Origin of the sequence: Enterobacter sp. V89_11 (assembly GCF_029967775.1) — a bacterium.
In the GTDB taxonomy this organism is placed as follows: domain Bacteria; phylum Pseudomonadota; class Gammaproteobacteria; order Enterobacterales; family Enterobacteriaceae; genus Enterobacter; species Enterobacter ludwigii.
This window is the reverse complement of the sequence record NZ_JASCAN010000011.1, coordinates 1-57,671: the sequence shown is the minus strand read 5'-3', so window position 1 is coordinate 57,671 and position 57,671 is coordinate 1. Positions and strand designations below refer to the sequence as shown.

Sequence of the window (57,671 nt, the reverse complement as noted above, 5' to 3'; positions counted from 1 at the left end):
GTTGGGTGCGGCGGGTGCAGTAGAGTCTATCTACTCTATCCTTGCGCTGCGCGATCAGGCTGTTCCGCCAACCATCAACCTGGATAATCCGGATGAAGGTTGTGACCTGGACTTCGTTCCTCACGAAGCGCGTCAGGTAAGTGGTATGGAGTACACCCTGTGTAACTCCTTCGGCTTTGGTGGTACTAACGGTTCACTGATCTTCAAAAAGATCTGAGCCTGACTGCATCATGGCGATTAAAAAAGGTCCGCTTGTCGGGCCTTTTTTATTAAGCCTAATCTTCTTGTCGGCTGCATGGCATCCTGCCAGACTAAATGCCCACGCATAAGGAGCCACCATGTTTTTAATCAATGGCCTTGAGCAAAACACGCTGCCTGCTGGTGACAGGGCAACTCAGTTTGGTGATGGCTGCTTTACGACAGCGCGCATTCTCGACGGCAATGTCTGCCTGCTCGAGGCGCACCTTCGTCGTCTTCAGCAGGGTTGTGAAGCCTTGATGATCCCCTTCACGCACTGGGACACATTGCGTCAGGAGATGTGCCAGCTGGCGGCCGGGAAGCAAAGCGGTGTTTTGAAGGTGATCATCAGCCGCGGCAGCGGTGGCCGGGGATACAGCGGTACAGCTTGCCAGCACCCAACGCGGATCCTTTCGGTGTCTGCCTGTCCTGCTCATTATCTGCGCTGGCGTGAAGAGGGCGTTACGCTAACGCTCAGCCCGGTAAGTCTGGGGCGAAACCCTATGCTTGCCGGTATAAAACACCTCAACCGCCTTGAACAGGTACTGATTCGCACTCATCTTGAACAGACGGACGCTGATGAGGCGCTGGTTCTTGACAGCGAAGGGTTTATTACGGAATGCTGTGCGGCTAATTTACTCTGGCGGCAGGGGAGCGATGTTTATACGCCGTCGCTCGAGCAGGCCGGCGTCAACGGGATTATGCGTCAGTTTTGTTTGCAGCAGCTGGCACACTCTGGCTTTCGCGTTGTCGAAGTGAGCGCGAGAGAGGAGGCGCTGCACCAGGCTGATGAAATTATCATCTGTAATGCGCTGATGCCGGTTGTACCCGTCCGCGCGTATGGTCAATACAGCTTGTCCTCGCGCGAGCTGTTTCAGTTTTTAGCCCCGATATGTGAGCAAACCCGATAGTCATGAAGAAAATGTTGCGCTTTGTCCTCCTCCTTATCGTTGCGCTGGGTGTTGCCGGCGGAGCGGGAGTGTGGAAAGTTCGTCAGCTGGCGAACAGTAAGATCCTGATTAAAGACGAGACGATTTTTACCCTGAAAGCGGGGACGGGCCGCCTGGCGCTTGGCGAACAGCTTTATGGCGACAAGATCATTAACCGTCCGCGCGTGTTTCAGTGGCTGTTACGTATCGAGCCTGAACTGTCTCATTTCAAAGCCGGTACCTATCGCTTTACGCCGGGGATGACCGTCAAAGAGATGCTGCAGCTGCTGGAAAGCGGTAAAGAAGCGCAGTTCCCGCTGCGTTTTGTTGAGGGGATGCGCCTGAGCGATTATCTCGAACAGCTGCGCGATGCTCCGTACATTAAGCATACTCTGAAAGATGACCGCTATCAGACGGTGGCCGAGGTACTGAAATTTGAACACCCTGAGTGGGTGGAAGGCTGGTTCTGGCCAGACACCTGGATGTACACCGCAGGCACGACCGATGTGGCTATCCTTAAGCGGGCGCATAAAAAGATGGTTGCAGCCGTCGATTCCGCCTGGGAAGGGCGCATGGACGGTCTGCCATACAAAGATCAAAACCAGTTTGTCACGATGGCCTCAATTATTGAGAAAGAGACGGCCGTCGCCGCCGAACGCGATCAGGTGGCATCGGTCTTCATTAACCGCCTGCGTATCGGCATGCGTCTGCAAACGGACCCCACCGTCATCTACGGAATGGGCGAGAGTTATACCGGTAAGATTTCAAGAAAAGATCTGGAGACGCCAACGGCGTATAATACCTACGTGATTAGCGGTCTGCCGCCGGGCCCGATTGCCACGCCGAGCGAGGCTTCCCTGCGTGCGGCTGCGCATCCTGCTAAAACACCGTATCTCTATTTTGTGGCTGATGGAAAAGGGGGGCATACCTTTAACACCAACCTTGCCAGCCATAATCGCTCCGTTCAGGACTATCTGAAGGCACTTAAGGAAAAAAATGCGCAGTAAATACATTGTCATTGAGGGACTCGAAGGGGCGGGTAAAACCACGGCCCGCAACGTGGTGGTGGATACGCTCAAATCGCTTGGCGTTGCGGACATGGTATTTACCCGCGAGCCCGGCGGTACGCAACTGGCCGAAAAGCTGCGAAGCCTGGTGCTGGATATCAAATCCGTAGGTGACGAGGTCATCACAGATAAAGCCGAAGTACTGATGTTCTACGCGGCGCGCGTGCAGCTGGTGGAGACGGTCATTAAACCGGCCCTGGCTAATGGCAAGTGGGTAATTGGCGATCGTCATGACCTGTCGACCCAGGCTTATCAGGGCGGTGGGCGTGGTATTGACCAGACGATGCTGGCCACGCTGCGCGATGCGGTGCTGGGTGATTTTCGCCCTGACCTGACGCTCTATCTGGATGTGACGCCGGAAGTGGGTCTCAAGCGCGCCCGTGCTCGCGGTGAGCTGGACCGCATTGAGCAGGAGTCCCTTGATTTCTTTAACCGTACCCGCGCGCGCTATCTGGAACTGGCGGATCAGGATGGCAGTATTCGCACCATTGATGCGACGCAATCCCTGGAAGAGGTCACCCGCGCTATTCAGAAGACGGTTACGCAGTGGCTACAGGAGCAACAGGCATGAAATGGTACCCATGGTTGCGCCCGCATTTTGAAAAGCTGATCGAAAGCTATCAGGCTGGTCGGGGGCATCATGCGTTACTGATTCAGGCACTGCCGGGAATGGGGGATGATGCATTGATTTACGCCATCACCCGCTTCCTGATGTGTCAGCAGCCGGAAGGCCATAAAAGCTGTGGTAAATGTCGTGGTTGCCAGTTAATGCAGGCGGGCACGCACCCTGACTATTACACGCTCGAGCCCGAGAAGGGCAAAAGCGCGCTCGGTATTGATGCCGTGCGTGAAGTCAGTGAAAAATTGTACGAACATGCGCGGCTCAGCGGCGCAAAAGTCGTCTGGCTCAAAGACGCAGCACAGCTTACCGAGGCGGCGGCGAATGCGCTGCTTAAAACGCTGGAAGAACCGCCGGAGAAAACGTGGTTCCTTCTCTCCTGTCGTGACCCGGGGCGTTTGCTGGCAACGCTGCGCAGCCGTTGTCGTCTTCACCACCTCGCGGTGCCTCAGGAATCATGGGCGCTGAGCTGGCTTGAACGAGAAGTGACAACGTCACCGGAAGGGGCGCTCTCTGCGTTGCGCCTGAGCAGCGGTGCGCCCGCGGCGGCGCTGGCATTACTGCAGCCAGAGGTCTGGTCACAGCGAGACGCGCTCTGCCGGGCCGTTGAGTCTTCCATCACCAGCCGCGACTGGCTAAGTTTATTGCCTGTGCTTAACGGCGAGCAGGCCGCGGAACGTCTGCACTGGCTGGCTTCCTTACTTCTGGATGCGCTCAAACTCCAGCAAGGAGCAACGCTACTGACCAACCCGGACGTCTGGCCGCTGGTTAACACGCTGGCGAACAGCCTGTCAGGCGTATCATTACACGCTATCCTTCACGATATCTGTCAGAGTCGTGAACAGCTTTTAACAGTGACCGGTCTTAATCGCGAGCTTTTACTGACCGACCAGTTGCTGCGTATCGAACATTACCTGCAACCAGGCGTGACACCGCCTGTTTCCCATCTCTGAGAGAGACATTATGTTTTTAGTCGACTCACACTGCCATCTTGATGGCCTGGATTATCAATCCCTGCATAAAAACGTGGACGACGTGCTGGCCAAAGCCGCTGCCCGTGATGTGAAGTTTTGCCTTGCCGTGGCGACAACGTTACCGGGGTATCGCGGCATGCGTGAGCTGGTGGGCGAGCGCGAGAACGTTGTTTTCTCCTGTGGCGTGCATCCGCTCAATCAGGATGAAGAGTACGACGTTGAGGAACTGCGCCGGCTGGCCGCAGAAGAGGGCGTCGTGGCGATGGGGGAGACCGGGCTGGATTACTACTACACGCCGGAAACGAAACCGCGCCAGCAAGCATCCTTCCGCCATCATATTCGCATTGGTCGCGAGCTCAACAAGCCGGTGATTGTCCATACCCGTGATGCGCGCGCCGATACGCTGGCGATCCTGAAGGAAGAAAAGGTGACGGATTGCGGTGGCGTACTACACTGTTTCACAGAAGACAGAGAAACAGCGGGTAAACTGCTTGATTTAGGGTTTTATATCTCGTTTTCGGGGATCGTGACGTTCCGTAACGCTGAGCAACTCCGCGAGGCTGCGCGCTATGTTCCGCTTGATCGCATCCTCGTGGAAACAGACTCTCCGTATCTGGCACCGGTGCCGCATCGCGGTAAAGAAAATCAGCCAGCCATGACGAGAGACGTAGCCGAGTACATGGCCGTGCTTAAAGGCGTCAGCATTGAAGAGCTGGCCCGCGTCACGACGGACAACTTCTCTACGCTGTTCCATATCGACCCCGCCCGCCTGCAATCTGTTTGATACGCCTGTTTTTTTTAGGCTCGTAATTAATACATAAAACGAGTAAAGTTCACCGCCTCATTTGGGGCGGTGAAGGTGTATTTAGACACATCCAGAAACGCTTTTTGTAAATAACTGAAAGTTTTTCGACCGTCTTAAGCTGAAACGTGATAGCCGTCAAACAAACTCAGAGGGAATTATTTTACTCTGTGTAATAAATAAAGGGCGCTTAGATGTCCTGTCCACGGCACGGTACTCCCCCCGGGCCAATGCGTGAAAGCGTAAAAAAAGCACAAATACTCAGGAGCACTCTCAATTATGTTTAAGAATGCATTTGCTAACCTGCAAAAGGTCGGTAAATCGCTGATGCTGCCAGTATCCGTACTGCCTATCGCAGGTATCCTGCTGGGTGTCGGTTCTGCTAACTTCAGCTGGCTGCCAGCCGTAGTTTCCCACGTGATGGCCGAAGCAGGCGGTTCCGTCTTTGCTAACATGCCTCTGATCTTCGCTATCGGTGTGGCGCTGGGCTTCACCAATAACGACGGCGTTTCTGCGCTGGCTGCAGTTGTTGCCTACGGCATCATGGTGAAAACCATGGCAGTGGTTGCGCCACTGGTTCTGCATTTACCGGCAGAAGAGATCGCTGCGAAACACCTGGCAGACACCGGTGTTCTGGGCGGTATCATCTCCGGTGCGATTGCAGCGTACATGTTCAACCGCTTCTATCGCATCAAGCTGCCTGAGTATCTGGGCTTCTTCGCGGGCAAGCGTTTTGTTCCGATTATTTCTGGTCTGGCAGCGATTTTCACTGGCGTGATCCTGTCCTTCATCTGGCCACCAATCGGTTCCGCTATCCAGACCTTCTCTCAGTGGGCTGCTTATCAGAACCCGGTTGTGGCGTTTGGTATCTACGGCTTCATCGAGCGTTGCCTGGTACCATTTGGTCTGCACCACATCTGGAACGTTCCATTCCAGATGCAGATTGGTGAATTCACCAACGCAGCAGGTCAGGTATTCCACGGTGATATCCCACGTTATATGGCGGGTGACCCAACTGCAGGTAAACTGTCTGGTGGCTTCCTGTTCAAAATGTACGGTCTGCCGGCAGCGGCAATTGCTATCTGGCACTCTGCTAAACCAGAGAACCGTGCAAAAGTGGGCGGTATCATGATCTCCGCAGCGTTGACCTCGTTCCTGACCGGTATCACCGAGCCGATCGAGTTCTCCTTCATGTTCGTTGCGCCGATCCTGTACATCATTCACGCGGTTCTGGCGGGTCTGGCGTTCCCAATCTGTATCCTGCTGGGTATGCGTGACGGTACGTCCTTCTCTCACGGCCTGATCGACTTCATCGTTCTGTCCGGTAACAGCAGCAAACTGTGGCTGTTCCCAATCGTTGGTGCGTGCTATGCCGTTGTTTACTACACCATCTTCCGCGTGCTGATCAAAGCACTGGACCTGAAAACACCAGGTCGTGAAGATGCGTCAGAAGACAGCAAAGCCACCGCGACAAGCGAAATGGCTCCGGCTCTGGTTGCCGCATTCGGCGGGAAAGAGAACATCACTAACCTGGACGCGTGCATCACTCGTCTGCGTGTTAGCGTTGCCGACGTCGCGAAAGTAGACCAGCCGGGTCTGAAAAAACTGGGTGCAGCAGGGGTTGTTGTTGCTGGTTCGGGCGTTCAGGCAATCTTCGGGACTAAATCCGATAACCTGAAAACCGAAATGGATGAGTACATCCGCAACAGCTAAGCTGTGACCTGGGGAGACTAAGGCAGCCGAATGGCTGCCTTTTTTATGGGTAGAAACTTAAAAAGAGTAATTCGCGCTGACGGAGACGTTCAGCGGCGCGCCATAGACAACGTATGACCCGACGTAGTCGTAGTATTTTTTATCAAACAGGTTGTTAACGTTGGCCTGCAAGGCCAGATCCCTGGTGACCTGATAACGGCTGAAGAGATTCACCAGTGCATAGCTGCCCTGTTCTGCACGGGACTGGCCTGCCGGGCCACCCTCTACATCCGTCCACACTTTATTCTGCCAGTTCACCCCGCCGCCCACCGCCAGTTCTGGCAGCATAGGCAATTGATAACGGGTAAACAGCTTCATGGTCGTGCGTGGCTGATCGGAACTGATGGCATTCCCGCGCTTATCTTCTGCAATAAACCGTGTCGCCCCGAAGGTTAACTGCCAGTTGTCGGTCAGTGCACCGTTTAGCTCAAATTCAATCCCTTTGCTGACTACGCCATCCAGTGATTCATAAATAGATTCACCGCTTGGCATATAGGTGTAGGTATTGCTCGCCACGTTATCCTGTTCAATACGGAAAACGGCCAGTGAGGTGGTCAGGCGAGTGTTGAACCAGTCCGCTTTCACCCCCGCTTCGTAGCTTTTCCCGGTCGTAGGGTCGAGGTAACGGCCGCTCGCGTCACGCTTGTCCTGTGGCTGGAAAATAGAGGTGTAGCTGATATAGGTCGACCAGTCTTCATTGATGTCATAAACCAGTCCTGCATAAGGCGTTACGTCATCTTTGGAACTTTGCAGACGGGTATCCGGGGAGCCTGCCGGGTTGTAGCGAATGTTATAGTTGGTGTAACGCGCGCCAAGGATCAGATGCAGCGGGTCGGCCAGCGAGAATCGGGCCGAGGTATACGCCGATGACTGGCGAATGTCGTCCTGGCTATAGAGCTTCCACGGTGTCCACTGCGGGTCGGCGATAGTGCCATTCCAGTTTTTAAAATTACCCACATCCACCATACCGTATAACGCATCCGGCATGCTGTTATCGTAATGGTTACGCTGGCGGCTGAAGCTCCCGCCAAACATCATCTCATGCTGACGACCAAAAAGGCTGAAATCGCCACGCAGGAAGGCGTCGATGGCATCCTGCTTACGTTCACCGCGGTTCCAGCCGCCGTAGCCGACCATGCCCGCCCCGGTCTCTTTATCCGGATAGCCGGACATATACATCAGTTTGCTGTCGAAATGGGTTTCCGCATGCATGCCGTTGATGTGCGCTTCCCAGCCGTTGTCAAAACGTTGGGTCAGGTTGGCAAAGATACGGGTGTTGTCTTTATCCGAGTAAGCCCAGTCAGGCGCAACGGTCTGGCTGCGGTCGTAATGGGTTTTGCTTCCGTCGCTATACCAGGTTGGCAGACCGCCCCAGGTAGGATCGGCGGTGTGACTTTCCTGATATTCATAGCCTACGGAGAGGGTCGTGCTATCGGTGACGTCGGCATCCACCACGCCATAGAGGAATTTTTTACGGTAGTGGTAGTTATCCACAGCGCTGTCGTTGTCCTGGTAACCGGTGATCAGACGACCGCGCACCTTGCCGGATTCTACCAGCGGGGCCTGTAAATCCAGCACATAGCGCTGCTTGTCCCAGCTGCCGTAGCTGGCGGAGACGTTCCCTTTGAATACGTTACTGTCTGCGTGCTTGCGCACCATATTGACGTAGGCGGATGGGTTACCGGTGCCGGACATCAGCCCGGTAGCGCCGCGAACCACCTCTATACGGTCATAAATGGCGGTGTCGGCGGCGGTGTCGCCAAAGTTCCATACTTCGCTGATGGAGGTCGGCAGGTCATCGAACGCATAGTTACTGACGAAGAATCCGCGCGAGTAAAATACGGTGCGGTCGCTGTCCTGCACCTGGGCCGTTACGCCGGTGGTGTTGGTTAACACCTGGCCGACTGACTGCAGGTTCTGATCTGCCATGCGCTGCTGGCTAATCACGCTGACGGACTGGGGGATATCGCGGGGAACAAGTAACAGTTTGGTCCCGGTGGTGGTGGTTTTTACGCTGTAGTCCTGATCCTGTCCGCTGGAGGGATCCTGTGCGTTATCAAAGCCACCCTCCACAACTACCGTATCTTCGGTCGTGGAGGCGGCAAAACTGACGATTGGCATCAATGCCATAGCAATACAGGCTGCCAGCAACGAAGGTGTTGCGACAGGCTGGCGTTGCCCATCCCTGGTATGAGTAATGAAAGACATCATCAAACCCTTAATGAATGGTGAAGGTGGTCTGCATCAGTCCCGCGTGTGCGGGCTGATGTCGTTTTCTATGTTGAAAATGCGCATGAAAATGCAAATGCGAAATATACGCATTGAGATTAACGGTGTAAACAGATGTGTCAAAAGGAACTGAAATAATGTTTCAGGCGATCGCGACGCGTCAGCGCTCACTCTCCAGGCAGCTGGAGGACATTCAGGAAAGAAATCGGTGGAGAAGGTTGAAAGGACAGGAGAATCTCGCTCATACTCTTGTGTTGTGGCACACAGTAATACTGAGAATGTGTTAATGGCGGCGCACTACGCCAGATTAAACAAAAAAGGAAAAGGTCATGGCTGAAGAAACGATTTTTAGTAAAATTATCCGCCGCGAAATCCCTTCGGATATCGTTTATCAGGATGAGCTGGTGACGGCTTTCCGGGACATTTCTCCTCAGGCTCCGACACATATCCTTATTATTCCTAATATTCTGATTCCGACCGTAAACGACGTAAAAACCGAGCATGAAGTAGCGTTAGGTCGTATGCTGACAGTGGCCGCAAAAATTGCTGAGCAGGAAGGGATTGCTGATGACGGTTACCGTCTCATCATGAACTGTAATCGCCACGGTGGTCAGGAAGTTTATCATATTCACATGCATCTGCTGGGTGGACGTCCTCTGGGGCCGATGCTGGCACATAAAGGTCTTTGACATGCTTAAAGGGCGTATTGCAGCGCTGGTAATGACGATGTTGATCGTAGGGTGCAGCACGCGTCCGGCGATCCCCGTCAGCGATGAACAGACGCTGGTGATGGAATCCTCCGTACTTGCTGCGGGCATCACGGCGCAACAACCTGCGTTGTCGATCAGTGAAATCAACTCTTCTGCTTCCTCTACGCTCTTTAATGAAAGACAAGAACCAGTGACGGTGCACTACCGTTTTTTCTGGTATGACGTACGAGGTCTTGAAATGCATCCGCTGGAAGCGCCGCGCAGCGTCACTATTCCGGCAAGATCGTCGGTAACGCTCTATGGCAGCGCCAACTATCTGGGTGCACATAAGGTGAGACTTTATCTTTATTTGTAAGGGGTGAACCTTGATTAAAAATTTGAGCCGTTATGCGCTCGTGACTGCTTTCGCTCTGTTCCTCGCAGGGTGTGTGACCCGAACTGAAGAGCCTGCGCCTGTGGAAGAGGCCAAACCGGGTACCGAGCAGCCGACACAGCCAACGCAGCCGCCGCCAACCGTACCGACTGTGCCGTCTATTCCGTCGCAGCCTGGTCCAATTGAACATCCGGATCAGACATCGCAGCCTGCGCCGCGCGTTCGTCATTATGACTGGAACGGTGCGATGCAACCGATGGTCGGCAAAATGCTGCAGGCTCAGGGTGTGACCGCGGGCAGCGTATTGCTGGTTGATAGCGTGAATAACCGTACCAACGGTTCGCTGAACGCGGGCGAAGCGACAGAAACCCTGCGCAATGCCCTGGCCAATAACGGTAAGTTTACGCTGGTCTCGGCACAGCAGCTCGCGGTAGCCAAGCAGCAGTTGGGCCTGTCACCGCAGGACAGCCTCGGTTCACGCAGCAAGGCGATTGGGATTGCCCGTAACGTCGGTGCGCAGTATGTGCTTTACTCCAGTGCCACCGGTAACGTGAACACGCCAGCCCTGCAGATGCAGCTGATGCTGGTTCAGACAGGCGAGATTATCTGGTCAGGTAAAGGTGCCGTTACGCAACTCTGACAGGACGCGTGAAGAGATCCTGACGCGTTATTTTCCACAGTATCGCCTTATCGCGCCGCAGGCCCCTTCCGGGCTTGGCGGCGCGAGTTGCATTATAGAGCAGGGCGAGCAACGTCTGGTATTGCGGCAGAATCACGATCCCTCAGCGTCTGCATCCCATTTCCGCCGTCAGTTTCGGGCACTGAAACGCCTTCCGGCGGATCTGGTGCCAAAGCCCCGTTTTTACCGCCAGGGCTGGATGGCCGTGGAGTATCTGGCAGGGGAGATCGGCAACACGCTACCGGAAACGGCAGTGCTTGCAGCTATGCTCTGTCATCTGCACCGGCAACCGCGTCTGGGGTGGCGGGTGACGCTGCTGCCGTTGCTTGATCAATACTGGCAGCAGGCTTCAGCCGACAGGCGAACCCCATTCTGGCTGGCACAGCTAAAACGGCTGCGTAAAACGGGCGAACCGCAGCCGCTTCGGCTCTCGCCGCTGCATATGGATGTTCATGCCGGAAATATTGTTCATACGTCCCTCGGTGCGAGGCTTATCGACTGGGAGTATGCCGGTGACGGAGACGTGGCGCTGGAGCTGGCGGCCGTCTGGTCGGAAGATGATACTGCGCGGCAGCGGCTCATCACCGACTACGCCCGGATAGCGCACATGAATGCCGACGCCCTGAGGCGTCAGGTGAGGCGCTGGCGACCGTGGGTCGTCATGCTGATGGCTGGCTGGTTTGAAATGCGCTTTCAGCAATCCCGAGACAAACAATTTATTGCGCTGGCAGATGATGCCTGGCGTCAGTTACAAACTAAAGGATAAGAGAGGTTGGTGTGGGTCCAGTCATGTTGGATGTAGAAGGGTTTGAACTGGATGCGGAGGAGCGTGAAATACTGGCGCACCCGCTGGTGGGAGGCTTGATCCTGTTCACCCGCAACTATCACGATCCGGCGCAGTTGCGAGAACTGGTGCGCCAGATCCGTGCTGCATCGCGCAATCATCTGGTGGTGGCCGTCGATCAGGAAGGCGGACGCGTACAGCGTTTCCGCGAAGGCTTTACTCGCCTGCCTGCCGCCCAATCTTTTGCGGCATTACTGGGCACGGAAGAGGGTGGCAAACTGGCGCAAGAGGCTGGCTGGCTGATGGCCAGCGAGATGATTGCCATGGATATCGACATCAGTTTTGCGCCGGTTTTGGACGTGGGGCATATCAGCGCCGCCATTGGCGAACGCTCATACCATGAAGATCCGCGTATTGCGCTGGCGATAGCGAGCTGTTTCATTGACGGTATGCACGACGCGGGAATGAAAACCACCGGGAAACATTTCCCGGGACACGGTGCGGTGACCGCCGACTCGCACAAAGAGACGCCGCGCGATCCGCGTCCGGAAGCTGACATTCGTGCCAAAGATATGTCGGTGTTCCGCTCCCTGATTACCGATAACAAGCTGGACGCTATCATGCCAGCGCACGTGATTTACAGCGACGTCGACCCGCGTCCTGCAAGCGGGTCCGCGCACTGGCTAAAAACCGTTTTGCGTCAGGAGCTGGGGTTTAATGGCGTGATTTTCTCAGACGATTTGTCGATGGAAGGGGCGGCGATTATGGGCAGCTACGCGGAGCGCGGTCAGGCGTCGCTGGACGCAGGTTGCGATATGATCCTCGTCTGCAATAATCGTAAAGGTGCCGTCAGCGTGCTGGATAACCTGTCGCCGATCAATGCACAGCGTGTTACACAATTGTATCATAAAGGTTCATTTAGCCGTCAGGAGCTGATGGACTCGGCGCGCTGGAAGACGGTCAACGCGCAGCTTGAAGCCCTGAATGAACGCTGGCAGGCACATAAAGCCAGCCTGTAAATCCTCCCGGAAGGCGTAGCGTGGTGAGAAGACAATGATCATCTATTTACACGGTTTTGACTCAAACAGTCCTGGTAATCATGAGAAGGTCCTGCAGCTGCAGTTTATCGATCCGGATGTCCGGCTGATCAGTTACAGCACACGCCATCCAAAGCATGATATGCAGCACCTGCTCAAAGAGGTGGACAAGATGTTGCAGCTCAACATCGATGACCGTCCGCTGATTTGTGGCGTGGGATTAGGTGGCTACTGGGCAGAGCGGATTGGATTCCTGTGCGATATCCGCCAGGTGGTGTTCAATCCTAATCTTTTCCCGAATGAGAACATGGAAGGCAAAATTGACCGCCCTGAAGAGTATGTCGATATTGCCACCAAGTGCGTCAGTAATTTTCGGGAGAAAAACCGCGACCGTTGTCTGGTGATCCTGTCGCGTAATGATGAAGCCCTTAACAGCCACCGGGCGGCTGAGTTGCTGCATCATTACTATGAAATTGTCTGGGATGAAGAACAGACCCACAAATTCAAGAATATCTCCCCGCATTTGCAGCGGATCAAAGCCTTCAAAACCCTGGGCTAATCCACTGCGTACGACCTGCCAGGCCCGGCCGCGAAAGCGCGCCGGGCTTTCTTTTTGTCCAGAATTGTCTACTTTTAAGCCATCAAAACTTGATGCATATCAATTTTGGTATGACCAATGCGCCTGACGTGGTATTCTCAATGCACCTGAATGGTTTCAGTGATGTAACCTGTTGTTAATTAAGGGTTATTTTTATAACTTTTAATTAACAATTGGTTAATAATTTGAGGGGGTCACGTTGACTACGCCATTGAAAAAGATAGTGATTGTCGGCGGTGGTGCTGGCGGGCTGGAGCTGGCTACACAGTTAGGCAAGAAGCTCGGTCGCGGCAAAAAAGCCAAAATTACGCTGGTGGATCGTAACCACAGCCACCTGTGGAAACCGCTGTTGCACGAAGTGGCGACCGGTTCACTGGATGAGGGCGTGGACGCGCTGAGCTATCTGGCACATGCGCGCAATCACCATTTCCAGTTCCAGCTGGGCTCCGTGGTGGATATCAATCGTGAGAGCAAAACCATTACCCTGGCAGAGCTGCGCGATGAAAAAGGGGAACTGCTGGTTCCTGAGCGCAAACTGCCGTATGACACGCTGGTCATGGCGCTGGGCAGTACCTCCAATGATTTCAACACACCAGGTGTAAAAGAGCACTGTATCTTCCTCGATAACCCACATCAGGCACGTCGTTTCCACCAGGAAATGCTGAACCTGTTCCTGAAGTACACCAGCAATATGGGTGCGAACGGGAAAGTTAATATCGCGATTGTTGGTGGGGGGGCGACGGGCGTCGAGCTTTCTGCTGAGCTGCACAACGCGGTGAAACAGCTGCACAGCTACGGTTATAAAGGCTTAACCAATGATGCGCTGAACGTGACGCTGGTTGAAGCGGGTGAACGTATCCTGCCGGCGCTGCCTCCGCGCATTTCCGGTGCGGCGCATAATGAACTGACCAAGCTGGGCGTGCGGGTTCTGACCCAAACCATGGTAACCAGCGCGGACGGCGGCGGCCTGCATACCAAAGATGGCGAGTACATCAAAGCAGACCTGATGGTCTGGGCTGCTGGCATCAAAGCGCCTGATTTTATGAAAGAGATTGGCGGGCTGGAAACGAACCGTATTAACCAGCTGGTGACCGAGCCGACCCTGCAAACCACACGCGATCCGGACATTTTCGCCATCGGCGACTGTGCTTCCTGCGCGCGTCCGGAGGGCGGTTTTGTGCCTCCGCGTGCTCAGGCAGCGCACCAGATGGCAAGCCTGGTACTGCACAATATTCTGGCGCAGTACAAAGGTAAGCCGATGAAAGCCTATGTCTATAAAGACCATGGTTCTCTGGTATCGCTCTCGAACTTCTCTACCGTCGGCAGCCTGATGGGTAACCTGATGCGCGGCTCCATGATGGTGGAAGGGCGTATTGCACGCTTTGTCTATATCTCGCTCTATCGTATGCACCAGATTGCCCTGCACGGTTACTTCAAAACCGGGCTGATGATGCTGGTGGGACGAATCAACCGCGTTATTCGACCACGCCTGAAGCTGCACTAATATTCTCTCCCTCCGGGGCCTCCGGAGGGAATTTTTAGCATATCATGCTGCTCATCGTACATTGAGTGCTTAAGAGTTCTCCTAAACACGATATATCTCTCCTCCACGTCCACTTTTTGATCCTTTGTCTTATTGGCGAAGCGCGACCTGCATTGCAAAATTGTTACCAATAGCAACAAAGGAGGAAGTCCCGTGAATAAATCAATGTTGGCGGGTATAGGGATTGGTGTCGCTGCTGCGTTAGGTGTGGCTGCCGTTGCCAGTCTCAACGTACTGGATCGCGGCCCACAATACGCACAGGTCGTGTCTGCTACCCCGATTAAAGAAACCGTGAAAACGCCTCGTCAGGAGTGCCGTAACGTCTCCGTGACCCATCGCCGTCCGGTACAGGATGAAAACCGTATCGCCGGTTCAGTACTGGGTGCGGTTGCCGGTGGTGTGATTGGCCATCAGTTTGGTGGTGGTCGTGGTAAAGATGTGGCGACCGTGGTCGGCGCGCTGGGCGGCGGCTATGCCGGTAACCAGGTGCAGGGCGCTATGCAGGATAACGACACGTACACGACGACTCAGCAGCGCTGCAAAACCGTCTATGACAAGTCGGAGAAAATGCTGGGTTACGACGTGACGTACAAAATTGGCGATCAGCAGGGCAAGATCCGCATGGATAAAGACCCGGGCACTCAAATTCCGCTGGATGGAAACGGCCAGCTGGTACTGAATAACAAAGTGTAAAAAAGATGTTCTCTGAACTTAGCTCCTCAAGCGCTCAGGCTGAGGAGCTTTTTTTTACGTCAGATTTTAAGCAGTTCAGGCCACAGTTTCAGCGTGGTCGCGGTAATGGTTTGCAGTTTTTCCAGCGTAGCCCCTTCACGGGCGCTTATCGACATACCCTGCAAAATACAGTTCAGGTATTGCGCCAGCATCTGTGGATTGCAATGCGCAGGAATTTCACCTCGTTGTTGGCGCTGAGACAGGAACGCGCTTAGCGTCTCTTCCTGCATGGCATGGCGCGATTTCACCGTGTTGGCAATCTCTTTTGAGGAGGCCGCAAGGGTGGCAGAGGTGTTAATCATAAAGCAGCCCGCAGGGGTATCTTTACTGGTGAAGCAGGTCGCGACGGTGGTGAAGTAGTCCCGTAGCGCCTGTTCTACGCTTTTCTCTTCACAAAACAGCTGGGCTTCGTGTTTCGCCGCAAAGCGCGAAATGTATCTGTCCAGCACTGCCCTGAACAGCCCCTCTTTATTGGTGAATTCAGCATACAGCGTGGGTGCTTTGGCACCGGTAGCTTCCACCAGATCGGAAAGCGAGGTCGCTTCATACCCATGTTGCCAGAAGAGAGTCATGGCCTTATCAAGCGCTGCATCCCTGTCGAACACTTTTGGTCGGCCACGGCTTTTCTTCGCGCAACTCGTCACGTCGGTTGTCATTTGCCGTTGGTCCTCTGTTGGTTTGTTGAATAATCATTATAAAAATAATCGCGGGTGACCACCAGCACTGATGAGAGAAAAATAAATTAATCATATGGGTATGAAAAATAACGAATTTAAAATTTAATTAATGTTCGTTATAAAAAGATGTTGACGCGTGAGCTGGATCACATTTATGATTTACCTATCGATCGTTAACTAAATAGCTAACGACCTCCAAATCATCTGCCTAAAGGTAAAAATCATGAAAAACGTAAAAACCCTCATCGCTGCTGCTGTTCTGAGTTCACTTTCTTTCGCAAGCTTCGCTGCTGTTGAAGTGCAATCAACCCCTGCTGACCAGCATAAAGTCGGGACTATCTCTGCTTCTGCCGGGACTAACCTGGGCTCACTGGAAGATCAGCTGGCGCAGAAAGCTGACGAGATGGGTGCAAAATCTTTCCGCATCACCTCAGTGACCGGTCCTAACACCCTGCACGGCACCGCTGTTATCTACAAATAAGCCTGGCTAAACCCTCATTTATGCCACTGCGATGCCACTGTAAAAAAGCCCTGCTCAGCAGGGCTTTTTTTATTGGGGATCACATCGACTGCCGGGTGACATCCTGATGCCGGGTGACATCGGTGGGCATCCCGGAACGCGCCTCCATCGCACGCTCCATCACGATGCCATCCGTGCGGGCATTCGTTTTAAAGCTCACCATCGCGGCATTCAGATTAATTGGCAGTGTCTGCGGATCGTCGCCAATGTTTTTCGATAACGGCTGGTGAATTTCAACCAGTCTTACGCCACCCGGCTCCTCAGAAACCTTAATGGGCGTATTAATAATATTCACTCGGGTACCAGGGGTGATCACGCTATAGAGCGTCTTGATATCATCATCGCGCAGACGAATACAGCCGGAACTGACGCGCATCCCGATACCGAAATCCGCATTTGTTCCATGCAGAAGGTAAACGCCACCATAGGCCGCAAGACGGATCGCGTGGTGACCCATCGGATTCTCCGGACCCGCTGGCACCACAGCCGGCAAATCAATCCCCTGTGCTTTATAGCGAGCACGAATATTAGCCGTTGGCGTCCAGGTTGGGTTGGCACGTTTATCCGATACGGTGGTGACCATTGTTGGGGTCAGCGTGTCGCCGCCCAGCTGGCCAATACCGATTGGATAAACGGTGACTTCATTTTTACCCGGTGGGTAATAGTAAAGACGCAGCTCGGCAAGGTTTATCACGATCCCTTCGCGCGCTACATCCGGGAGAAGGGTCTGCAACGGGATGGTCAGGACGCTACCGGCGCGTGGCACATAGGGGTCGACGCCAGGGTTAGCCTGCAGCAGAGCCAGAAAGCCTACGTTATATTTTTTGGCAATCGCTTCGAGCGATCCCCCATTATTTTCAACCACATGAAAACGGTTTTCGCCCACGACCTTGCTGCCAGCAGGGGGAAGAGGCCAGGTATTTGCGCGTGCAGGAAGCGCAACAGCGACCGTTGCTGCCAGCGCAAACACGGTTATCCAGCGGGTAAAACGCGAAGAGGTCATCATCACCATAATCCATATAAATAATAAGGTTATTGTTTTATAAGGCGTTAACGATAATTATGGCGAATGGGTATGTCGGGAAATCCAGGTGAAGTGCAAAGAGTTTGTAAATTGTCCCCCCGTAAGCATTGCGCCAACGGGGGGAAGGGGAATTATGCGACAGCGTTCTCTTCCAGCTGACGCATAAAGTGACGAACCCACTCCATCCGGTTTTTACGATCCGTCAGCTCCTGCGTAAATTTCAGACGCGTTGGACCATCCAGACGGAAATGCTGCGGCTGTTTCTGGAGCAGACCGATTAGCCACATCGGATTAACGTGATTCTTCTCGGCAAATTCAATCACGCCACCTTTTTCATTGCCTTCGAGCTTACGAATGCCCAGCTTTTGTGCCTGCTGGCGCAGCCTCGCAATATCCAGCAGGTTTCTCGCGGCATCCGGCAACAGGCCAAAGCGATCGATCAGCTCTACCTTAATTTCATCCAGTTCGTTCTCATTTTTCGTACTGGCGATACGTTTGTAGAACGACAGACGTGTGTTCACATCCGGAATAAAATCATCCGGTAGCAGGGAAGGCATGCGCAGTTCCACCTCAGTCTGCTGGCTGGTCAGATCTTCCAGCGATGGCTCACGTCCGGCCTTCAGGGCATCGACCGCATTTTCCAGCAGCTCCATATAGAGCGAGAAGCCGATGGTTTCCATCGAGCCGCTCTGGTCTTCGCCCAGAAGTTCACCTGCGCCGCGGATCTCAAGGTCGTGTGTCGCCAGCGCGAAGCCCGCGCCCAGATCTTCCAGCGACGCGATAGCCTCCAGACGTTTTTGCGCATCGGTGGTCATCGCTTTCGGATGCGGGGTCAGCAGCCAGGCGTAGGCCTGATGGTGCGAGCGGCCAACGCGGCCACGCAGCTGGTGAAGCTGCGCCAGTCCAAAGTGATCCGCGCGCTCAATAATGATGGTATTGGCCGTCGGAATATCGATCCCGGTCTCAATGATGGTGGTACACACCAGGACGTTAAAGCGCTGGTGGTGGAAATCGTTCATCACCCGCTCCAGCTCGCGCTCGCGCATTTGACCGTGACCGATAGCGATGCGCGCTTCCGGCACCAGTTCTGCCAGCCTGTCCGCCGCTTTCTGGATATTTTCCACGTCGTTATAGAGATAATAGACCTGACCCCCGCGCAGTACTTCACGCAGAATAGCCTCGCGGACGACCAGGTTGTCGTATTCACGAACAAAGGTTTTTACCGCCAGACGACGTGCCGGCGGCGTGGCGATAATCGACAGGTCGCGCATGCCGCTCATCGCCATATTCAGCGTTCGCGGAATCGGTGTGGCGGTGAGGGTGAGGATATCGACGTCGGCACGCATCGCTTTAATACGCTCTTTATGACGGACCCCGAAGCGGTGTTCTTCATCGACGATCAACAGCCCCAGATCTTTCCACTTCACATCACTCTGCAGCAGCTTGTGGGTGCCGATCAGAATATCGATCTTACCCTCGCTGGCCTGTTCCAGAATCTGCGTCTGCTCTTTGGTACTGCGAAAACGTGACAGCATCTCAATACGAACCGGCCAGTTGGCGAAACGGTCACGGAAGTTGTCAAAATGCTGCTGGGCGAGCAGGGTGGTAGGCACCAGCACCGCGACCTGTTTATTGTTTTCTACCGCGAGGAAGGCGGCGCGCATCGCCACTTCGGTTTTGCCGAAGCCGACATCGCCGCAAACCAGCCTGTCCATCGCCAGCGGCTGGCACATGTCGCTCAGCACAGCATTAATGGCCTGGGCCTGATCCGGCGTGGTTTCAAACGGGAAGCTATCGCAGAACATCTGGTACTGTTGTTTATCATGCCTGAAGGCAAAGCCTTCTTTGGCCGCGCGTTGGGCGTAGATATCCAGCAGTTCTGCCGCCACATCACGCACTTTTTCCGCGGCTTTCTGCCGCGCGCGCGCCCAGGCGTCGCCGCCCAGTTTATGTAATGGCGCATGGTCTTCTGCACCGCCGGCATAGCGGCTGATGAGATGCAGGGAAGAGACCGGCACATAGAGTTTGGCGTCATTGGCGTAGGTCAGCATCAGGTATTCGCCCTTGATGCCACCGGCTTCCAGCGTCGTCATGCCCTGATAACGGCCCACCCCGTGCTCGAGGTGAACAATCGGCTGGCCGGGGTGCAGTTCGGCGAGGTTACGGATCAACGTGTCCGGATTAATGGTGCGACGGCTGTCCTGACGGCGGCGCGCCACGCGTTCCCCCAGCAGGTCGCTTTCGCAAATCAGCGCCAGATTGTTGAGGGTATCCACAAACCCGTGCTCGGCGGAGCCAATCATCAGATAACGGCCATTACCGGTGGCTTCACTCAGGCGCAAAATACGTTTCGGCGCGATTTTGATCCGCCCCAGCAGTTCACCCAGCGCTTCCCGGCGGCCTTCGCTTTCAACGGAGAACACGACCGGTCCGGTAAAGGATTCGAGGAACTTGCGCAGATTATCCAGCGGCGACTTCTGCTGCGCCTGAACGGATAAATCCGGTAGCGTGCGGAAGGCGAGGTTGGTATTGGCGGCCTTGTCGGCGAGCGAATCGGTTTTGAGCTGCATACGCGGCCAGCGTTTCAGCTCGGCGTTCAGCTCGTCGGTGCGCAGCCACAGCACCTCCGGTGGCAACAGCGGACGCATCGGGTCCACGCCCCGGTTTTCAAAGCGGGCGCGAGTTTCGCTCTCAAAACGGCTGGCGCTGGCGTCGATATCACCGGTGTTAACAATCAGCGTATTGGCCGGGAAATAGCTGAACAGCGCGGGCAGAGGCTCGTTAAAGAACAGCGGCTGCCAGTATTCAATACCCGCCGGCAACGTCCCTTTGCTGACCTGCTGGTAGATATGTTCGGCATCGCGTTTGACGTCGAATCTGTCGCGCCACTGGCTGCGGAACAGTTCGATTGCGGTTTTGTCTGTCGGGAACTCATGTGCGGGCAGTAAATTGATGGAGTCCACTTCTTCCAGCGTGCGCTGCGTGTCGGCGTCGAATACGCGCAGGCTGTCGATTTCATCATCGAAGAAATCCAGACGATACGGCTGGTCGCTGCCCATCGGGTAAAGATCGAGCAGTGCACCACGCGTGGCATATTCCCCGTGCTCCATCACCTGATCGACATGGCGATAACCAGCGCTGTCGAGCTGCGCGCGCAGGGCGTCCCGGGACAGGCGCTGGCCTTTTTTCATCACCAGCGCATGGCCATGAAGATAGCTGTGCGGACAGACGCGCTGCATCAGGGTGTTTACGGGGACGATCAGCACGCCGCGCTGCATCGTCGGTAACTGATACAGGGTCGACAGACGAGAGGAGATGATCTCCTGGTGCGGCGAGAAACTGTCATACGGCAGCGTTTCCCAGTCGGCCAGACTGAACACCAGATTGTCAGTGAACTGGCGGATTTCATCATGCAGACGCAGGGCATTTTGCATATCCGGGGCAACCAGTACCACCGGACCCGGGTGTCGCTCAGCGATTTCTGCCACCAGCGTGGCGCACGCCGCGCCAGTAAGTTCGCCCAGCTGGCGCTGATCGCCCGCTTTGACAGGCAAGGAATATCGATAGTGTTCAGGCATGGCTATGTCAGAGTCTCTTGGGGATATACCAACAGTATTGGGGCATATCACTGATACGCAATGTCTTTATTATCCTCGATCGTTTTACATAATCAAACCGGAACCGCACAGGGAGGAAATTCGCCCCCAAAAGGGGGCGAAAAGCGCATCAGCGGCTGGCCGATGACGGAGAAAGCGTGGAAGGCGGGGAGAAGAACACATCACCAAACAGTGCGGTGGAGACCTTACGCACCCCAAGCCCGGCAACGGTGCAGAGCAACAGGCTGGCAAACGGGTAGACCAGAATCAACGTCAGCTCCGCCCAGACCGGCCAGTATGCGGCATTCATCTCACCAATCAGGAACAGGCTAAAGGCCTCAATCAGGATGCGATGGGTGGTATAAATCGCGATGGTATTAGAACCGATCACGTTAAGCAGATTATTAGGATGGACGGCATAACGTTGCTCAATGCTGTAGAAAAGCTTCATGATCAACACAATCGACAGCAGGGAGAGCAGCAGCGGGACGTTAGCAAACCACAGCACCACAGAAACGGCAGCGAACGCGGCTAACGCCAGCCAGGCGCGACGCAGATTGAACCCTTTCATCCACGCCATCAGCTCAGCGCCATACCACGCGCCGAGGCTGTAGTAGATCATGTTGCGCACCACGCTATTCATTCCCCACCACGGCAGCGGCAGGAAGTTTATCGCGACGCTCGCCAGTGCCAGCAGCCCCAGTACCGGCAGCTTCCAGCGGCTCAGTAGTTTACACAGCGTGAAATAGACCACCAGGGCATACAGATACCAGAGACTGGTGCTGGCGGTGAGCATTCCCTTCACAAACCCGGAAAGGGAATCGGCATAGGCCGCATTGGAGGAGGTGGCCAGTTCACGCTCGGGAGCAAGCCAGGCGTTGAGGTGGCTCAGCGCCTGCCATTGCAGAACGCCCCACAGCGCCAGTACCCAGACAATGCTCCAGATCCGTTTATCGAGACTGGTACGCCAGTCCACCTCATCGATGTAACGTCGAATCAGATAGCCGGAAATGAAGAAAAACACCGGCATGCGGAAGGGAGCAAGATAGAGATTAAAATAGACCCAACATTTGGCGAGAAGACCGGATAACGGATGTTGTAACCCATTGAGATGGGGATAAAAGGTGATGACTGAATGGTAGATAACCACCAGGCAGATACACAGCCCTTTTATCTGGTTAATCCATAATGCTTTTTGCTTCATTGTTCGCGACTACCTTTTTGCCATAAACGAACGAACAATTGTTGTTAAACAAAACCGTGATGTAACGGGTAACAGTCTGTATCAGGAGGTTTTTCGGAAAAGGTGGAGGCTATACAGTGGGGTTTCAGAGAGTAGTACCCTGATTTATCTGAATTTTTCAGAAAAATGATTACCAAAGCTTACGGTTTCAGTCATTTACGCTTAAGGGATTCGCTTATATACTCGTGGGTCTGCTATCAGCAAACAGACGGATTTCATGTACCAACCTGTCGCACTCTTCATAGGCTTACGTTACATGCGTGGGCGCGCCGCGGACCGCTTCGGTCGCTTTGTCTCCTGGCTTTCGACTATTGGCATTACGCTTGGCGTAATGGCTCTGGTGACGGTTCTCTCCGTCATGAACGGCTTTGAGCGCGAGCTGCAAAACAACATTCTGGGGCTGATGCCGCAGGCTATCCTCTCCTCAACCAACGGTTCCGTTAACCCACAACAGCTCCCGGAAAGCGCGGCGAAGTTACAGGGTGTCACGCGCGTTGCGCCGTTAACCACGGGCGATGTGGTGCTGCAAAGCGCCCGTAGCGTGGCGGTCGGCGTGATGCTGGGCATTGACCCGGCGCAAAACGACCCGCTGACGCCGTTCCTCGTGAACGTGAAGCAGACCGACCTGGAAGCCGGCAAATATAACGTGATCCTCGGCGAGCAACTGGCCGGGCAGCTTGGCGTCAACCGTGGTGACCAGCTGCGCGTAATGGTACCGTCGGCCAGTCAGTTTACGCCGATGGGACGTTTGCCAAGCCAGCGCTTGTTCACGGTGGTTGGCACGTTTGCCGCCAACAGCGAAGTCGATGGTTATCAGATGCTGGTGAATATTCAGGACGCGTCACGTCTGATGCGCTATCCGGCGGGGAATATCACCGGCTGGCGCCTGTGGCTCGACGCCCCGCTAAAAGTGGATACCCTCAGCCAGCAAACGTTGCCGGAAGGGACCAAATGGCAGGACTGGCGTGAACGCAAAGGCGAGCTGTTCCAGGCCGTGCGGATGGAAAAAAATATGATGGGGTTGCTGCTGAGCCTGATCGTGGCGGTCGCGGCCTTCAACATCATCACCTCACTGGGGTTGATGGTGATGGAAAAGCAGGGTGAGGTCGCCATTCTGCAGACTCAGGGGCTAACGCCGCGCCAGATCATGGCGGTATTTATGGTGCAGGGTGCCAGTGCCGGGATTATCGGTGCGCTACTCGGTGCGGCGCTGGGGGCGCTGCTCGCCAGCCAGCTTAACAATTTAATGCCGATCATCGGCGCTCTGCTTGATGGTGCGGCGCTGCCCGTGGCTATCGAACCGTTACAGGTGATTGGAATTGCGCTGGCTGCGATGGCCATTGCGCTGCTTTCTACGCTTTATCCTTCCTGGCGCGCTGCCGCCACTCAACCCGCTGAGGCTTTACGTTATGAATAAGATCCTGTTGCAATGCGACAACCTGTCCAAACGCTATCAGGAAGGCACTGTGCAGACTGACGTGCTGCACAATGTGAGCTTCAGCGTGGGCGAAGGTGAGATGATGGCGATTGTGGGCAGTTCCGGCTCCGGCAAAAGTACGTTATTACACCTGCTCGGTGGGCTGGATACACCCACCAGCGGTGACGTGATTTTCTCCGGCCAGCCGATGAGCAAAATGTCATCTGCGGCAAAAGCGGAGCTGCGTAACCGCGAGCTGGGCTTTATCTACCAGTTCCACCACCTGCTGCCGGATTTCACGGCGCTGGAAAACGTGGCGATGCCGCTGCTGATTGGTAAAAAGAAACCCGCAGAAATTAACACTCGCGCCAGCGATATGCTGAAAGCGGTTGGGCTTGGGCATCGCGGTAACCATCGTCCTTCTGAACTTTCCGGCGGTGAACGCCAGCGTGTGGCCATTGCGCGTGCGCTGGTCAACAATCCGCGCCTGGTACTGGCGGATGAGCCAACGGGTAACCTGGACGCCCGCAACGCGGACAGTATTTTCCAGCTGCTGGGTGAGTTGAATGCCTCGCAGGGAACCGCGTTTCTGGTGGTAACCCACGATCTCCAGCTGGCAAAACGGATGGGACGTCAGCTTGAGATGCGCGACGGTCATCTGAACCCAGAACTGACCCTGATGGGGGCGGAGTAATGGCTTCACCGTTATCGTTACTCATAGGGTTACGTTTTAGCCGCGGACGTCGTCGCGGCGGCATGGTGTCACTGATCTCGGTGATCTCCACCATCGGTATTGCGCTGGGGGTGGCGGTGCTGATCGTGGGCCTTAGCGCCATGAACGGCTTTGAGCGTGAACTGAATAACCGCATCCTGGCGGTGGTCCCGCACGGTGAAATCGAACCGGTGAATCAGCCGTGGACGCACTGGAGCGATGCCCTGGGCAAAATCGAAAAAGTGCCAGGCATCGTGGCGGCCGCGCCTTACATTAACTTTACCGGGCTGGTCGAGAGCGGCGTTAACCTGCGCGCCATTCAGGTAAAAGGGGTGAACCCGGTGCAGGAAGAGCGCCTCAGCGCGTTGCCGAAATATGTGCAAAACGGCGCGTGGGCAAACTTTAAGGCCGGTGAACAGCAAATTATTATGGGCAAAGGCGTTGCCGAGGCCCTGAAGGTTAAGCAGGGCGACTGGGTCTCTATCATGATCCCGAACGCCAGTGCCGACCACAAGCTGCAGCAGCCTAAACGTGTACGCCTGCACGTCACCGGTATTCTTCAGTTAAGCGGCCAGCTCGATCACAGCTTTGCGATGGTGCCGATGGAAGATGCGCGCCAGTATCTCGACATGGCCGACAGCGTGACGGGGATTGCCATTAAGGTCAACGACGTCTTCAACGCCAATAAGCTGGTGCGTGATGCCGGCAGCGTGACCAATAACTATGTCTACATCAAAAGCTGGATTGGCACTTACGGTTATATGTACCGTGATATCCAGATGATCCGCGCCATTATGTATCTGGCGATGGTGCTGGTGATTGGGGTCGCGTGCTTTAATATCGTTTCGACGCTGGTGATAGCGGTCAAAGACAAGAGCGGCGACATCGCCGTCCTGCGTACCCTGGGGGCAAAAGACGGTCTTATTCGCGCCATCTTTGTCTGGTACGGTCTGCTGGCTGGGCTGTTCGGGAGCCTCTGCGGCGTGGTGATTGGCGTGGTGGTTTCTCTGCAGCTGACGCCAATTATCAATGGCATCGAGGCGCTTATTGGCCACCAGTTCCTGTCAGGTGATATCTATTTTATTGACTTCCTGCCGTCGGAATTGCACTGGCTGGACGTTTTTTATGTGCTGGTAACGGCACTTTTACTGAGTCTGCTGGCAAGCTGGTATCCGGCGCGTCGCGCAAGCCGAATTGATCCGGCGAGGGTATTAAGTGGCCAGTAATTACGTCATGATTTAGCGGTCGTCAGGCCGCCAAATCAAAAAGAGGAATGCGTGATGTATTATGGATTTGATATTGGCGGCACCAAAATTGCGCTGGGCGTGTTTGATAAAAACCTCAAACTGCAGTGGGAAACCCGCGTTCCCACACCACGCGAAAGCTATGATGAATTTTTAACTGCCATTGCCGCGCTGGTGGCGCAAGCTGATTCACGTTTTGGCGTGAAAGGCAGCGTCGGCATTGGTATTCCGGGAATGCCCGAAACTGACGATGGTACGCTGTATGCGGCCAACGTTCCTGCTGCCAGCGGTAAACCGCTGCGCGCCGATCTCTCCGCTCTGCTTGAACGCGACGTGCGTTTAGATAATGATGCCAACTGTTTTGCACTCTCCGAAGCCTGGGACGATGAGTTTCAGCGCTATCCGCTGGTGATGGGGCTGATCCTCGGCACGGGCGTAGGGGGAGGGATCGTCATCAACGGTAAGCCGATTACCGGGCGCAGTTACATTACGGGAGAGTTCGGGCATATCCGCCTGCCGGTTGATGCCCTGGCGGTCGTCGGGCGCGACTTCCCGCTGACCCGCTGCGGTTGCGGTCAGCATGGCTGTATTGAGAACTACCTCTCCGGACGTGGGTTTGCATGGCTTTACGAACACTTCTATCATCAGAAACTTGAAGCCCCTCAAATCATTACCTTGTGGGAGCAGGGGGATGCGCAGGCGCGAGAGCACGTTGAGCGCTATCTGGATCTGCTGGCGGTGTGTCTGGGTAATATTCTCACCATCGTCGACCCGGATCTGCTGGTGATTGGTGGAGGGCTTTCAAACTTTAGCGCGTTAACGGAACAGCTGTCCGGGCGTTTGCCCCGACATTTATTGCCGGTTGCCCGCGTGCCGCGTATTGAACGTGCGCGACACGGGGACGCAGGAGGGATGCGCGGAGCCGCATTTCTTCATCTCACCGATTAGTTTACGAGGTTTTTATGCTGTCGCGTCGCTTAGGTCGACTCAGCCGTTTTCGCAAAAATAAACGCCGCTTACGTGAGCGCTTGCGCCAGCGGATCTTTTTCAGAGACAGAATGATGCCAGAAGCGATGGATAAACCCAGAGTGGTGGTGCTGACCGGGGCGGGGATCTCCGCAGAGTCAGGTATTCGTACTTTCCGCGCTGCGGACGGGTTATGGGAAGAGCACCGTGTTGAGGATGTGGCGACGCCGGAAGGCTTTGCCCGCGATCCGGATCTTGTGCAGGCGTTTTATAACGCCCGCCGTCGTCAGCTGCAGCAGCCAGAGGTTGTGCCTAACCCGGCGCACCTGGCGCTGGCGAAGCTGGAAGAGGCGCTTGGCGATCGTTTTTTACTGGTTACGCAGAATATCGACAATCTGCATGAACGGGCTGGTAACAAAAACATCATCCATATGCACGGTGAACTGCTGAAAGTTCGCTGCGCCTGGAGCGGTCAGGTGCTGGACTGGAAAGAGGACGTGCTGCCTGAAGATAAGTGCCACTGCTGCCAGTTTCCGTCGCGCCTGCGCCCGCATGTGGTCTGGTTTGGTGAAATGCCGCTTGGTATGGATGACATCTACAGCGCGCTGGCCATGGCGGATGTCTTTATCGCCATTGGCACGTCTGGCCATGTCTATCCGGCGGCCGGCTTTGTTCACGAAGCGCGGCTGCACGGCGCGCATACGGTTGAGCTGAATCTGGAGCCGAGCCAGGTGGGCAGCGAGTTCGAAGAGAAGCACTATGGCCTGGCCAGTACCGTCGTACCGGAGTTTGTCGATAAGCTCCTGAAAGGGCTATAATCGCGATAGCCTGAAAAGGCACCCGTCCTGCGGGTGCCTTTTTTTGTTTATGGCGTAAAGTACGCCAGCGTTTTCTCCAGCGATTTCGCCTGCTCGTCCAGAGACAGGGCCGCTGCCGAGATCTGTTGTACCAGGGACGCGTTCTGCTGGGTCGTGCTGTCCATCTGATTGACGGCAATGCTGACCTGGCTAATTCCCCGATTCTGCTCATCCAGAGCCTGAACAATATCGTTAATCACCAGATGCACATGCGACACGGCCTCAATGACCTGCTTCATCATGACGCCGGTTTCATTGACCAGCTCAACGCCTTTGCTGACACGACCTGAAGACTCGGCTATCAGCTGCGAGATCTCTTTTGCCGCGTTGGCGCTTCGCTGGGCAAGGTTGCGCACTTCACCCGCCACCACTGCAAAACCGCGCCCCTGTTCGCCCGCGCGCGCCGCTTCTACGGCGGCATTCAGCGCCAGAATATTGGTCTGGAAGGCGATACCGTCCACAATGCTGTTGATCTCTCCAATCTTACGGGCGCTTTCGTCAATTTCCCCTATCACCACCACGACATCGTTGACCAGCGTCTCGCCATGTCCGGCAAGGGTCGCGGCGCGATCGGTAAGGGTGGTAGCTTTGTGCGCATTGTCGGCGTTATTTTTCACCGTGACCGAAATCTCTTCCATGCTGGCTGCGGTTTGGACAATCGCCGCTGCCTGTTCTTCGGTGCGTGAGGCCAGATCGAGATTGCCTGCCGAAATTTCACTGGTGCCACCGTGAACGGAGTGGCTGGCTTCGCTGATGTTACCCACGATGCGCTTGAGCTGCATCTGCATGGTGTGCAGGGCGTAAAAAATACTGCTGGTGTCCCCGGGACGCACCGGGATAGCGTTGTTCAGGTCGCCTCCGGCCACGGCCAGCGCGATCCCGGCGGCATCTGACGGTTCGCCCCCCACCGGGCGGTCCACTTTACGGGTAAAGATTTGCGCCATGACCAGGCTGACAACCACAATGCTTAACACCATCAGGAGGATGGCTTTCAGTAAAAATTGTCTTGCCTCGGCCATCACTTCGCTGACCGGGGTGACGATAGCCAGCTTCCAGGGCGTCTGACTGTTGCCGATGGTAATCGCCTGCCAGGTGATAAACGCCTCTTCCTTCAGTTGAGGATCGTTTGTGCGTATCACCTCATCCCCTGTGACAGTTCCGGTGTAAGGCTTGCCTACGGCACGTTTATCCGGGCTGGAAACCACGCTGTTGCCCGCCGACAGAAGCAGGGCGTAGCCTGTACCGTTCCACGGTTTAATCGCCCCGATCATCGATTGCAGGGTAGCGAGTGAGAAATCCGACGTGACGGACCCCAGGAACTGACCCTCACGCATGATGGGGGCGGCAATCGAGGTGAGCATTACGTCCACCCCATTGTAGGGATAAATATAGGGTTCGATGATGACATCTTTTTGCCGTTGCTTCGGCAGCAGATAATAATCACCGCTGCCGGGCGTTTCGATGTCCGTCAGCAGATGTAATGCCGGTTTGCCTGTGGCGTCGCGGTCAACGTAGCGGGCGTAACGTCCGGCGGGATCTTCACCGCTCTGACCGGCAAAGGTGGCATCATTGCCATCGAAAGCATCAGGTTCAAAGGCCATCGACATTGAAAGAAACTGAGGGTGCGCTGAGAGATAATGGATTAGCAGCTGGTTGAGTCCCTGTCGATCAGCGATGCCCGCGTCGCGCAGTGCCTGAGCGGTATTTCCCATGTCACGCGCGGCCGTCAGGGCGGAATCCATCTGTTTACTGACCTGCAAAGACTGCACTTCAGCAATCTGACGGATGTGTTTTTTAGCCAGCACTTCTTGCTGATCCATCCACTGCCACATCATAAAACCGATCGTTGCCGTAAAGCCCACCGTCACGGTGAGGAAAATGGACAATAGCATCAACGTCTTGACTCTTATTTTTTGTTTTCGGACCATGGCGTCTTTCATTCTCAACTCCCGTAATGACGTGCATGTCGGGCAGGCACAGATCACTTATCGGATATTTCGCCATGTTTCTGTAGAGCACCGGGTATATTTAATTTAAATTTTTGAACGCTAATTCCCGTTAATTAGTGTGGATGCTTTTATTTTGTGCATTCAATCAAATTAGTGTTCGATAATGCTCGTTATCGTTGTGCAGATAGGGGATGCTAATAAATATAAAGACGTTCAGGAGGATGGGATATGTATGGATTTATCGCGAGACAACCCATTTTTAACCTCGATATGAATACCGTGGCCTATGAGCTGCTTTTCAGAGACGGAATGACCAACCGTTTCCCCGATGTGTCGGCGGAATATGCCACGTCCAGAATGATATCAGACCAGTTCTTATCCGTGCCGTCCCAGCGCATCGCCGGGGAACATACGTCGTTTATCAATTTTCCTTCCCGGATGATCATCGACCGCAGCGCTGAGGCGCTGGACAAAAACAACGTGGTCATTGAGATCCTGGAAGATGCTGACCCGGGTGAGGCGCTTTTGCAGGCCGTGAGAGAAATGTATGAGCACGGGTACTGCTTTGCGCTCGATGATTTCACTCTCGCACCGGAATGGGATGTTTTTTTGCCCTATATTTCCATCATCAAATTCGATGTCCAGAATTACACCTTAGCGCAAATTCAAAATTACCTGAGTGAGCGTAAAAGCCTGACCGGGCATATTAAATATCTGGCTGAAAAAATTGAGACTAAAGAGGAATTCAAACAATACAGCGATGCCGGATTTTCTCTTTTTCAGGGATATTTTTTCTGTCGTCCGGAGGTGATTAAATATAAACGGCTATCGCAAAATCAGCTTGCAATTTTCCGTCTGCAAATGGAAGTAGGACGCAATAAACCTGACTTTCGGATCATCGAGGCGTTAATCAAAAGCGACCTCACGCTGTCCTATAAAATCATGCGCTATATGAAGCACACCGCTTTTAAACACATGGGGGCCTGTAATTTCAGCAAGTTAACGCTGAGTGAAGTGTTGAGGTATCTTGGAGAAAATCAGCTCAGAAGGTTTGTGGCCGTTGTAGTGCTGGCAAGTGCAGCCAACGACACCGTCACCGAGCTTTACCCGATGAGTATGATGCGCGGGAAATTCTGTGAACTGATTGCCGAGAAACTGAATGAGCCGATGCTGGCTGAGAATGCGTTCATGTGCGGTCTGTTCTCACTGCTTGATACCCTGCTTGAGCTGCCGATGGCAGAGCTGATGACGCAAATTGCTGTCCCGCAGAGCGTGAGTAATGCGTTGTGCCATCAGGAAGGGCAGTTAGCGGACATGGTTCGCCTCTGCCATTATTACGAGCAACAGCAGTGGGATGAGGCAAGCAGAATAAGTCACGCGCTGGGGCTGGCAGAGGAAGAGATCGTAGAGGCGATGAGGAAGGCCACGATCTGGGCCGGGGAGAACGCCGTCAGTTAATCGTTCCTCACTCCGCTAAGACGGAGTGAGGAAGAAAGCCTGGCCGCTTACCGGCCCGCTTTTAATTTCTGGTAATACTCTTCATAGATGCGGCTTGCGTCACCGACATCGTTTTGCCACTCGCCTTTACTGATGGTTTGCGCATCCGGATAGAGCGATTTGTCGTTCGCGACGGCCGGGCTGAGCAGCTTGCGCGCGGCGAGGTTCGGGGTGGGATAACCAATGGTCTCCGCAACCTGTTTCGCGACGTCCGGGCGCAGCAGGAAGTTAATCAGCTTCAGGGCACCGTCAACGTTCTTCGCGTTTGCAGGAATAGAGAGGCTATCCATCCAGAAGATCCCGCCTTCTTTCGGCCACACTACCTCCAGCGGCGTACCGGCCTGACGGGCAACATACGCGGAGCCGTTCCACACCATGCCCAGATTCACTTCGCCTTCCATATACGGGTTTGCCGGGTTATCAGAGTTGAATGCCGCCACGTTAGGCATCAGCTTTTTCAGCTCGTTATAGGCCGCTTCAATCTCTTTCGGGTCCGTCGTATTGCCTGAGTAGCCGAGCTTACGCAGCGCTACCTGGAACACTTCGCGCGCGTCGTCGGTTAACAGCAGGCTGCCTTTGTATTCCGGTTTCCACAGATCGGCCCAGCTTGTAACGGTTTTCGGATCGATAGCCTCGCTGTTGACCCCAATGGCGGTTGCGCCCCAGATGTAAGGAATGGAGTAGTCATTATTCGGGTCAAACGGCTTATTGAGCATCTCCGGATCGAGATTGTTGAAGTGAGTGAGCTTCGTTTTATCGATCTTCTGAATCATGCCCTCTTTGCGCATTTTATCGACGAAATAGGTCGACGGGACGACCAGATCGTACGCGCCTTCTTTATAAGTTTTGAGCTTGGCGTACATGGTTTCATTCGACTCATAGGTAGAATAGATAACCTTGATGCCCGTCTCTTTCGTGAACTGCTCCAGCAGGCCAGGTGGCACATACTCGGTCCAGTTATAGAAATAGAGCGTTTTGCTGTCATCAGCGTGCGCGGCACCCATTCCGAGCACCAGTGCCGCAGCGGCAAGCATTTTTTTCATTTCATTGTCCCCTGAGATTTTGTTTTATCACGAGCAATAACCTGGCTGGCAATCACCAGCACCAGCGAGAACACTAAGAGTATGGTCGCCAGCGCGTTCACCTCGGGCGAGACGCCGACTTTCACCATTGAATAGATCTTCAACGGCAGAATTTCATAACTCGGGCCGGTGACGAAGGAGGAGACCACCACATCGTCCATCGACAGGGTAAAACTCAGCAGCCATCCGGCAGCAACGGCGGGCATCGCCAGCGGCAGGATGATTTTGCGCAGGATGATCATCTCACTGGCACCCAGATCTTTTGCGGCTTCCAGCATGCGCACGTCAAACCCTTTCAGGCGTGCGAAGACGGTGACCACCACAAACGGCAGGCAGAAAGTGATGTGGGAGAACAGCAGTGACCAGAAGCCCAACTGGACGCCCAGCAGCATAAACAGCACCAGCAGCGAAATCGCCATGACGATATCCGGCGACATCATCACCACAAACAGCATCCCGCTGACGAACGGTTTACCCCGGAAGCGATAGCGGTAGAGCGCCACGGCGGTAAGCGAACCAATCAGCGTGGCGAAGGTGGCGGAGAAAATCGCCATCGTCAGGGAGTGCTGAGCAGCCTGCAGCAGGCTGTCGTTGTTCATCAGCAGGCTGTACCAGTTGGTAGTGAAACCTTGCCAGTTGATGCCGAAACGCGAGCTGTTAAACGAGTTCACGATCAAAATAATGATCGGAATATAAAGATACGCATAGATGGCGGTCATAAAACCGCCGCGAAGCAGTCGACCGATCATTCGAGTTCCACCTTTTTATTCAGTAATCGTGAAGCACGCCAGTAGATCAACAGCATCAGGCCCATCACCACCGTGAGCGTAATGCTGGTAGCGGAACCGAACGGCCAGTCGCGAATGTTCAGGAACTGACTCTTAATCACGTTGCCGATAAGCAGGTTTTTCGCGCCGCCCATCAGGTCGGACACGTAGAACAAGCCCATTGCCGGCAGCATTACCAGCAGACAACCTGCAATGATGCCGGGCATGGTCAACGGAATGATAATCCGGATAAAGGTCTGCAGTTTGCTGGCGCCCAGGTCTCTCGCAGCTTCCAGCAGCGGTTTATCCAGCTTCTCAATGCTGGAGTAGAGCGGCATCACCATAAAGGGCAGCAGGATGTAGACCAGACCCACAATGACCGCACCCGGCGTAAACATGATGCGCACTGGCGTATCAATCACGCCCAGCCACAACAGGAACTCGTTCAGATAGCCTTTGGTGCTGAGGAAAATTTTCAGCCCGTAGATGCGGATCAGGGAGTTGGTCCAGAAAGGCACGATCAGCAAAAAGAGCAGCAGTGGACGCACTTTTTGCGGCAGACGCGCCAGAAACCATGCAAAGGGATAACCCAGCACCAGGCAGGCAACGGTGGCGATCAGCGCCATATTAAGCGAGTGCAACAGCACGTCAAAATAGAGCGGATCGAGCAGACGCGAGTAGTTGTCCAGCGTAAAGACCAGCTTTACGAAGTCAGTATCGTCGCGGGTCAGGAAGCTGGTTGCGATGATCATCAGGTTGGGTAAGAAGACAAACAACACAAGCCAACCGACGATAGTAGCAATCACCACATTCTGGAATTTACTTGTGTTCTTCATCAGCCAGTACAACCTCCCAGCTTTCTACCCAATTGATAACCATTTTCTGGTCGAGGGAGTGGTCGAAATCAGGGTCGTCCTCATTAAAGAACTCGCTGACCATCACCATCTTACCGTTTTCCAGTTCGACGACAGACTCCAGCGTCATCCCTTTATAGTTGCGCTCCCGGATATAGCCAATCAGGCCCTCGGCATCAGTATTGCCGTGGATCTCTTCAACGCGCAGATCCTCCGGGCGCAGCAGGACGTTGAGCTTTTGCCCTTTTTCGACGGCGAAATTCACGGTGATATTGCACTCGCGGCCTTCTACGTTGGCCCGCACGCGCTGTTCGTCCAGGCGTTCAATCACCGTGGCGTTGAAAATGTTGATCTCCCCAATGAAGCTGGCCACGAACAGGTTTTTCGGCTCTTCATAGATTTCACGTGGCGTGCCGTCCTGCTCGATTTTGCCGTCACGCATCACCACGATACGGTCCGACATGGTGAGTGCCTCTTCCTGATCGTGGGTAACGAAGACAAAGGTAATGCCGAGCTTGCGCTGCAGGGCTTTAAGCTCGTTCTGCATCTGCTTGCGCAGTTTGTAGTCCAGCGCGGAAAGTGACTCATCCAGCAGGAGCAGACGCGGTTTATTGACCACAGCGCGGGCGATAGCAACGCGCTGCTGCTGGCCGCCGGAAAGCTGGTGTGGCTTACGCTGGGCAAATTCTTCCAGTTGCACCATGCGCAGCGCGTCGGTAACGCGAGCAGGGATCTCGCTGGCCGGTGTTTTTTGCATCCGCAGGCCAAATGCGACGTTCTCGAACACGGTCATGTGCGGAAACAGGGCATAGCTCTGAAAGACGGTATTCACGTGCCGCTCTTCGGCGGGGACCTGGGTGATATCCTGGTGTTCAAGGTGGATGTGACCGCTATCGACGTTTTCCAGTCCGGCGATAAGGCGCAGTACGGTTGTTTTGCCGCAGCCAGAGGGGCCAAGCAGCGTGAGGAACTCACCGTCATTGATGGTCAGGTTGAGCCCGGAAATAACATCTTTACCATCAAAACTTTTACGAATTCGTTCCAGTTGCACCAGCGGTGAACGTGAACGGGATTGTGTATTCAATTTTTGCGCTGTCCCATATAGACGCTCCGGGATGCAGACCGAAGCGGGGTTTGTGTGTAACCACCTTGGTGACTCGTAATGAGGGCGGACATTCTACGGCAAACCACTGTAATCGCCAATCCTTGTCACTGATTCATAAGCTACATTTACTAACGGATACGATATAAACGGAAAATATTCTCGTTTGCGGGATAAAAGTGACCTGACGCAATATTTGCCTTTTGATGCTTATTGATAATGTTGTCACAAAAAGTGAGGGTGACTGCATGGATAAATTACTTGAGCGTTTTTTACAGTACGTTTCGCTGGATACCCAATCTAAACCGGGTGTCCGCCAGGTGCCAAGCACCGAAGGCCAGTGGAAGTTATTAAACCTGCTCAAAGAGCAGCTCGACGCCATGGGGCTGGTTAACGTCACGTTAAGCGAGAAAGGCACTGTGATGGGAACGCTGCCTGCGAATGTCTCCGGTGATATCCCGGCGATTGGCTTTATCTCCCATGTCGACACCTCTCCGGATTTTAGCGGTAAACATGTGAACCCGCAGATTGTTGAAAACTACCGCGGCGGCGACATTGCGCTGGGGATTGGTGACGAAGTGCTGTCGCCGGTGATGTTCCCGGTGCTGCACCAGCTGCTTGGTCAGACGCTCATCACCACCGACGGCAAAACGCTGCTGGGTGCCGATGACAAAGCGGGGATTGCCGAGATCATGACGGCGCTGGCGGTGCTGAAAGAGAAAAATATCCCGCACGGGGATATCCGTGTCGCCTTTACGCCGGATGAAGAGGTCGGCAAGGGGGCAAAACACTTCGACGTAGAGGCCTTTAACGCGAAGTGGGCCTATACCGTCGACGGTGGCGGCGTAGGGGAACTGGAGTTCGAGAATTTCAACGCCGCGTCCGTGACAATCAAAATCGTCGGAAACAACGTTCATCCTGGCTCCGCCAAAGGGGTCATGGTGAATGCGTTGTCGCTGGCGTCGCGTATTCATGCGGAAGTTCCGCCAGAAGAGAGCCCGGAACAGACCGACGGTTATGAAGGTTTTTATCACCTGACCAGCATTAAAGGCACCGTAGACAGTGCGCAGATGCACTACATCATTCGCGACTTTGACCGTAAAGCATTTGAAGCGCGTAAACGTAAGATGATGGAGATAGCCAAAAAGGTCGGTAAGGGCCTGCATCCGGATTGCTATATCGAGCTGATTATTGAAGACAGCTACTACAATATGCGCGAGAAAGTGATGGCGCATCCGCATATCCTCGATATCGCGCAGCAGGCAATGCGTGACTGTGATATTGAACCGCTGTTAAAACCGATTCGTGGTGGCACAGACGGTTCGCAGCTGTCGTTCATGGGGCTGCCTTGCCCGAATCTGTTTACCGGTGGCTACAACTATCACGGCAAGCACGAGTTCGTGACGCTGGAAGGAATGGAAAAAGCGGTGAAGGTGATTGTGCGAATTGCGGAGCTGACCGCGGCGCGGTAATGACAAAAAAAGGCCGGGTCAGGCGAAGCCGCCCCCGGCACTCTTTTACTTTACGGTTTAGTCCTCAAAGAACCAGTACCCGCTGTTCACCAGCGCGGCGAGCATCGCGAGGAAAGAGGGATCTTCCAGCGCATCGCCAAAGGTATCGGCCGTTAAGGTCAGGTGGCTGGCAATAGCCTCCAGCGCCGGACGGTGAGGGGAGTCCAGCTTCTCGCCGTTAACGAAAACATCTTCACCGATGCGCAGTACGCGCAACCCGCCCAGACGAACCAGTTTGTCGCCCTGCTGCAGTGCGTCATAAATCTCGTCGGCCTGGTATGGCGGCTCTGGCGGTGCCACATCCAGCTCATGGCGTGACTGGCTGATAAACTCACCAAACCACTGGCTGAAATGCGCCGGTTCATTGATCAAATCCAGCATCATACCGCGAAGCTTGTCCAGTTCGGCTGGCACAATATCGGCCGGGTGCTCGCGTGCAGGCACATCCGGATCGCTGTAACGATGGCTGCCCAGTTCACGCTGCAGCACGTAGTCAGCAAAGCCGCTGATCATTTCGCGACCGCTTGGTGCGCGGAATCCGACGGAGTAGTTCAGCGAGTTTTCCAGCGAATACCCTTCGTGCGGGAACCCAGGTGGGATATAGAGAATATCACCCGGCTCCAGCTCTTCATCGATAATCCCTTCAAACGGATCGACCTGAAGCAGGTCCGGATGCGGGCAGTGCTGTTTCATCGGCACTTTGTCGCCCACGCGCCAGCGGCGGCGGCCTGTACCCTGAATGATAAAGACGTCGTACTGGTCCAGATGCGGCCCAACGCCCCCTCCTGGCACGGAGAAGGAGATCATCAGATCGTCCATTCGCCAGTCGGGCAGGGCGCGGAACGGACGCATTAACGCCGCAGTCGGTTCATGCCAGTGGTTAACCGCCTGAACCAGCAATGACCAGTTGTTTTCACCGAGGTGATCGTAGCTTTCGAAAGGACCGTGGCTGACCTGCCATTTCCCGTCCTGGTGGCTTACCAGGCGGCTGTCGACTTCGCTCTCCATGGCCAGGCCGGCCAGTTCGTCAGGGGAGAGGGGATCGACAAAATTGCTGAACCCGCGTTTAAGAACGACCGGGCGCTTCTGCCAGTAACGTTCAATAAATTCGGGCCAGTTAAGTGTTAAGTGATAATCCATATTTTTTTATTCCGCAGGCTCTTACTGACTCGGATTATAACGGAAGCACAGGAGCCTGGGTGCGAGATCCTCGCATTTTTCACATAACGGGTTAACTATCGTTCGATGTGGGCTGCTGGCGACCGAAAATGACCTCCATTCTGGCGCCTCCGAGTAAACTGTCTTCGGTTTCAATTTTTCCGTCGTACTGGTCGACGATTTCGCGTGCCACCGCTAACCCAACCCCCTGGCCGGGGCGCAGCGTATCCGCACGCTGACCGCGGTCGAATACCACATCACGTTTATTGCGCGGGATCCCCGGGCCATCATCCTCAACGATAATATGCAATTCGTTATCCGTCTGACGCGCGGAAACTTCCACGAATTCCAGGCAATATTTACAGGCGTTATCCAGCAGATTGCCCATCACTTCCATGAAATCATTTTTTTCACCAACAAAGCTGATTTCGGGAGAGATATCGAGGCTGATATTGACCCCTTTGCGCTGGTAAACCTTGTTGAGCGCGGAGGTGAGGTTATCCAGAAGCGGTGCCACAGGATGCAGTTCGCGGCTCAATAACGCGCTGCCGGAACGCATGCTGGCACGGTGCAGATAGTAACCAATTTGCTGAGAAATACGGCTGATCTGTTCCAGCATCACCGGCTCGGCATCATCAACGCTCAGCTTTGAGCTGCGCATCGAACGCAGGGTACTTTGCATCACCGCCAGCGGCGTTTTCAGGCTATGCGTGAGGTCGGTGAGGGTGGTGCGGTATTTATCATAGCGCTCACGTTCGCTTTTCAGCAGACGGTTGAGGTTACGCACCAGGCTTGTCAGCTCGCGGGTAGTCTCCGGGTTGAGCTTCTCACGATGATGTTCTTCCAGCTCGCGCACCTCTCTCGCCAGCGATTCGATGGGGCGTAAACTCCACCACGCGGCGAGCCACAGCAGCGGGATTACCAGCAGCAGATTCGCGGCCAGAACATAGACGAACCAGTTCCATACCATATAAGAACGTTTAAGCTCGACCGGGATGGTATCGACCACCACGATAGTTAACTGCGGCATGTTCATCGTGGCCGGGTAGAGGTTAATCGCCACGGAGTGCGTCATTTCTGTTTCGGCATCGTCTGCGCGGATCTCATTCAGCTTTTGCTGCAGGGAGCGGTCCTCGCGCAGCAGCGAGCTGGTGGTGTTCAGATCGGCTTCAAGTTCGTGGAAACCATTGGTCTTAAGCCATTCCGGACGAATACTTTTAACCAGCCATGGGATATCGCGTTGTGCCCAAAGTAGTTTTCCCTTTTCGTTATAAATCAGGGCCAGCGTCGGGCTTTGCTGGTTAAGGTTTTCCGGCATTTCGACGGTGATCGTGTTGTTTTCCCATTTCGCCAGGGTATAAAACAGGTTGCTTTCACCACGCAACAGTCGAAAAGTTGTTTTATCAAAACTGACGCTGTAGCCCACCAGAGCCACCATGCCGTAGGAGAGGGATAACACCAGCACGACGGCGGCTGTTGCCAGTAAAAAGCGAACCCGCAGCGAGAGGGGCAGAATATGACGCAAGATCCCTTTCATTTAGCGTATTTCGAACAGATAACCCTGACCACGGACGGTCGTGATCACGTCCTGCGGGTACTCCGCCTGAATTTTCTTGCGCAGACGTCCCATCAACACATCAATCGTGTGGCTCTCACGCAGCTCGGCATCCGGATAAAGCTGAAGCATTAAGGAGTCTTTGCTCACCACTTTGCCGCTGTTGCGGATTAACGTTTCCATGATGGTGTATTCGAACGCGGTCAGCTTAATGACTTCATTATTGATCGAGAATTCACGACGGGAGAGATCAACCTGGAAAGGGGGAATCGAAATCACCTGGGAGGCCAGGCCGCTGTTGCGGCGCAGCAGTGCCTGCATGCGTGCCGCCACTTCTTCGATGTGAAACGGCTTGGTGACGTAATCATCCGCGCCCGCGCTGAGCACTTCAACCTTGTCCTGCCAGCCTTCACGTGCGGTCAATACCAGAACCGGAAGGGAGACATCATGGCTGCGCCAGCGACGAATCAACGACAAACCGTCTTCATCAGGCAATCCGAGATCGACGATGGCGATGTCCGGCAGGTGCTCATTGAGATAATAATCGGCTTCTTTTGCATCTTCGGCATCGTCCACCTGATGTCCCATCTCCTGAAGCTGAACCTTCAGGTGATGGCGTAGCAATGCGTTATCCTCAACAACCAGTACGCGCATCATCTTTTCTCCCTATATGAATGGTATGAATAGTTTAACGCTGATTATGTTGTTGTGGGGATAAACATTAAGTAAACCGGGGAAAAGCAGCCCCCTTTCCAGGCGGAAAGGGGGAAGGGAGGTTACTTCAGCTCGTCAACCATGGTGATGGCACGGCCGATATAGTTTGCCGGGGTCATCGCTTTCAGGCGGGTTTTCTCGTCTTCTGGCAGTTCCAGACTGTCGATAAACTGTTTCATGCCTTCGGCGTCTACGCGTTTGCCGCGCGTCAGCTCTTTCAGTTTCTCGTACGGTTTTTCAATGCCATAACGACGCATGACGGTCTGAATGGGCTCTGCCAGCACTTCCCAGTTGTGATCCAGCTCGTCCAGCAGACGGTCGCGGTTCACTTCCAGTTTGCTTACACCTTTCAGGGTGGACTGATACGCGATCAGCGCGTAGCCGATACCCACGCCCAGGTTACGCAGCACGGTGGAGTCAGTCAGGTCGCGCTGCCAGCGGGAAACTGGCAGTTTGCTCGCCATGTGCTGCAGCACCGCATTCGCCAGGCCCAGGTTGCCTTCGGAGTTTTCGAAGTCGATTGGGTTGACTTTGTGCGGCATGGTTGAGGAGCCAATTTCACCGGCGATGGTCTTCTGTTTGAAGTGGTTCAGCGCGATGTAACCCCACACGTCACGATCGAAATCGATCAGAATGGTGTTGAAGCGAGCGATGCAGTCAAACAGTTCCGCGATATAGTCGTGCGGCTCAATCTGGGTGGTGTACGGGTTCCACTGAATGCCCAGAGAGGTCACGAACGCTTCGCTGAACTGATGCCAGTCCACTTCCGGGTAGGCGGCGATGTGGGCGTTGTAGTTACCTACCGCACCGTTGATTTTACCCAGAATCTCGACCTGCTCCAGCTGACGATACTGACGTTCCATACGGTACGCCACGTTTGCCATCTCTTTACCCATCGTGGAGGGAGTGGCCGGCTGACCGTGGGTACGGGACAGCAGCGGAATATCACGATATTCGACAGACAGTGCTTTTACCGCGTCGATGATTTTACGCCAGTAAGGCAGCACCACGTCTTTACGTGCGGTGGAGAGCATCAGTGCATGAGACAGGTTGTTAATGTCTTCTGAGGTGCAGGCGAAGTGAATGAATTCAGACACGGCATGCAGCGCAGGCACGCTTGCCACTTTCTCTTTCAGGAAATACTCAACCGCTTTTACGTCATGGTTGGTGGTGCGCTCAATAGTTTTAATGCGCGCAGCATCTTCTTCGTTGAAGTCAGCAACGATTTTATCGAGGTAATCGTTTGCCTGGGCGTCAAAAGCAGGAACTTCCTTGATTGCTGCCTGGGCGGCCAGCTTTTGCAGCCAGCGTACTTCAACCTGAACACGGAACTTCAGCAAACCATATTCGCTGAAGATCCCGCGCAGCGCGCTGACTTTATCGCCGTAGCGTCCATCTACAGGGGATACGGCGGTCAGTGAGGATAATTCCATAATTCGCAACTCCGGGAGGTTAACAATGAGCAAGAATTTGTTTTGCCTGAGTCGTCAGGCGATTACGAGAAAACATTAACTGCAGGCGGCCACCGCCAACCTGATGCCACAGCACGGCGGCACGAATACCCGCCAGCAGGGAGGCGCGGACTTTTGCCTGAACCTGCGGGCTTTGCAGCACGGCAGGAGAGCCTGTGACCTGAATACGTGGGCCCAGCGGGCTGATGACGTCAACATAAATGCCGGCCATGGCACTGAGCAGCGTTTCGGACTGCAGATCAAAATGGTCGAGCTGGCGCTGCAGCCCGGCAATGCGGTCACCGAGCGTATCAAGGGCGCCTTTAGCCGCGCTGAGCTTACGCTCCAGCACCATCAGGCTTAACGTGTAGCGGGTCAGCTCCGCGTTCAACCCCTGACGGCTACTGGCGTTAAGCACGCCAAGCAAAGTTTCAAGACCGAGACGAAGATTGGTTTCACTCCCACCGAAGACACCCAGAGTCGAACCGGGGTTGAGGTCGATAACGCTGTTGAGTGAAACGTGCAGCGCGTCAGCATCGCAATGACCCTGATGCGCCAGCTGTTGCACCAGACGGGCAGACTGGCAAATTCCAGCCAGTGCCAGGGTGATGTCATAATAGTTCTTCGCCACACGTTCTCCTTTATGTGTGCAATCGTGTTAAACGGCCGGCAGCGGCAGGCGCTGTTCAATGATCCCGCCGCCCAGACAGATTTCGCCGCTGTAGAATACGGCGGACTGGCCTGGGGTGACCGCCGCAACCGGCTCGTCGAAACGCACATCAATGCGTTCATCATCCAGCGCGGTGACGGTACAAGGGATATCGGTCTGGCGATAGCGTGTTTTTACCGTGCAGCGCAGCGTACCCTTCAGCGGCTCACGATCGACCCAGTGCAGCTGTTGTGCGATGAGGCCGACGGACATCAGACGCGGATGGTCGTGGCCCTGAGCGACAACCAGAATATTGTTTTCGACATCTTTATCTACGACGTACCACGGATCTTCGCTGCCTTCTTTGGTGCCGCCAATACCCAGCCCTTTACGCTGGCCCAGCGTGTGGTACATCAGCCCCTGATGTTGACCAATCTCATCACCGTCGACGGTAACGATTTTGCCCGGCTGTGCCGGCAGGTAACGACCAAGGAAATCGCGGAATTTGCGCTCGCCGATAAAACAGATACCGGTGGAGTCTTTTTTCTTCGCGGTGATCAGATCCAGCTCTTCGGCGATTTTACGCACCTGCGGCTTTTCAAGCTCGCCTACCGGGAACAGGCTTTGCGCAATCTGTTCGTGGCTGAGTGTATACAGGAAGTAGCTTTGATCTTTGTTGCCATCCAGACCGCGCAGCAGCTGGCTTTTGCCATTCACATCGGCACGACGCACGTAGTGCCCGGTCGCAATATAGTCTGCGCCCAGATCTTCTGCGGCGAATTCCAGGAAGGCTTTAAATTTGATCTCTTTGTTGCACAGAATGTCCGGGTTCGGGGTACGACCGGCTTTGTACTCTTCCAGGAAAAGCTCGAAGACGTTGTCCCAGTATTCTGCAGCAAAGTTAACGGTGTGCAGTTCAATGCCCAGCTTATCGCACACCGCCTGCGCATCGGCGAGATCCGCAGCAGCAGTGCAATATTCCTCGCCATCATCTTCCTCCCAGTTCTTCATGAACAGGCCCTCCACCTTATAGCCCTGTTGTTGCAACAGGTAGGCGGAAACGGAGGAATCGACACCGCCGGACATGCCGACGATCACTTTTTTCTGGCTGTTATCTGACATGGAATACTCACGACATTGAACTTCAAGGCGGCGTATTCTATCACGCCCCCCCACCATTGGCACCCTCTGTAAACGGCCAGTTAAATTCTCCAATCACCTCAAGCGGCAGGCGACCAGCAGACTGCCAGCAGCGGATACTCTCGGCAACCAGCGGCGAGCGCAGGTTTGGCGCGTTCAGAATATCTTCGGCAGTGACCCACAGGCAGCGATCGATATCATCGTCCTGCGGCTCTGTGGCGCACGTTTCGCTAAGCTCGACGGCAAATAAAAAGCGCAGGAACGGGGTGTGATCAGGGGCAATCCACTGGTGCATACGGATGAAGTGCTGCGGCTCCGCGTGGATACCGGTCTCTTCCCACAGTTCTCGTTTAGCGGCCTGCAGTAAGGTTTCATTGGCTTCAAGGTGCCCGGCTGGCTGGTTCCAGAGTGCCTTGCCGTTAATACTCTCTTCAACGACCAAAAACTTACCCTGCGCGTGAACCACGCAGGCGACCGTGACATGCGGTTTAAACATAGTGACTCCTTAAGGGGTAACGTCCCGCCATTCACCGTTTGCCAGTGAATCCAGGGTGTAGTTGCCCATGGCGTAGCGAATAAGTCGCAGGGTAGGGAAGCCCACGTGTGCGGTCATCCGGCGAACCTGGCGATTACGGCCTTCATAAAGGGTGATCTTGAGCCAGCTCGTCGGGATGGATTTGCGCTCGCGGATCGGCGGCGTGCGTGGCCACAGCCATTCCGGCTCGCTGACGAGCTCAATACCTGCAGGCAAGGTAGGACCATCGTTTAACGTCACGCCGCGGCGTAATGTCGCCAGCGTCTCTTCATCCGGTTCACCTTCAACCTGGACGAAGTAAATCTTTCCCGTGCGTTTGCCCGGCTGAGTGAGCCTGGCCTGTAAGGCACCATCGTTGGTTAAGACCAGAAGTCCTTCGCTATCCCGGTCCAGACGGCCGGCGGCGTAGACGCCCTGAACAGGAATGTAATCCTTCAGCGTGCTGCGTCCGGCTTCGTCAGTAAACTGCGGCAAAACATCGTAGGGTTTATTGAACAAAATCACCCGCTTTGGCTTGGATTCTTGTGGTCTTCTGGCGGCTTGTCGTGAGCTGAATCGCTCAACCCGGTGTTTTGTAAAAGAAGTTTTCTTCATGGTATTTTCAGACGTTATCAATTGCCGCATTATAGCCTATTAACGAAGACCTTTCATGGCGTCGGACAATCAGGTACTATCGAAGGGCTCATTACAATTTATTAACATAAGATCAGTAACAACCAGAAGCGCTCGAAGGAGAGGTTAATGGAAAGCAAAGTAGTTGTTCCGGCGGAAGGTAAAAAGATCACCCTGCAAAACGGCAAGATTAACGTTCCTCACAATCCGATTATCCCGTTCATCGAAGGTGACGGTATCGGTGTAGACGTTACCCCGGCAATGCTGAAAGTGGTTGATGCCGCTGTTGAGAAAGCCTACAAAGGCGAGCGTAAAATTTCCTGGATGGAAATTTACACCGGTGAAAAATCTACTCAAGTTTATGGCCAGGACGTTTGGCTGCCAGCTGAAACGCTGGACCTGATCCGCGACTACCGCGTTGCTATTAAAGGCCCTCTGACAACTCCAGTCGGTGGCGGTATTCGTTCCCTGAACGTTGCGCTGCGTCAGGAGCTGGACCTGTACGTGTGTCTGCGTCCGGTTCGTTACTATCAGGGCACCCCAAGCCCGGTTAAGCACCCTGAACTGACCGACATGGTTATCTTCCGCGAAAACTCAGAAGACATCTACGCGGGCATCGAGTGGAAAGCGGACTCTGCTGACGCAGAGAAAGTGATTAAATTCCTGCGCGAAGAGATGGGCGTGAAGAAAATTCGCTTCCCTGAGCATTGCGGTATCGGTATCAAGCCTTGCTCCGAAGAAGGGACTAAACGTCTGGTGCGTGCGGCCATTGAATACGCGATCACCAACGACCGTGACTCTGTGACGCTGGTTCACAAAGGCAACATCATGAAGTTCACCGAAGGCGCATTCAAAGACTGGGGCTACCAGCTGGCGATGGAAGAGTTCGGTGGTGAGCTGATTGACGGTGGTCCATGGCAGAAGATCAAGAACCCGAACACCGGCAAAGAGATCATCATTAAAGATGTGATCGCCGATGCGTTCCTGCAGCAGATCCTGCTGCGTCCTGCTGAATATGACGTTATCGCCTGTATGAACCTGAACGGTGACTACATCTCCGACGCCCTGGCGGCGCAGGTTGGCGGTATTGGTATCGCTCCTGGTGCGAACATCGGTGACGAGTGCGCACTGTTCGAAGCGACCCACGGTACGGCACCAAAATATGCCGGCCAGGATAAAGTGAACCCAGGTTCTATCATCCTGTCTGCAGAAATGATGCTCCGTCATATGGAATGGTTCGAAGCCGCAGACCTGATCGTTAAAGGTATGGAAGGCGCGATTAACGCGAAAACCGTAACGTACGATTTCGAACGTCTGATGGAAGGCGCTAAGCTGCTGAAATGTTCAGAGTTTGGCGACGCGATTATCGCGAACATGTAATCCACTTGCTGGGTTAAACAAGAACGGGAGCCGATGGGTTCCCGTTTTTTATTATTCGATTTCGTACGGTTATCAAAACCCCTCCCTTAAATAGCATTTACCGTCCCCGCTCTACCGGGCCATCATGCGCTTTCGCCGTTTGATTCGGCGATGTATGCCCCAAAATTTCTTGAATATCTTAATTCCACGTCTCACTAAATTCATTGTTATGGTGTCCGGCCTCAACCGGTGCCGCGCTCATGAATACCTGATCTAACTTATCGGGTGCGACGGTTACGGTGAAACCCTCATTAATTCTGTTGTCAGCATAACTTTCTGGTGTGCGGAATATCACTCGTATTACGGGAGATAGCACAACGTGAATTAGCATCATTTTAAGCAGACGGCTGATATAAATATCCCTGTCGCAGCAAATTGTCTAATCAAACGGTATTGCTGCGCTGGCACTGTCCGCGGTAGTGGGAAAAGCCAGACAAACTGTACGAAAAAATAAAACCGGGCAATATCGGTTTTATTGTGTACGTAGCAAACACGCATGGTCATTCATTGCCATGTATTTTCCAATCGAGACGTAAGGATATTCTATAAATGAGTACTTTTGCTGTAGTACCCGCAAATCAGTCTGCAGATAATAATGCGAAAATGATTTATCAGTGGTTGAGTGGTCTGTCCGAACGACAGGGTAAAAAGCTCATTTCGGGTATTTTTGGTGGCTATAGCAATATCGGCGGCGTCGATGCTTTTTCCCTGCAACAAGGAAAAGACCTGCAGGCCCTGACCGGGAAATTCCCCGCTATTTATAGCGCTGACTATGCCCGTGGCTGGGATGCCTGTACCCCTGGAGAGGAAGCCAGTTTGATCGATTTTGGTTGTAATACCGATCTGATCGACCACTGGAAAAAAGGCGGACTGGTCGCGATCAGCCACCATTTACCAAACCCTTGTTTTGCGGGGAATAATCCTGGTGATGGAAAGGGGGCTCTCAAGCATCCTGTGAGTAATGATGAATTTTCTGCAATCTTACAGTCTGGAACGCCGTCGCGTGGGCGCTGGCTGGCAATGCTTGATAAAGTCGCTCAGGGCCTACAGCAACTGAATGAGAAAGGTGTCACCGTCTTTTATCGACCCTTGCATGAGATGAATGGCGAGTGGTTCTGGTGGGGGGCAACCGGTGAGAATACAAACGATACTGTACGTATGGATCTGTATCGACGCCTGTATCAGGATATCTTTAACTATTTCGTTAAAACGAAAGGGTTAAACAATTTACTCTGGGTCTTCTCTCCTGATGCAAACCGGGATTATAAGACATCTTATTACCCTGGCGCAGAGTATGTTGATATTACTGGCCTGGACTTATATACAGACAATCCTGCCGCTGTAAACGGTTACGATGAAATGGTGGCAATGAATAAGCCGTTTGCCTTTGCTGAGGTGGGGCCATCAACAATTAACGGCCAGTTTGATTATGCAAATTTAGTGAGTATTATTCTTCAGAAATACCCTAAAGCAACCATGTTTATCCCCTGGAACAATGACTGGAGCCCGCTGAAAAACCTGAATGCCTCTGGTGCATACAATAATGACCGGGTAATAAATCTCGGAGATGTATGGAACGGCAGCGTTCTGAGTTAACGTTCGTTCCGGTGTCACGTTGATGCACCATATTAAATGGTTGAAATCGCTGGCCCGATCGTTAACGCATATAGAATATGCTAAAATGTTCAGAGTCTGGCGACGCGATCATCGCGAATATGTCATCCAGATTCTGGGTTAAACGTGAACGGGGGCCAGAAGGTCCCCGTTTTTTCCTCTGCCTGCGGGAGACTGCAAGATGTTAGCTACGATCCTTGTCGCTATTGTTGCATTAATTCATCTCTACATACTTGTTCTGGAAATGTTCCTGTGGAACACAAAAACAGGCCACAAGGCATTTAATCTCAGCACTGATTTTGCACGCGATACCCGCGTGCTGGCCGCAAATCAGGGGTTGTATAACGGTTTTCTGGCAGCGGGACTGCTCTGGGGACTGTGGCTTGGTGAAAGCGGTGTTCCTGTGGTCTTCTTCTTTTTGACCTGCGTGTTGATTGCGGGCATTTACGGTGCCATGACCGCCAGCCGAAAAATACTCTGTGTTCAGGCTTTACCGGCGCTGGCTGCATTGATTGCATTGTGGTTGCGTTGATTAACAAGGCTTTGGTCAAAGAGTGCCGTCCGATATACTCAGGCATTACCCTTAAAGGTCAGAGAAGAGACTGTTTATGCACAATGAAATTCCACTTAAGTATTATGACATCGTCGATGAATACGCGTCGGAAGCCGCGGAGCCGGTAAGTGAGGCAGAGCGCGATCCTCTTGCCTGTTATTTCCAGTTGCTGCTCACCCGTTTATCGAACAATGAAGAGATCAGCGAGGAAGCCCAGCAAGAGATGGCGAGTGAAGCCGGCATCCGTAGCGCGCGCATTGATGATATTGCGAACTTCCTCAATCAGTGGGGAAATGAATAGTCCGCCTCAAAAACCGTTGTGCTGATGCTTTGCTAAACAGCTCAGCATCACGCTATCGGACCACATGCATTTTTTATCCGGGATGTGCGTTGAGGGTTTACCGATGAGCAGGGCGAAAATAACGATCAGGAAAAAGAGTAACAGCGGAAACAACAGAGAATTTTTCACGTTTTGACCAAATGAGAGTGTGCTTCAGGGTAATCTACGGTCTGAATGTGACGACTATATGTTTTTAGGAAAGAAATGGAAACGTCTGATCTGGAAAAACATTACCACGACACCAACGCGAAGACGCTGGCGCTCTGGGAAAAGCGGGACGGTATCGGAGCGGTAGGGGAGCCGTTTTATGCTACGCAAAAGCTCGCACTGGCGACAGGTTTCCAGCCGGAAATGGCCGCGTCTGTCGACATGTTGTTTCAGGAACTGCGGGCGTTGACCCGCCACGACTCGTTAGTAGACCTCCAGCCGCCATCCGGCTTCCATTTCACCTTCGTACCCATAACGCTCCCTCTCTACGACGAGAATGCACCGTTACCGGCGAAGACGCATCAGCTTATCGACGCATGGACCCCTTTTGCCGGTCTGGGTATCACGGTTCGGGAACTCAGGCTGGTGGCATTGCCCAACCAGCTCTTGCTTGCAGGCATACCCGATACACTTGCCTTGAGGCAGCGGCAGGCGTTTTGTGAACGTCTGTTAACCACGGACTGGCAAGAGGCGTTGCGCTTACGCCATGGCAATACCCCTTTGCCAGCGCCGTTCTGGCACACTACGCTGTTGCGCTACCAGGCAGACTGTCTGCCTGAATTTCTGAGGGCGTTTTTCCGTGAGCGCCGCATGCAGCGTTACGGTGAGGTTTGCGGAGAGCTAAAACTCAACGTCGTGAATTATAACTGGACGCTATGCAGAGCCGTCACGTCGTCAATGTTGACACGTTAACGCGCTGGTTTTTGCTTATCGTTGTTAAGTTGCTGCGTCAGTTCACCAATGGTCAGTGATTTAGAGAAATACCATCCCTGAATCAGGGCATCAGGATACCGATCTGCGATAAAGCGATATTGCGTTTCGCTTTCCACACCTTCAAAGACGAGCGTTTTATTCAGTCTGGCGAGGGCGTCACTAAAGATGACGAATATATTCTGTTTATAATGCTCATTAATACCATCTACCAGCGATTTATCTATTTTGATCTCATCGTATTCCAGAAGCGATATGCGGGCGAGGTTAGAGTTTTGCACTCCAAAATCGTCAATTGATATTCTCACACCCAGTGATTTTAACGCCTGACAAAACCCTTCGAGAACATCCGCAGTGGAGACCGCCTTTTCAGAGAGTTCAACTTTTATCAAGGAGAGTGGAATGCTATTCACTAAACACTCACGACACAGAATCTTAATGAATTGCCCGTCTTCAATCTCGGTTCGACCAATGTTTAATGAAATCACCAGATGATGTTTAATCGCCAGCGAGGCGATTTCTGCCAGGGATTTTTCGATGATATTGATATAATACTTTTGATACAGGCCAATTTTCTTAATTAAGGGAATAAAGAGCTCAGGCGAGACCTCTCCATGATTGTTATCGCGCCATCTCGACAGAACTTCGACGCCCACCATTTTTTTATCCTGAATTCGAATAATGGGCTGGTAGTTAACGCTGATGGTATTGGCTTTTACCGCGTTAACCAGCGTGCGCTCCAGTGAGAACCGATCTTCATAGATGCGGAAGAAAAACAGCGTGATCGCTATCCAGATGAAAGCCAGAATTGCCGTGAGAAGGGTAAACACCACCAGATACAACGAAGCCAGCCCTGCGTTGTGATGCTTCACGATCACACACAAATCCCATACGGCGCTGCACTGCGTCAGGGTTAAGGTAAACAGATTCGAATGCAGCCAGCTCTGTTCTTTTATCACCGGGGAGGCTGAGAAAAATGTTCTGCCGAAATCTTTGGTCGTCGTACTCAGTGAATAGTTCGCCGTAATCGGCGTGAACTTATCGTAAGCATAGCGGGAGGTGAATATAATCACGTTATTATAAATTGCCGCATTGCCTGTAAAAAAATCTTTTCTGGAAAACTGTGCCAGAAGAAAACCCCGTGGCGTTTTATGCAGCTCTGCAGGAAGGGCAACGGGAGTGGCGAGTTTACCCCAAAAAGCAGTACAGGCTATTTTCCCCTTTTCAATAAAACCGATATCCCCGAAATAGAGGCTATCTAACTTTATCTGCCTGTAACTATCGAGACTGGTTTTATCACAACCCTGTGTAGTAATGCTTTTGAGCGCCTGCGCCACACTTTGAGAGAGGCCTTCTGAATATTGCAAAAGGGAATGGGAAACCTCGAGCTGTTTGCTCTTTTGCTGGGCCACGATAACCGCATTAACCGCGTAGAGAGAGAGGGCGACCAGCAACGTTGAAATGATAGCAACGGCAATGATCTTTTTCATTTTCCAGTGGTCCCGTCCGCTCCCTGATTTCACAAATCTTAACACAGCCAGGGCAAGGCACAAGCCTGATAATAACGGAGGTTTATCTTATTCAGTCAGACTAACTCATGCGGAAGTACCAGTTTTTTAAGATAAATCTTAACTAAACTTTTCACATTGCTTTAAGCAGCGCAGAGTTTGCCAGGCGATCGCCTTATACAGGTCATAAATGAGCATTTTTCTCTTAAGGAAAAAATCGTGCGCAACGTTATGCTCCCCATTCTGTGTGCCTTATTTGTGTTTCTGAGTGGCATGCTGATCATTAACTGGCAGTTGTGGCATATGGCCCGGTCAAATTATGCCGAAACCGCCGCCGCAAGCACGCGTAAAATTGAGGCCATTCTTGCTGAGGCTGTCAGTGCTGCAGATACCGCAAAACGGGTCGCCGCTGAAGGGTGTACCGACACCGGACAACGTGAACTGGGTTCGGAAGCTGCGCTGAAACCGCATCTTCGCGCCATTATGATTGAGCAGCAGGGCAGGATCGTCTGTACCTCCCTTCCCGGAAACGGCGTATTGATTGTTCGCCCGCAGACGCTGCCCAACAAAGAATTGATGCTGCTCCCCGGTAATCGCCTGGTGAACGGCATTCCGGTGTTACTTTTTCAGATGCCCGTCGCGAAAGGGCGCGTTATCGTAAGCGTTAGCGACGCGCATTTGCGGGATGTTATTGCGAGTGCAGCAAACAGCACGGGGCTGAGGCTGGTTGTTGGCGAAAAAGCGATAGCCGGCGCGGGGGATGTGACCAGCTGGCCCCCCGTGAAGTGGGCGGGTTCCTTAACAGTATCGGCACATTTTCCGTTTAGCATGGCCTGGCAGCCTCCCGCCTTTTTCAGCCTGACGCGTTTACTGCACCAGGGATGGAGCCTGATACTGCTTATCCTTGCGTTATCTGCGGCTGTTGGCATTCTTATCCGTCGCTACAGGGGGAAAAGCAGCTCGTTTGAAGACGATCTGCGTAAAGCCATCATCCACGGCCAGATCGTTCCGTACTATCAGCCGATCGTGAATGGCGATACCGGCGGTTTGTATGGCGTGGAAGTACTGGCAAGGTGGAAGCACCCAAAATCAGGCTTTATCCCACCGGATGTTTTTATTCCGATTGCCGAGCGCAGCGGCCTGATAATTCCGCTGACCAAAAGTTTAATGGCGACAGTGGTGACCGAGCTAAAGCCGCTTTTGCCTAAGTTGCCGGACGGATTTCACATCGGGGTGAACATCAGCGCCAGACACATCAATGCGCCTTCTTTTATCGCTGACTGCCGGGTCTTTGGAAAAGGCTTTTATGGTAAAGAGGTCAAACTGGTTCTCGAAGTGACCGAGCGTGAACCGCTGATCGATAATCCTCATCTGGTGGAAAATCTCAATGCGTTACATAACGCCGGTTTCGTCATTGCGCTTGATGACTTTGGGACCGGGTATTCCGGACTCTCCTGTCTGCACGCGCTGGCGATTGATTATATTAAAATCGATAAAAGTTTCGTGAACCGGGTATCAGAGGCGAAAGACTCTACGATCCTGCTGGACTGTGTGATTGACCTGGCGAAAAAACTCTCACTGCATATCGTGGCTGAAGGGGTAGAAACGAAGGAGCAACTGGACTATCTCAACCGTAATCAGATTACCCTGTTGCAGGGATACTATTTTGGTAAACCGGTCTCGTATAAAGAATTTATTAAAGTCATCTTATCTAAGCCGCTGGAGAAGGTCAGTCTGTAAGAGATTTTTTTCTGTGAAAGGGGCCCAGTAATAATATCTGATGCCCGTTTGCGAAAAGCGAAATATCATCAAATTTCTGTTGTATGCTTAAGTGCAATTCATTTTCCTCTTATCCTGAGCTTTGTTACAGTGACTCTAGTTGTCAGCCAGGGATGTCAGGCGTGATAAGGTGGAAGAGCTCGTGCATGTGAAAAATACTTTTTACACAACAACTATTACCGTCATCATTGTCTCATTGATCATTTCGCTGTCGCTTGCCGTCCAAATTACCACGTCCAGGCAGCAGTCAATCCAGCAAATAAACACCAGCGTTGCCAACCTGAGCCATACCTTAGACGTGTACAGCGAAGGGATCATGCGCCAAAGTGAAATGTTGATTACTTCGGTTTCCGACATAATCAAAATTTATGGCATGACCCCACAACAGGCCAAAAATATCCAGCGGATGATAAGCAATCAGGATAATCTTCTTATCCAGATAAATAATGTGGTTGTTTACGATGCGCAAGGGAATATTTTTACGGCACTGCATGAAAGTTTTTCCGGACCCCGGAAAGGGGTGGACAGGTCGTTTTTTATCTACCACAAAGAAAATAAGAGCCAGCAGATTTTTATTGGCCAGCCGGTGGTCAGCAGAACGAATGGTAAATGGGTCATAACCATTAGTCGTCGGCTGGAAACCCCTACCGGCGCGTTTAACGGTGTCGTTGTGGTTACGCTGGGTATCGAAAATTTTCTGGCGTTATACGGGCAGATCAATATTGGTCACTCAGGCGTGATCGGCTTAACAACCCAGTCAGGCGTGTTGCTGGTACGTCATCCGTTTAAAAATAATTACATTGGCGCGATTGTTTCGGATTCGCCTCTCTTCAGGACATACCTCAAGGTACAAAACGCGGGTATTGCCAGCTCTGTCTCACGGTTTGATAAAATCGAACGCATTTATGCTTTCGAGAAGAACAAGCGCTACGGGCTCGTCACCACCGTGGCGGTCAGTACGCAAGAAGCACTCGCTCCCTGGCGCAAGCAGGCTCTCCAGCTTTCTGTCCTCATTTTGGTTTTTACCGCGATACTCATTGCGGCGTCCTGTTTCCTCTATTCCGATTTATCCAGAAAAACACGGGATAACAGAGCGCTGAAGATTATTGCGTCTGAAGATGCGCTAACCGGACTTTTCAACCGACGCATTTTTGATGAAAAAATTCTGTCAGAAATTGCGGCCTGTGCGGCCAGCGACGCCCCGATTTCGGTGTTGATTATCGATGTGGACTACTTCAAAAAATACAACGATAACTATGGTCATCCCGAAGGGGACCGCTGTTTAACCCTGTTGGGAAATAGCCTCAGGGAGAGCCTCAACCGGGACAACCAGGTTGTGGCGCGCTATGGCGGGGAAGAGTTTGCACTGATCCTGCCTGACACGGATATCCAGGAGGCGCTCCGCCTCGGTCAGACGATCATCCGCAATGTCTTTTCGCTGCATATTGAACATGCTTTCAGTCCCTTCGGGCGGGTCACGGTTAGCGTCGGGATCTCCACTGCGCGTGCCGTGGATATCGCGGGCAGCCAGCAGAACATCATTATAGCCGCCGACCAGGCGCTCTATCAGGCAAAACGCGCAGGGCGAAACCGGCACGCTTTTGTTGCGGTGTAGGTAAAAAAAAGCCCACTCTAGAGTGGGCAAGAAATACTGGAAGCAATGTGAGCAATGTCGTACTGAATACCTGAGCGTTTCACTCAACTATTCAGTGTTGAGAAAGATAATCTTTCTCAACAAAAGATGCAACCCCTCATTTCTTGTGGTGCTGTTGATGAATAAACGCGCACCCTCTCACTGTGATGCTTATCACAAATTTCCTTTCTGAAATCCTGTGCTATCCTTTCTTGTGTCGTTGATTTAATGACAAAAACCATACGGAGAGGAAACTTATGGGAATTTTATCCTGGATTATCTTTGGGCTTATTGCAGGTATTCTGGCGAAGTGGATTATGCCGGGCAAAGATGGCGGTGGGTTTATCGTCACCGTAATACTGGGGATTATCGGTGCAGTGGTGGGCGGTTGGATCAGTACGCTGTTCGGCTTTGGTAAGGTCGATGGCTTTAACTTCGGTAGCTTCGCTGTCGCGGTGATCGGTGCGTTGGTTGTTCTGTTTATCTACAGAAAAATCAAAAGCTAAGCCTGATAAATGTTGAAAAAGGCTGCCATATGGCGGCCTTTTTACGTGGTGGGTTTACCACCAGCCTAGCTGGGAGCCTGCAACAGCCACGATTGCCACGATCAGCATAATGAGGGTTGTTTTTCTCATTTATGCCCCCGGAGCAGCGTAACCACCGACAAAAAACCAGGCCAAAAACACTACCGCCGTTATAAAAATAACGACCGGGAAGAGGATCCCTATTCTCATACCATCACCTGTTTCGGTTTTTATAACGCCGTAGAGTGTACGGGGTTAATCCATCGCGAGAAAGCGCGTTTTACTTTTTCCTTTCTTATGCTGATACATCGCGACATCAGCCGCGCGTAACGCACTGTCCGGATCGGTCACTGTGGGGTCAACTTCAATCACACCGAAGCTGGCGCCAGGATAAATAATGTTCACGCTCCCCAGCCAGTATTCTCCTGCAATACGGGCGTCGAGGCGCGTTTTAAGCAGGTTAATCTGTGTGCTCTCACCCGTACTGTTGGTCTGGCTAAGCGAGGCCACCAGAAACTCATCACCGCCCAGCCTGCCAATTATTTCGTCCGCCTGTTTTTCTTCAGTCAGACGTTTACCCACTTCAATCAGGAACCGATCGCCTGATTCATGCCCGTAACGGTCGTTAATCAGCTTGAAATCATCAAGGTCGATAAACGCGATGATGGCGTTGCGTTTAAGGTGCTTTGCCAGTGAAAACAGGGTCGTCAGCTCTTCGAAGATGGCGCGGCGGTTTGGTAATCCGGTAAGGGCATCGGTATAAGAGTGCGCAATGAGTGCCGCATTGGCTTCCCGAAGCTGGATCACCAGCGACTCTTTCTGAATATACTGGGCAATCAACCCGGCAAATAATTTCAGAACTTGTTCACCGCGGTCACTGGGATGTTTCTTTTCCGTGCTGGTGGCGCAGAGCGTGCCATAGAGTGAACCATCCGCAAGGTGAATAGGGATACTCATGTAGGTTGTAATGCCAAGGGCTTTCGCGGCATCGCAATCCGGCCAGCGCTCAGCCACCTCGTTACTGAACAACGTACCACTCTCAATGGCGCGCTTACACAACGTGTCGCCCCAGGGAACGCTCAGCCCCTCAGGGATCTGCATCTGCTTGCTGTTGCGGGCGTAGAGGATATGCTGCAGCCGCGCATTGATATCGACCTTCGTCAGGTAGGTGGACTCCATTTCAGTCACAATCTCCAGCATCTCCAGCAGCTGGCGGACGAGACTTTCAAGGGACTGCTCAGTGGCGAGCGTTTCTGAAACACGTGCAAGGATAATATCCGACATGACGTAGGCTCACTCCCATGCAGAAGACGTCTGCATCTGCATGTTATGCTGAATTTTTCGACTTCGGGCATAGTAAAACATGAATATAAAAATTTTAATATTCATCACAGGGGAGCGGGGGAGAAAAAAAGCCCCGATGTTGAGACCGGGGCAAAGACATCTTGATTACGGAATGATGTTCTCTGGTCATTGAGAACACGTGCCACTGTAGTGTGGAAAAGTGCAGTTAAGATGGAGAAATCGTGGAGAAAGCGGCGGTGACCCGTTACCCTTAAAGTCTGATGAAGTGAAAAGGATCAATGAGATGAGATTACTGCTTCTGGCACTGGCGTTACCGCTGGCCGCCTGTACCTCCAAAACAACCCCGCCTGATGCCCCGAAACCGCCCCATGTTATCGGGATGGCTAATCCCGCCTCCGTCTACTGCCTGAATAAAGGCGGGGAACAGGTCCCGGTTCAGAGCCCGCAAGGGGTTCGCACGGAGTGCAAGTTGCCTGGCGGCGAAGTGATCGATGAATGGGCGCTTTATCGTCGCGATCATCCGCAACCTGCCAGGTGACAGCGGGATAGTGGCTGCGGTACACTTCTCTTTAGGATTATTCTTAGCCTTTCGATGGCTACCGTTATCGTGAGAGAAGTATGTTTCAGCTTAAACCGGGCAGCATGGCGATGATCATCGGTGCCCGCACGGCGTCCGGCCGTCGTAATATTGGTAAATCTGTTGAACTGTTTGGCCTGTGTCAGCCCGGCCAGCGTTTCGTTAACCCGGTCAATGGCGTCATGACGCAGTTACCCACCACCTCGGATCGCGCGCTTTGGCTGGTGACCGGTGATGTCTTCGCGTTTAACAATCAGCACGGCTTTGCGTTTATTCGCGCCGAACATCTGATGCCGCTTACCCCGGATACGGCGCCGCAAATCCTTGATGAACTGATGATCGACTGACTAGACATTACGCAGCCAGTCGGCTAACACCAGGGCGTGATTGTGTTCCTTATCTTTCGCGCCATAGAGAAGGGTTAAGGTCTGCTTGCTGGCCAGCGCCGCAAGACGCAACCCCTCGTCCTTGTGCTGCGCCAGCTCTTCCCGGTACGCCTTGCTGAAGGCGTTGAAATCAAGGGTTTCGCTATGAAAAGCCTTGCGTAAATCGTTGGACGGGGTGAGTGTTTTACACCATTCATCATACGCGAGATCGGTTTTCTTCACGCCACGCGGCCAGAGTCTGTCTACCAGCACCCGATAACCATCGTCCGGGCTTGCCTGTTCGTATACGCGTTTACACTGGATCATCTTTTCTCCTCAGGTGCGGCAAAACGTTCTGCGTATTACTCTAGCACTTTGTCTTTACCCACCCAATTTAAGGTATTGTGATAATTGCAGAAGATCGGTAGTCTGAGGTTCCTTATGTTATCTGCTAATACTCAGGCATAAGGAACCTTTCATGGAACACCTCCCGGCTAAAACCACACTGCGCATTGCGCTGGTTGGCGATTACAATCCCGATGTTATTGCGCACCAGGCGATCCCGCTGGCAATTGACGACGCCGCTGCCGTTCTTGACCTCACCGCTGATTATGACTGGCTCGCGACCACGGAACTGACCAGCCCGGAAGATCTGGTGGGTTATGACGCTATCTGGCTGGTTCCTGCAAGCCCGTACAAAAACACGGCGGCGGCCTTTATCGCTGCACGCTACGCACGCGAAAACAGTATTCCCTTCCTCGGTACCTGCGGCGGGTTCCAGCATGCGCTGATTGAGTACGCCCGTAATGTGCTGGGCTGGCACGATGCGGCGCACGCCGAAACGGATACCGAAGGCACAATGGTGATTGCGCCATTAACCTGCTCGCTGGTGGAAAAAACCGATGCAATTGAGCTGCGCAACAATACGCTCATCGCCAAAGCCTATGGCAAACCGGAAATCGTGGAGGGATATCACTGCAATTACGGTGTGTCGCCGGAATTTGCACGGGAGCTGGAGAGCGGTGAAATGCGCGTCACCGGCTGGGACGAGCAGGGTGAAATTCGCGCCGCGGAGCTACTGACCCATCCGTTCTTCGTGATCACCTTATTCCAGCATGAACGTGCCGCGCTGGAAGGTCGACCGGTGGTGCTGGTACAGGCAATGCTGCGCGCGGCGCGCGGATAAAAAAGGCAGACCTGGTGGTCTGCCATTCTACTAACGGGGCGTGGCCACCCGGG

56 protein-coding genes (1 of these 56 running past the window's edge) are annotated in these 57,671 nt (G+C 53.4%); 34 read left to right on the top strand and 22 right to left on the bottom strand.

What is annotated here, in order from left to right; genetic code table 11:
- From fabF to ptsG, 7 genes are all read left to right on the top strand, one after another.
- Positions 1-217 carry the end of a beta-ketoacyl-ACP synthase II gene (fabF, locus tag QLG09_RS10630; protein WP_014169576.1) on the top strand. It extends 1,025 nt beyond the left edge of the window, so 217 of the gene's 1,242 nt are visible here — the last part of the coding sequence; its start codon lies beyond the left edge, outside the window; the stop codon is at positions 215-217.
- Between the two features lie 121 nt (positions 218-338).
- A complete protein-coding gene (gene pabC, locus QLG09_RS10625; RefSeq protein WP_049022665.1) occupies positions 339-1,148 on the top strand; it encodes an aminodeoxychorismate lyase in 810 nt (269 codons plus the stop codon).
- 2 nt (positions 1,149-1,150) lie between these two features.
- A complete protein-coding gene (gene yceG, locus QLG09_RS10620; RefSeq protein ID WP_014169578.1) occupies positions 1,151-2,173 on the top strand; it encodes a cell division protein YceG in 1,023 nt (340 codons plus the stop codon).
- Positions 2,163-2,804, top strand: a complete 642-nt coding sequence (gene tmk / locus QLG09_RS10615) for a dTMP kinase (protein ID WP_014169579.1) — start codon at positions 2,163-2,165, stop codon at positions 2,802-2,804. Before yceG ends, tmk begins: the two co-directional genes overlap by 11 nt.
- Positions 2,801-3,805, top strand: coding sequence for a DNA polymerase III subunit delta' (holB, locus tag QLG09_RS10610; protein ID WP_244047876.1), 1,005 nt, complete (start codon positions 2,801-2,803; stop codon positions 3,803-3,805). The genes tmk and holB overlap by 4 nt, the downstream gene beginning before the upstream one ends.
- Positions 3,806-3,815: 10 nt before the next feature.
- Positions 3,816-4,610: a metal-dependent hydrolase gene (locus QLG09_RS10605; protein ID WP_032677884.1), complete on the top strand. Its 795-nt coding sequence runs from the start codon at positions 3,816-3,818 to the stop codon at positions 4,608-4,610.
- 297 nt (positions 4,611-4,907) lie between these two features.
- Positions 4,908-6,341, top strand: coding sequence for a PTS glucose transporter subunit IIBC (gene ptsG, locus QLG09_RS10600; protein WP_014169582.1), 1,434 nt, complete (start codon positions 4,908-4,910; stop codon positions 6,339-6,341).
- Between the two features lie 57 nt (positions 6,342-6,398).
- On the opposite strand, the gene fhuE is transcribed toward ptsG, so the two are convergent.
- On the bottom strand, positions 6,399-8,588 hold the full coding sequence (gene fhuE, locus QLG09_RS10595; protein WP_049022662.1) for a ferric-rhodotorulic acid/ferric-coprogen receptor FhuE: 2,190 nt from the start codon (positions 8,586-8,588) through the stop codon (positions 6,399-6,401).
- A 350-nt stretch (positions 8,589-8,938) separates the two neighbouring features.
- Between fhuE and hinT the strand changes: the two genes are divergently transcribed.
- From hinT to QLG09_RS10555, 8 genes are all read left to right on the top strand, one after another.
- Complete coding sequence (hinT, locus tag QLG09_RS10590) at positions 8,939-9,298, top strand: purine nucleoside phosphoramidase (protein ID WP_014169584.1); 360 nt, start codon at positions 8,939-8,941, stop codon at positions 9,296-9,298.
- A 1-nt stretch (position 9,299) separates the two neighbouring features.
- Entirely contained in the window at positions 9,300-9,674 is a 375-nt protein-coding gene (locus tag QLG09_RS10585) for a YcfL family protein (RefSeq protein WP_014169585.1), read from the top strand.
- Between the two features lie 10 nt (positions 9,675-9,684).
- On the top strand, positions 9,685-10,332 hold the full coding sequence (lpoB, locus tag QLG09_RS10580) for a penicillin-binding protein activator LpoB (RefSeq protein WP_014169586.1): 648 nt from the start codon (positions 9,685-9,687) through the stop codon (positions 10,330-10,332).
- On the top strand, positions 10,313-11,137 hold the full coding sequence (thiK, locus tag QLG09_RS10575; RefSeq protein WP_282488899.1) for a thiamine kinase: 825 nt from the start codon (positions 10,313-10,315) through the stop codon (positions 11,135-11,137). Before lpoB ends, thiK begins: the two co-directional genes overlap by 20 nt.
- A gap of 11 nt (positions 11,138-11,148) precedes the next feature.
- Positions 11,149-12,174, top strand: coding sequence for a beta-N-acetylhexosaminidase (gene nagZ / locus QLG09_RS10570; RefSeq protein ID WP_020884661.1), 1,026 nt, complete (start codon positions 11,149-11,151; stop codon positions 12,172-12,174).
- A 34-nt stretch (positions 12,175-12,208) separates the two neighbouring features.
- Positions 12,209-12,751 (top strand): alpha/beta hydrolase YcfP, encoded by a 543-nt coding sequence (gene ycfP, locus QLG09_RS10565; protein WP_013097106.1) that lies wholly within the window; start codon positions 12,209-12,211, stop codon positions 12,749-12,751.
- Between the two features lie 238 nt (positions 12,752-12,989).
- The gene (locus tag QLG09_RS10560) at positions 12,990-14,294 is read left to right on the top strand and encodes an NAD(P)/FAD-dependent oxidoreductase (protein WP_014169589.1); all 1,305 of its coding nucleotides are present in this window, start codon (positions 12,990-12,992) and stop codon (positions 14,292-14,294) included.
- Between the two features lie 192 nt (positions 14,295-14,486).
- Positions 14,487-15,026 carry a glycine zipper 2TM domain-containing protein gene (locus QLG09_RS10555; protein ID WP_008500779.1) on the top strand — a complete coding sequence of 180 codons (540 nt, stop codon included), beginning with the start codon at positions 14,487-14,489 and terminating at the stop codon, positions 15,024-15,026.
- Positions 15,027-15,085: 59 nt separating this feature from the next.
- Here QLG09_RS10555 and comR read toward each other — a convergent pair whose 3' ends face one another.
- Positions 15,086-15,721, bottom strand: a complete 636-nt coding sequence (gene comR / locus QLG09_RS10550) for a TetR family copper-responsive transcriptional repressor ComR (protein WP_014169591.1) — start codon at positions 15,719-15,721, stop codon at positions 15,086-15,088.
- A gap of 244 nt (positions 15,722-15,965) precedes the next feature.
- On the opposite strand from comR, the gene bhsA reads away from it, so the two are divergent.
- Positions 15,966-16,223, top strand: coding sequence for a multiple stress resistance protein BhsA (bhsA, locus tag QLG09_RS10545; protein WP_013097102.1), 258 nt, complete (start codon positions 15,966-15,968; stop codon positions 16,221-16,223).
- Positions 16,224-16,302: 79 nt separating this feature from the next.
- Here bhsA and QLG09_RS10540 read toward each other — a convergent pair whose 3' ends face one another.
- The 3 genes from QLG09_RS10540 to QLG09_RS10530 form a co-directional block, all read right to left on the bottom strand.
- Positions 16,303-17,268, bottom strand: a complete 966-nt coding sequence (locus tag QLG09_RS10540; protein ID WP_047744348.1) for a L,D-transpeptidase family protein — start codon at positions 17,266-17,268, stop codon at positions 16,303-16,305.
- Between the two features lie 149 nt (positions 17,269-17,417).
- Entirely contained in the window at positions 17,418-20,864 is a 3,447-nt protein-coding gene (gene mfd, locus QLG09_RS10535) for a transcription-repair coupling factor (RefSeq protein ID WP_282488898.1), read from the bottom strand.
- Positions 20,865-21,012: 148 nt separating this feature from the next.
- Positions 21,013-22,086, bottom strand: coding sequence for an acyltransferase family protein (locus tag QLG09_RS10530; RefSeq protein WP_014169594.1), 1,074 nt, complete (start codon positions 22,084-22,086; stop codon positions 21,013-21,015).
- A 256-nt stretch (positions 22,087-22,342) separates the two neighbouring features.
- Between QLG09_RS10530 and lolC the strand changes: the two genes are divergently transcribed.
- From lolC to cobB, 5 genes are read left to right on the top strand one after another with little or no spacing between them, the layout of a single operon-like run.
- The gene (gene lolC / locus QLG09_RS10525; protein WP_032681244.1) at positions 22,343-23,542 is read left to right on the top strand and encodes a lipoprotein-releasing ABC transporter permease subunit LolC; all 1,200 of its coding nucleotides are present in this window, start codon (positions 22,343-22,345) and stop codon (positions 23,540-23,542) included.
- Positions 23,535-24,236 carry a lipoprotein-releasing ABC transporter ATP-binding protein LolD gene (lolD, locus tag QLG09_RS10520; protein ID WP_020884656.1) on the top strand — a complete coding sequence of 234 codons (702 nt, stop codon included), beginning with the start codon at positions 23,535-23,537 and terminating at the stop codon, positions 24,234-24,236. Before lolC ends, lolD begins: the two co-directional genes overlap by 8 nt.
- Positions 24,236-25,480, top strand: a complete 1,245-nt coding sequence (gene lolE / locus QLG09_RS10515; RefSeq protein WP_282488895.1) for a lipoprotein-releasing ABC transporter permease subunit LolE — start codon at positions 24,236-24,238, stop codon at positions 25,478-25,480. The genes lolD and lolE overlap by 1 nt, the downstream gene beginning before the upstream one ends.
- Positions 25,481-25,534: 54 nt before the next feature.
- The gene (gene nagK, locus QLG09_RS10510) at positions 25,535-26,446 is read left to right on the top strand and encodes an N-acetylglucosamine kinase (RefSeq protein WP_025204444.1); all 912 of its coding nucleotides are present in this window, start codon (positions 25,535-25,537) and stop codon (positions 26,444-26,446) included.
- Positions 26,447-26,460: 14 nt separating this feature from the next.
- Positions 26,461-27,282: a Sir2 family NAD+-dependent deacetylase gene (gene cobB / locus QLG09_RS10505; RefSeq protein ID WP_014169599.1), complete on the top strand. Its 822-nt coding sequence runs from the start codon at positions 26,461-26,463 to the stop codon at positions 27,280-27,282.
- A gap of 47 nt (positions 27,283-27,329) precedes the next feature.
- Here the strand turns inward: cobB and QLG09_RS10500 are convergent, their stop codons facing one another.
- Positions 27,330-29,261, bottom strand: a complete 1,932-nt coding sequence (locus QLG09_RS10500; RefSeq protein WP_049023823.1) for a methyl-accepting chemotaxis protein — start codon at positions 29,259-29,261, stop codon at positions 27,330-27,332.
- 237 nt (positions 29,262-29,498) lie between these two features.
- Between QLG09_RS10500 and QLG09_RS10495 the strand changes: the two genes are divergently transcribed.
- On the top strand, positions 29,499-30,728 hold the full coding sequence (locus QLG09_RS10495) for an HDOD domain-containing protein (RefSeq protein WP_063156123.1): 1,230 nt from the start codon (positions 29,499-29,501) through the stop codon (positions 30,726-30,728).
- A 47-nt stretch (positions 30,729-30,775) separates the two neighbouring features.
- On the opposite strand, the gene potD is transcribed toward QLG09_RS10495, so the two are convergent.
- From potD to potA, 4 genes are read right to left on the bottom strand one after another with little or no spacing between them, the layout of a single operon-like run.
- Positions 30,776-31,810 (bottom strand): spermidine/putrescine ABC transporter substrate-binding protein PotD, encoded by a 1,035-nt coding sequence (potD, locus tag QLG09_RS10490; RefSeq protein ID WP_014169602.1) that lies wholly within the window; start codon positions 31,808-31,810, stop codon positions 30,776-30,778.
- Positions 31,807-32,598, bottom strand: coding sequence for a spermidine/putrescine ABC transporter permease PotC (potC, locus tag QLG09_RS10485; RefSeq protein ID WP_047174455.1), 792 nt, complete (start codon positions 32,596-32,598; stop codon positions 31,807-31,809). The genes potD and potC overlap by 4 nt, the downstream gene beginning before the upstream one ends.
- Positions 32,595-33,452, bottom strand: coding sequence for a spermidine/putrescine ABC transporter permease PotB (gene potB / locus QLG09_RS10480; protein ID WP_020884651.1), 858 nt, complete (start codon positions 33,450-33,452; stop codon positions 32,595-32,597). The genes potC and potB overlap by 4 nt, the downstream gene beginning before the upstream one ends.
- Positions 33,436-34,587, bottom strand: a complete 1,152-nt coding sequence (potA, locus tag QLG09_RS10475) for a spermidine/putrescine ABC transporter ATP-binding protein PotA (protein WP_181240015.1) — start codon at positions 34,585-34,587, stop codon at positions 33,436-33,438. Before potA ends, potB begins: the two co-directional genes overlap by 17 nt.
- A 233-nt stretch (positions 34,588-34,820) precedes the next feature.
- Between potA and pepT the strand changes: the two genes are divergently transcribed.
- Positions 34,821-36,044, top strand: coding sequence for a peptidase T (pepT, locus tag QLG09_RS10470; RefSeq protein WP_047357245.1), 1,224 nt, complete (start codon positions 34,821-34,823; stop codon positions 36,042-36,044).
- Between the two features lie 57 nt (positions 36,045-36,101).
- On the opposite strand, the gene QLG09_RS10465 is transcribed toward pepT, so the two are convergent.
- The 8 genes from QLG09_RS10465 to rluE form a co-directional block, all read right to left on the bottom strand.
- Positions 36,102-37,223, bottom strand: a complete 1,122-nt coding sequence (locus QLG09_RS10465) for a cupin domain-containing protein (RefSeq protein ID WP_032677894.1) — start codon at positions 37,221-37,223, stop codon at positions 36,102-36,104.
- A 91-nt stretch (positions 37,224-37,314) separates the two neighbouring features.
- Complete coding sequence (gene phoQ, locus QLG09_RS10460; RefSeq protein WP_032681238.1) at positions 37,315-38,778, bottom strand: two-component system sensor histidine kinase PhoQ; 1,464 nt, start codon at positions 38,776-38,778, stop codon at positions 37,315-37,317.
- The gene (gene phoP, locus QLG09_RS10455) at positions 38,779-39,450 is read right to left on the bottom strand and encodes a two-component system response regulator PhoP (protein WP_032670531.1); all 672 of its coding nucleotides are present in this window, start codon (positions 39,448-39,450) and stop codon (positions 38,779-38,781) included.
- Between the two features lie 122 nt (positions 39,451-39,572).
- Positions 39,573-40,943 carry an adenylosuccinate lyase gene (gene purB / locus QLG09_RS10450; protein WP_020884458.1) on the bottom strand — a complete coding sequence of 457 codons (1,371 nt, stop codon included), beginning with the start codon at positions 40,941-40,943 and terminating at the stop codon, positions 39,573-39,575.
- 19 nt (positions 40,944-40,962) lie between these two features.
- Positions 40,963-41,592, bottom strand: coding sequence for a high frequency lysogenization protein HflD (hflD, locus tag QLG09_RS10445; RefSeq protein WP_014169611.1), 630 nt, complete (start codon positions 41,590-41,592; stop codon positions 40,963-40,965).
- Between the two features lie 27 nt (positions 41,593-41,619).
- Entirely contained in the window at positions 41,620-42,732 is a 1,113-nt protein-coding gene (gene mnmA / locus QLG09_RS10440; protein ID WP_032670452.1) for a tRNA 2-thiouridine(34) synthase MnmA, read from the bottom strand.
- A 40-nt stretch (positions 42,733-42,772) separates the two neighbouring features.
- Complete coding sequence (locus QLG09_RS10435; protein WP_049023567.1) at positions 42,773-43,246, bottom strand: NUDIX hydrolase; 474 nt, start codon at positions 43,244-43,246, stop codon at positions 42,773-42,775.
- Between the two features lie 9 nt (positions 43,247-43,255).
- Positions 43,256-43,909, bottom strand: coding sequence for a 23S rRNA pseudouridine(2457) synthase RluE (rluE, locus tag QLG09_RS10430; protein ID WP_049023566.1), 654 nt, complete (start codon positions 43,907-43,909; stop codon positions 43,256-43,258).
- A gap of 117 nt (positions 43,910-44,026) precedes the next feature.
- On the opposite strand from rluE, the gene icd reads away from it, so the two are divergent.
- From icd to QLG09_RS10405, 5 genes are all read left to right on the top strand, one after another.
- Positions 44,027-45,277 carry an NADP-dependent isocitrate dehydrogenase gene (gene icd / locus QLG09_RS10425; protein WP_014169617.1) on the top strand — a complete coding sequence of 417 codons (1,251 nt, stop codon included), beginning with the start codon at positions 44,027-44,029 and terminating at the stop codon, positions 45,275-45,277.
- Between the two features lie 588 nt (positions 45,278-45,865).
- Positions 45,866-46,912, top strand: a complete 1,047-nt coding sequence (locus tag QLG09_RS10420) for a glycosyl hydrolase (RefSeq protein WP_282488893.1) — start codon at positions 45,866-45,868, stop codon at positions 46,910-46,912.
- Between the two features lie 199 nt (positions 46,913-47,111).
- Positions 47,112-47,462, top strand: coding sequence for a DUF1304 domain-containing protein (locus QLG09_RS10415; protein WP_282488892.1), 351 nt, complete (start codon positions 47,112-47,114; stop codon positions 47,460-47,462).
- 76 nt (positions 47,463-47,538) lie between these two features.
- Entirely contained in the window at positions 47,539-47,784 is a 246-nt protein-coding gene (locus QLG09_RS10410; RefSeq protein ID WP_014169620.1) for a YmjA family protein, read from the top strand.
- A 243-nt stretch (positions 47,785-48,027) separates the two neighbouring features.
- A complete protein-coding gene (locus QLG09_RS10405; RefSeq protein ID WP_282488891.1) occupies positions 48,028-48,723 on the top strand; it encodes a hypothetical protein in 696 nt (231 codons plus the stop codon).
- Here QLG09_RS10405 and QLG09_RS10400 read toward each other — a convergent pair.
- Positions 48,720-50,231 (bottom strand): cyclic diguanylate phosphodiesterase, encoded by a 1,512-nt coding sequence (locus QLG09_RS10400; protein ID WP_282488890.1) that lies wholly within the window; start codon positions 50,229-50,231, stop codon positions 48,720-48,722. The genes QLG09_RS10405 and QLG09_RS10400 overlap by 4 nt on opposite strands.
- A gap of 237 nt (positions 50,232-50,468) precedes the next feature.
- Here QLG09_RS10400 and QLG09_RS10395 point away from each other — a divergent pair, with 237 nt between their 5' ends.
- The 3 genes from QLG09_RS10395 (at position 50,469) to QLG09_RS10385 (ending at position 54,167) form a co-directional block, all read left to right on the top strand.
- Positions 50,469-51,989, top strand: coding sequence for a cyclic diguanylate phosphodiesterase (locus tag QLG09_RS10395; protein ID WP_282488889.1), 1,521 nt, complete (start codon positions 50,469-50,471; stop codon positions 51,987-51,989).
- Positions 51,990-52,170: 181 nt separating this feature from the next.
- On the top strand, positions 52,171-53,643 hold the full coding sequence (locus QLG09_RS10390) for a sensor domain-containing diguanylate cyclase (RefSeq protein ID WP_282488906.1): 1,473 nt from the start codon (positions 52,171-52,173) through the stop codon (positions 53,641-53,643).
- A 275-nt stretch (positions 53,644-53,918) separates the two neighbouring features.
- Entirely contained in the window at positions 53,919-54,167 is a 249-nt protein-coding gene (locus QLG09_RS10385) for a GlsB/YeaQ/YmgE family stress response membrane protein (RefSeq protein ID WP_006174788.1), read from the top strand.
- 129 nt (positions 54,168-54,296) lie between these two features.
- On the opposite strand, the gene QLG09_RS10380 is transcribed toward QLG09_RS10385, so the two are convergent.
- Complete coding sequence (locus QLG09_RS10380) at positions 54,297-54,395, bottom strand: YoaK family small membrane protein (protein WP_014883431.1); 99 nt, start codon at positions 54,393-54,395, stop codon at positions 54,297-54,299.
- Between the two features lie 45 nt (positions 54,396-54,440).
- Entirely contained in the window at positions 54,441-55,469 is a 1,029-nt protein-coding gene (locus QLG09_RS10375) for a sensor domain-containing diguanylate cyclase (protein ID WP_040017217.1), read from the bottom strand.
- A gap of 304 nt (positions 55,470-55,773) precedes the next feature.
- Here QLG09_RS10375 and QLG09_RS10370 point away from each other — a divergent pair, with 304 nt between their 5' ends.
- Both QLG09_RS10370 and QLG09_RS10365 read left to right on the top strand, forming a co-directional pair.
- Positions 55,774-56,028, top strand: coding sequence for a DUF333 domain-containing protein (locus QLG09_RS10370; RefSeq protein WP_044868072.1), 255 nt, complete (start codon positions 55,774-55,776; stop codon positions 56,026-56,028).
- An 80-nt stretch (positions 56,029-56,108) separates the two neighbouring features.
- On the top strand, positions 56,109-56,414 hold the full coding sequence (locus QLG09_RS10365) for a hypothetical protein (protein ID WP_282488887.1): 306 nt from the start codon (positions 56,109-56,111) through the stop codon (positions 56,412-56,414).
- Here QLG09_RS10365 and QLG09_RS10360 read toward each other — a convergent pair whose 3' ends face one another.
- Positions 56,415-56,759: a DUF488 domain-containing protein gene (locus QLG09_RS10360; protein WP_014169629.1), complete on the bottom strand. Its 345-nt coding sequence runs from the start codon at positions 56,757-56,759 to the stop codon at positions 56,415-56,417.
- A 151-nt stretch (positions 56,760-56,910) separates the two neighbouring features.
- Between QLG09_RS10360 and QLG09_RS10355 the strand changes: the two genes are divergently transcribed.
- Complete coding sequence (locus tag QLG09_RS10355) at positions 56,911-57,618, top strand: CTP synthase (RefSeq protein ID WP_014169630.1); 708 nt, start codon at positions 56,911-56,913, stop codon at positions 57,616-57,618.
- The last annotated feature ends 53 nt before the right edge of the window (positions 57,619-57,671 follow it).

What these genes read in the sequence shown, in the direction of transcription:
- pepT (WP_047357245.1), top strand. Translation starts at nt 34,821, where the DNA reads ATGGATAAATTACTTGAGCGTTTTTTACAGTACGTTTCGCTGGATACC.
- potC (WP_047174455.1), bottom strand. Translation starts at nt 32,598, where the DNA reads ATGATCGGTCGACTGCTTCGCGGCGGTTTTATGACCGCCATCTATGCG.
- QLG09_RS10405 (WP_282488891.1), top strand. Translation starts at nt 48,028, where the DNA reads ATGGAAACGTCTGATCTGGAAAAACATTACCACGACACCAACGCGAAG.
- QLG09_RS10400 (WP_282488890.1), bottom strand. Translation starts at nt 50,231, where the DNA reads ATGAAAAAGATCATTGCCGTTGCTATCATTTCAACGTTGCTGGTCGCC.
- icd (WP_014169617.1), top strand. Translation starts at nt 44,027, where the DNA reads ATGGAAAGCAAAGTAGTTGTTCCGGCGGAAGGTAAAAAGATCACCCTG.
- QLG09_RS10495 (WP_063156123.1), top strand. Translation starts at nt 29,499, where the DNA reads ATGTATGGATTTATCGCGAGACAACCCATTTTTAACCTCGATATGAAT.
- QLG09_RS10605 (WP_032677884.1), top strand. Translation starts at nt 3,816, where the DNA reads ATGTTTTTAGTCGACTCACACTGCCATCTTGATGGCCTGGATTATCAA.
- QLG09_RS10415 (WP_282488892.1), top strand. Translation starts at nt 47,112, where the DNA reads ATGTTAGCTACGATCCTTGTCGCTATTGTTGCATTAATTCATCTCTAC.
- QLG09_RS10360 (WP_014169629.1), bottom strand. Translation starts at nt 56,759, where the DNA reads ATGATCCAGTGTAAACGCGTATACGAACAGGCAAGCCCGGACGATGGT.
- potB (WP_020884651.1), bottom strand. Translation starts at nt 33,452, where the DNA reads ATGAAGAACACAAGTAAATTCCAGAATGTGGTGATTGCTACTATCGTC.
- yceG (WP_014169578.1), top strand. Translation starts at nt 1,151, where the DNA reads ATGAAGAAAATGTTGCGCTTTGTCCTCCTCCTTATCGTTGCGCTGGGT.
- QLG09_RS10500 (WP_049023823.1), bottom strand. Translation starts at nt 29,261, where the DNA reads ATGAAAGACGCCATGGTCCGAAAACAAAAAATAAGAGTCAAGACGTTG.
- QLG09_RS10420 (WP_282488893.1), top strand. Translation starts at nt 45,866, where the DNA reads ATGAGTACTTTTGCTGTAGTACCCGCAAATCAGTCTGCAGATAATAAT.
- potD (WP_014169602.1), bottom strand. Translation starts at nt 31,810, where the DNA reads ATGAAAAAAATGCTTGCCGCTGCGGCACTGGTGCTCGGAATGGGTGCC.
- QLG09_RS10530 (WP_014169594.1), bottom strand. Translation starts at nt 22,086, where the DNA reads ATGAAGCAAAAAGCATTATGGATTAACCAGATAAAAGGGCTGTGTATC.
- QLG09_RS10385 (WP_006174788.1), top strand. Translation starts at nt 53,919, where the DNA reads ATGGGAATTTTATCCTGGATTATCTTTGGGCTTATTGCAGGTATTCTG.
- hinT (WP_014169584.1), top strand. Translation starts at nt 8,939, where the DNA reads ATGGCTGAAGAAACGATTTTTAGTAAAATTATCCGCCGCGAAATCCCT.
- lolE (WP_282488895.1), top strand. Translation starts at nt 24,236, where the DNA reads ATGGCTTCACCGTTATCGTTACTCATAGGGTTACGTTTTAGCCGCGGA.
- mnmA (WP_032670452.1), bottom strand. Translation starts at nt 42,732, where the DNA reads ATGTCAGATAACAGCCAGAAAAAAGTGATCGTCGGCATGTCCGGCGGT.
- fhuE (WP_049022662.1), bottom strand. Translation starts at nt 8,588, where the DNA reads ATGTCTTTCATTACTCATACCAGGGATGGGCAACGCCAGCCTGTCGCA.
- comR (WP_014169591.1), bottom strand. Translation starts at nt 15,721, where the DNA reads ATGACAACCGACGTGACGAGTTGCGCGAAGAAAAGCCGTGGCCGACCA.
- ycfP (WP_013097106.1), top strand. Translation starts at nt 12,209, where the DNA reads ATGATCATCTATTTACACGGTTTTGACTCAAACAGTCCTGGTAATCAT.
- cobB (WP_014169599.1), top strand. Translation starts at nt 26,461, where the DNA reads ATGCTGTCGCGTCGCTTAGGTCGACTCAGCCGTTTTCGCAAAAATAAA.
- mfd (WP_282488898.1), bottom strand. Translation starts at nt 20,864, where the DNA reads ATGCCTGAACACTATCGATATTCCTTGCCTGTCAAAGCGGGCGATCAG.
- QLG09_RS10465 (WP_032677894.1), bottom strand. Translation starts at nt 37,223, where the DNA reads ATGGATTATCACTTAACACTTAACTGGCCCGAATTTATTGAACGTTAC.
- QLG09_RS10585 (WP_014169585.1), top strand. Translation starts at nt 9,300, where the DNA reads ATGCTTAAAGGGCGTATTGCAGCGCTGGTAATGACGATGTTGATCGTA.
- rluE (WP_049023566.1), bottom strand. Translation starts at nt 43,909, where the DNA reads ATGCGGCAATTGATAACGTCTGAAAATACCATGAAGAAAACTTCTTTT.
- QLG09_RS10380 (WP_014883431.1), bottom strand. Translation starts at nt 54,395, where the DNA reads ATGAGAATAGGGATCCTCTTCCCGGTCGTTATTTTTATAACGGCGGTA.
- QLG09_RS10365 (WP_282488887.1), top strand. Translation starts at nt 56,109, where the DNA reads ATGTTTCAGCTTAAACCGGGCAGCATGGCGATGATCATCGGTGCCCGC.
- QLG09_RS10375 (WP_040017217.1), bottom strand. Translation starts at nt 55,469, where the DNA reads ATGTCGGATATTATCCTTGCACGTGTTTCAGAAACGCTCGCCACTGAG.
- phoP (WP_032670531.1), bottom strand. Translation starts at nt 39,450, where the DNA reads ATGCGCGTACTGGTTGTTGAGGATAACGCATTGCTACGCCATCACCTG.
- QLG09_RS10435 (WP_049023567.1), bottom strand. Translation starts at nt 43,246, where the DNA reads ATGTTTAAACCGCATGTCACGGTCGCCTGCGTGGTTCACGCGCAGGGT.
- lolC (WP_032681244.1), top strand. Translation starts at nt 22,343, where the DNA reads ATGTACCAACCTGTCGCACTCTTCATAGGCTTACGTTACATGCGTGGG.
- purB (WP_020884458.1), bottom strand. Translation starts at nt 40,943, where the DNA reads ATGGAATTATCCTCACTGACCGCCGTATCCCCTGTAGATGGACGCTAC.
- ptsG (WP_014169582.1), top strand. Translation starts at nt 4,908, where the DNA reads ATGTTTAAGAATGCATTTGCTAACCTGCAAAAGGTCGGTAAATCGCTG.
- QLG09_RS10410 (WP_014169620.1), top strand. Translation starts at nt 47,539, where the DNA reads ATGCACAATGAAATTCCACTTAAGTATTATGACATCGTCGATGAATAC.
- QLG09_RS10355 (WP_014169630.1), top strand. Translation starts at nt 56,911, where the DNA reads ATGGAACACCTCCCGGCTAAAACCACACTGCGCATTGCGCTGGTTGGC.
- holB (WP_244047876.1), top strand. Translation starts at nt 2,801, where the DNA reads ATGAAATGGTACCCATGGTTGCGCCCGCATTTTGAAAAGCTGATCGAA.
- QLG09_RS10540 (WP_047744348.1), bottom strand. Translation starts at nt 17,268, where the DNA reads ATGATGACCTCTTCGCGTTTTACCCGCTGGATAACCGTGTTTGCGCTG.
- bhsA (WP_013097102.1), top strand. Translation starts at nt 15,966, where the DNA reads ATGAAAAACGTAAAAACCCTCATCGCTGCTGCTGTTCTGAGTTCACTT.
- QLG09_RS10370 (WP_044868072.1), top strand. Translation starts at nt 55,774, where the DNA reads ATGAGATTACTGCTTCTGGCACTGGCGTTACCGCTGGCCGCCTGTACC.
- pabC (WP_049022665.1), top strand. Translation starts at nt 339, where the DNA reads ATGTTTTTAATCAATGGCCTTGAGCAAAACACGCTGCCTGCTGGTGAC.
- nagK (WP_025204444.1), top strand. Translation starts at nt 25,535, where the DNA reads ATGTATTATGGATTTGATATTGGCGGCACCAAAATTGCGCTGGGCGTG.
- tmk (WP_014169579.1), top strand. Translation starts at nt 2,163, where the DNA reads ATGCGCAGTAAATACATTGTCATTGAGGGACTCGAAGGGGCGGGTAAA.
- phoQ (WP_032681238.1), bottom strand. Translation starts at nt 38,778, where the DNA reads ATGAAAGGGATCTTGCGTCATATTCTGCCCCTCTCGCTGCGGGTTCGC.
- lolD (WP_020884656.1), top strand. Translation starts at nt 23,535, where the DNA reads ATGAATAAGATCCTGTTGCAATGCGACAACCTGTCCAAACGCTATCAG.